The 57,671-nt window shown below is 45.0% G+C and carries 53 protein-coding genes and 1 tRNA gene (1 of these 54 running past the window's edge); 23 read left to right on the plus strand and 31 right to left on the minus strand.

Translation table 11 applies throughout. The features are described 5' to 3' along the window. Positions 1 to 477: 477 nt before the first annotated feature. The 15 genes from R7Z10_RS20030 to R7Z10_RS20100 form a co-directional block, all read right to left on the minus strand. Positions 478 to 2,049 (minus strand): anti-phage dCTP deaminase, encoded by a 1,572-nt coding sequence (locus R7Z10_RS20030; RefSeq protein WP_318105717.1) that lies wholly within the window; start codon positions 2,047 to 2,049, stop codon positions 478 to 480. Positions 2,050 to 2,283: 234 nt separating this feature from the next. Then, on the minus strand, positions 2,284 to 3,039 hold the full coding sequence (locus tag R7Z10_RS20035) for a hypothetical protein (protein WP_318105719.1): 756 nt from the start codon (positions 3,037 to 3,039) through the stop codon (positions 2,284 to 2,286). Next, positions 3,032 to 4,144: an ATP/GTP-binding protein gene (locus R7Z10_RS20040; protein WP_170905481.1), complete on the minus strand. Its 1,113-nt coding sequence runs from the start codon at positions 4,142 to 4,144 to the stop codon at positions 3,032 to 3,034. Before R7Z10_RS20040 ends, R7Z10_RS20035 begins: the two co-directional genes overlap by 8 nt. A 228-nt stretch (positions 4,145 to 4,372) precedes the next feature. Further along, complete coding sequence (locus tag R7Z10_RS20045) at positions 4,373 to 4,900, minus strand: hypothetical protein (protein WP_318105735.1); 528 nt, start codon at positions 4,898 to 4,900, stop codon at positions 4,373 to 4,375. A gap of 345 nt (positions 4,901 to 5,245) precedes the next feature. Continuing rightward, complete coding sequence (locus R7Z10_RS20050) at positions 5,246 to 5,521, minus strand: hypothetical protein (protein ID WP_318105738.1); 276 nt, start codon at positions 5,519 to 5,521, stop codon at positions 5,246 to 5,248. A gap of 496 nt (positions 5,522 to 6,017) precedes the next feature. Next, on the minus strand, positions 6,018 to 6,743 hold the full coding sequence (locus tag R7Z10_RS20055; protein WP_318105741.1) for a hypothetical protein: 726 nt from the start codon (positions 6,741 to 6,743) through the stop codon (positions 6,018 to 6,020). Between the two features lie 167 nt (positions 6,744 to 6,910). Next, positions 6,911 to 7,156 carry a hypothetical protein gene (locus R7Z10_RS20060; protein ID WP_318105744.1) on the minus strand — a complete coding sequence of 82 codons (246 nt, stop codon included), beginning with the start codon at positions 7,154 to 7,156 and terminating at the stop codon, positions 6,911 to 6,913. 101 nt (positions 7,157 to 7,257) lie between these two features. Then, complete coding sequence (gene trbL / locus R7Z10_RS20065; RefSeq protein WP_318105747.1) at positions 7,258 to 8,349, minus strand: P-type conjugative transfer protein TrbL; 1,092 nt, start codon at positions 8,347 to 8,349, stop codon at positions 7,258 to 7,260. A gap of 2 nt (positions 8,350 to 8,351) precedes the next feature. Continuing rightward, the gene (locus R7Z10_RS20070) at positions 8,352 to 8,540 is read right to left on the minus strand and encodes a hypothetical protein (protein WP_213963424.1); all 189 of its coding nucleotides are present in this window, start codon (positions 8,538 to 8,540) and stop codon (positions 8,352 to 8,354) included. 2 nt (positions 8,541 to 8,542) lie between these two features. After that, positions 8,543 to 9,319: a P-type conjugative transfer protein TrbJ gene (gene trbJ, locus R7Z10_RS20075; protein ID WP_193267246.1), complete on the minus strand. Its 777-nt coding sequence runs from the start codon at positions 9,317 to 9,319 to the stop codon at positions 8,543 to 8,545. A 29-nt stretch (positions 9,320 to 9,348) separates the two neighbouring features. Continuing rightward, positions 9,349 to 11,121, minus strand: a complete 1,773-nt coding sequence (gene traI, locus R7Z10_RS20080; protein ID WP_318105753.1) for a TraI/MobA(P) family conjugative relaxase — start codon at positions 11,119 to 11,121, stop codon at positions 9,349 to 9,351. 5 nt (positions 11,122 to 11,126) lie between these two features. Continuing rightward, the gene (gene traJ, locus R7Z10_RS20085; protein ID WP_140354587.1) at positions 11,127 to 11,489 is read right to left on the minus strand and encodes a conjugal transfer transcriptional regulator TraJ; all 363 of its coding nucleotides are present in this window, start codon (positions 11,487 to 11,489) and stop codon (positions 11,127 to 11,129) included. Between the two features lie 53 nt (positions 11,490 to 11,542). Beyond that, positions 11,543 to 11,836 carry a hypothetical protein gene (locus tag R7Z10_RS20090; protein ID WP_318105759.1) on the minus strand — a complete coding sequence of 98 codons (294 nt, stop codon included), beginning with the start codon at positions 11,834 to 11,836 and terminating at the stop codon, positions 11,543 to 11,545. Beyond that, the gene (locus R7Z10_RS20095; protein WP_238115990.1) at positions 11,833 to 12,177 is read right to left on the minus strand and encodes a TraK family protein; all 345 of its coding nucleotides are present in this window, start codon (positions 12,175 to 12,177) and stop codon (positions 11,833 to 11,835) included. The genes R7Z10_RS20090 and R7Z10_RS20095 overlap by 4 nt, the downstream gene beginning before the upstream one ends. A 1-nt stretch (position 12,178) precedes the next feature. Continuing rightward, complete coding sequence (locus R7Z10_RS20100) at positions 12,179 to 12,460, minus strand: DNA-binding protein (protein WP_318105766.1); 282 nt, start codon at positions 12,458 to 12,460, stop codon at positions 12,179 to 12,181. Between the two features lie 867 nt (positions 12,461 to 13,327). Between R7Z10_RS20100 and R7Z10_RS20105 the strand changes: the two genes are divergently transcribed. From R7Z10_RS20105 to R7Z10_RS20115, 3 genes are all read left to right on the plus strand, one after another. Next, positions 13,328 to 14,278 carry an FRG domain-containing protein gene (locus tag R7Z10_RS20105; RefSeq protein ID WP_318105768.1) on the plus strand — a complete coding sequence of 317 codons (951 nt, stop codon included), beginning with the start codon at positions 13,328 to 13,330 and terminating at the stop codon, positions 14,276 to 14,278. Positions 14,279 to 14,379: 101 nt separating this feature from the next. After that, positions 14,380 to 14,904 (plus strand): hypothetical protein, encoded by a 525-nt coding sequence (locus tag R7Z10_RS20110; protein WP_318105772.1) that lies wholly within the window; start codon positions 14,380 to 14,382, stop codon positions 14,902 to 14,904. A 25-nt stretch (positions 14,905 to 14,929) separates the two neighbouring features. After that, positions 14,930 to 15,589: a hypothetical protein gene (locus R7Z10_RS20115; RefSeq protein WP_318105774.1), complete on the plus strand. Its 660-nt coding sequence runs from the start codon at positions 14,930 to 14,932 to the stop codon at positions 15,587 to 15,589. Positions 15,590 to 15,830: 241 nt separating this feature from the next. On the opposite strand, the gene R7Z10_RS20120 is transcribed toward R7Z10_RS20115, so the two are convergent. The 6 genes from R7Z10_RS20120 to rpsU all read right to left on the minus strand — a co-directional run bounded on the left by R7Z10_RS20120 (position 15,831) and on the right by rpsU (position 21,816). Then, complete coding sequence (locus R7Z10_RS20120; protein ID WP_238116004.1) at positions 15,831 to 16,922, minus strand: site-specific integrase; 1,092 nt, start codon at positions 16,920 to 16,922, stop codon at positions 15,831 to 15,833. A gap of 98 nt (positions 16,923 to 17,020) precedes the next feature. Beyond that, positions 17,021 to 17,096 (minus strand) — tRNA-Ile (locus R7Z10_RS20125). A gap of 155 nt (positions 17,097 to 17,251) precedes the next feature. Next, positions 17,252 to 19,114, minus strand: coding sequence for an RNA polymerase sigma factor RpoD (gene rpoD / locus R7Z10_RS20130; RefSeq protein ID WP_005395986.1), 1,863 nt, complete (start codon positions 19,112 to 19,114; stop codon positions 17,252 to 17,254). A gap of 99 nt (positions 19,115 to 19,213) precedes the next feature. Then, positions 19,214 to 20,980 carry a DNA primase gene (gene dnaG, locus R7Z10_RS20135; protein WP_005379719.1) on the minus strand — a complete coding sequence of 589 codons (1,767 nt, stop codon included), beginning with the start codon at positions 20,978 to 20,980 and terminating at the stop codon, positions 19,214 to 19,216. A 149-nt stretch (positions 20,981 to 21,129) separates the two neighbouring features. Beyond that, positions 21,130 to 21,573, minus strand: a complete 444-nt coding sequence (locus tag R7Z10_RS20140) for a GatB/YqeY domain-containing protein (protein WP_005379720.1) — start codon at positions 21,571 to 21,573, stop codon at positions 21,130 to 21,132. 27 nt (positions 21,574 to 21,600) lie between these two features. Further along, on the minus strand, positions 21,601 to 21,816 hold the full coding sequence (rpsU, locus tag R7Z10_RS20145; protein WP_001145625.1) for a 30S ribosomal protein S21: 216 nt from the start codon (positions 21,814 to 21,816) through the stop codon (positions 21,601 to 21,603). Between the two features lie 230 nt (positions 21,817 to 22,046). Here rpsU and tsaD point away from each other — a divergent pair, with 230 nt between their 5' ends. Both tsaD and R7Z10_RS20155 read left to right on the plus strand, forming a co-directional pair. Next, positions 22,047 to 23,063 (plus strand): tRNA (adenosine(37)-N6)-threonylcarbamoyltransferase complex transferase subunit TsaD, encoded by a 1,017-nt coding sequence (gene tsaD, locus R7Z10_RS20150; RefSeq protein ID WP_206971394.1) that lies wholly within the window; start codon positions 22,047 to 22,049, stop codon positions 23,061 to 23,063. Between the two features lie 176 nt (positions 23,064 to 23,239). Continuing rightward, positions 23,240 to 24,055 carry an alpha/beta fold hydrolase gene (locus R7Z10_RS20155; RefSeq protein WP_005379855.1) on the plus strand — a complete coding sequence of 272 codons (816 nt, stop codon included), beginning with the start codon at positions 23,240 to 23,242 and terminating at the stop codon, positions 24,053 to 24,055. A gap of 34 nt (positions 24,056 to 24,089) precedes the next feature. On the opposite strand, the gene plsY is transcribed toward R7Z10_RS20155, so the two are convergent. Continuing rightward, entirely contained in the window at positions 24,090 to 24,701 is a 612-nt protein-coding gene (gene plsY / locus R7Z10_RS20160; protein ID WP_005379857.1) for a glycerol-3-phosphate 1-O-acyltransferase PlsY, read from the minus strand. 250 nt (positions 24,702 to 24,951) lie between these two features. Between plsY and folB the strand changes: the two genes are divergently transcribed. From folB to R7Z10_RS20175, 3 genes are read left to right on the plus strand one after another with little or no spacing between them, the layout of a single operon-like run. Further along, positions 24,952 to 25,311: a bifunctional dihydroneopterin aldolase/7,8-dihydroneopterin epimerase gene (gene folB / locus R7Z10_RS20165; protein ID WP_005379859.1), complete on the plus strand. Its 360-nt coding sequence runs from the start codon at positions 24,952 to 24,954 to the stop codon at positions 25,309 to 25,311. Continuing rightward, positions 25,308 to 25,790: a 2-amino-4-hydroxy-6-hydroxymethyldihydropteridine diphosphokinase gene (gene folK, locus R7Z10_RS20170; RefSeq protein WP_005387457.1), complete on the plus strand. Its 483-nt coding sequence runs from the start codon at positions 25,308 to 25,310 to the stop codon at positions 25,788 to 25,790. The genes folB and folK overlap by 4 nt, the downstream gene beginning before the upstream one ends. Before the next feature lie 14 nt (positions 25,791 to 25,804). Beyond that, positions 25,805 to 26,608 carry an undecaprenyl-diphosphate phosphatase gene (locus R7Z10_RS20175; protein WP_017820255.1) on the plus strand — a complete coding sequence of 268 codons (804 nt, stop codon included), beginning with the start codon at positions 25,805 to 25,807 and terminating at the stop codon, positions 26,606 to 26,608. Positions 26,609 to 26,660: 52 nt separating this feature from the next. On the opposite strand, the gene R7Z10_RS20180 is transcribed toward R7Z10_RS20175, so the two are convergent. Further along, entirely contained in the window at positions 26,661 to 27,881 is a 1,221-nt protein-coding gene (locus tag R7Z10_RS20180) for a multifunctional CCA addition/repair protein (RefSeq protein ID WP_318100786.1), read from the minus strand. Positions 27,882 to 28,018: 137 nt separating this feature from the next. On the opposite strand from R7Z10_RS20180, the gene R7Z10_RS20185 reads away from it, so the two are divergent. The 3 genes from R7Z10_RS20185 (at position 28,019) to ggt (ending at position 32,325) form a co-directional block, all read left to right on the plus strand. Then, the gene (locus tag R7Z10_RS20185) at positions 28,019 to 29,635 is read left to right on the plus strand and encodes an ExeA family protein (protein WP_193837544.1); all 1,617 of its coding nucleotides are present in this window, start codon (positions 28,019 to 28,021) and stop codon (positions 29,633 to 29,635) included. Then, complete coding sequence (locus R7Z10_RS20190; RefSeq protein ID WP_318100782.1) at positions 29,635 to 30,321, plus strand: general secretion pathway protein GspB; 687 nt, start codon at positions 29,635 to 29,637, stop codon at positions 30,319 to 30,321. Before R7Z10_RS20185 ends, R7Z10_RS20190 begins: the two co-directional genes overlap by 1 nt. Positions 30,322 to 30,594: 273 nt before the next feature. Then, a complete protein-coding gene (gene ggt / locus R7Z10_RS20195) occupies positions 30,595 to 32,325 on the plus strand; it encodes a gamma-glutamyltransferase (RefSeq protein WP_318100778.1) in 1,731 nt (576 codons plus the stop codon). Positions 32,326 to 32,413: 88 nt separating this feature from the next. On the opposite strand, the gene R7Z10_RS20200 is transcribed toward ggt, so the two are convergent. From R7Z10_RS20200 to R7Z10_RS20210, 3 genes are all read right to left on the minus strand, one after another. Next, positions 32,414 to 33,025 carry a TIGR04211 family SH3 domain-containing protein gene (locus R7Z10_RS20200; protein ID WP_005379900.1) on the minus strand — a complete coding sequence of 204 codons (612 nt, stop codon included), beginning with the start codon at positions 33,023 to 33,025 and terminating at the stop codon, positions 32,414 to 32,416. Between the two features lie 178 nt (positions 33,026 to 33,203). Continuing rightward, on the minus strand, positions 33,204 to 34,463 hold the full coding sequence (locus tag R7Z10_RS20205) for an inorganic phosphate transporter (RefSeq protein WP_017820251.1): 1,260 nt from the start codon (positions 34,461 to 34,463) through the stop codon (positions 33,204 to 33,206). A 131-nt stretch (positions 34,464 to 34,594) separates the two neighbouring features. After that, positions 34,595 to 35,275 (minus strand): TIGR00153 family protein, encoded by a 681-nt coding sequence (locus tag R7Z10_RS20210; protein ID WP_005379896.1) that lies wholly within the window; start codon positions 35,273 to 35,275, stop codon positions 34,595 to 34,597. A gap of 212 nt (positions 35,276 to 35,487) precedes the next feature. On the opposite strand from R7Z10_RS20210, the gene R7Z10_RS20215 reads away from it, so the two are divergent. Beyond that, the gene (locus R7Z10_RS20215; RefSeq protein ID WP_005379894.1) at positions 35,488 to 37,020 is read left to right on the plus strand and encodes an inorganic triphosphatase; all 1,533 of its coding nucleotides are present in this window, start codon (positions 35,488 to 35,490) and stop codon (positions 37,018 to 37,020) included. A 41-nt stretch (positions 37,021 to 37,061) separates the two neighbouring features. Here R7Z10_RS20215 and R7Z10_RS20220 read toward each other — a convergent pair whose 3' ends face one another. Beyond that, positions 37,062 to 37,835, minus strand: coding sequence for a potassium channel family protein (locus tag R7Z10_RS20220; RefSeq protein WP_025768395.1), 774 nt, complete (start codon positions 37,833 to 37,835; stop codon positions 37,062 to 37,064). 105 nt (positions 37,836 to 37,940) lie between these two features. Between R7Z10_RS20220 and R7Z10_RS20225 the strand changes: the two genes are divergently transcribed. The 3 genes from R7Z10_RS20225 (at position 37,941) to hldE (ending at position 43,652) form a co-directional block, all read left to right on the plus strand. Next, on the plus strand, positions 37,941 to 39,197 hold the full coding sequence (locus R7Z10_RS20225; protein ID WP_318100775.1) for a methyl-accepting chemotaxis protein: 1,257 nt from the start codon (positions 37,941 to 37,943) through the stop codon (positions 39,195 to 39,197). A 113-nt stretch (positions 39,198 to 39,310) separates the two neighbouring features. Then, entirely contained in the window at positions 39,311 to 42,154 is a 2,844-nt protein-coding gene (gene glnE / locus R7Z10_RS20230; RefSeq protein WP_213971583.1) for a bifunctional [glutamate--ammonia ligase]-adenylyl-L-tyrosine phosphorylase/[glutamate--ammonia-ligase] adenylyltransferase, read from the plus strand. Between the two features lie 67 nt (positions 42,155 to 42,221). Beyond that, positions 42,222 to 43,652 (plus strand): bifunctional D-glycero-beta-D-manno-heptose-7-phosphate kinase/D-glycero-beta-D-manno-heptose 1-phosphate adenylyltransferase HldE, encoded by a 1,431-nt coding sequence (gene hldE / locus R7Z10_RS20235; RefSeq protein WP_017633601.1) that lies wholly within the window; start codon positions 42,222 to 42,224, stop codon positions 43,650 to 43,652. Between the two features lie 178 nt (positions 43,653 to 43,830). On the opposite strand, the gene tolC is transcribed toward hldE, so the two are convergent. Next, positions 43,831 to 45,159 carry an outer membrane channel protein TolC gene (gene tolC / locus R7Z10_RS20240; protein ID WP_005379884.1) on the minus strand — a complete coding sequence of 443 codons (1,329 nt, stop codon included), beginning with the start codon at positions 45,157 to 45,159 and terminating at the stop codon, positions 43,831 to 43,833. Between the two features lie 229 nt (positions 45,160 to 45,388). On the opposite strand from tolC, the gene nudF reads away from it, so the two are divergent. The 6 genes from nudF (at position 45,389) to parC (ending at position 52,401) form a co-directional block, all read left to right on the plus strand. Continuing rightward, positions 45,389 to 46,039, plus strand: a complete 651-nt coding sequence (gene nudF / locus R7Z10_RS20245; RefSeq protein WP_213971584.1) for an ADP-ribose diphosphatase — start codon at positions 45,389 to 45,391, stop codon at positions 46,037 to 46,039. Continuing rightward, the gene (locus R7Z10_RS20250; RefSeq protein ID WP_017633603.1) at positions 46,039 to 46,482 is read left to right on the plus strand and encodes a DUF1249 family protein; all 444 of its coding nucleotides are present in this window, start codon (positions 46,039 to 46,041) and stop codon (positions 46,480 to 46,482) included. The genes nudF and R7Z10_RS20250 overlap by 1 nt, the downstream gene beginning before the upstream one ends. Positions 46,483 to 46,543: 61 nt before the next feature. Beyond that, positions 46,544 to 47,350, plus strand: coding sequence for a 3',5'-cyclic-AMP phosphodiesterase (gene cpdA / locus R7Z10_RS20255; protein ID WP_005387419.1), 807 nt, complete (start codon positions 46,544 to 46,546; stop codon positions 47,348 to 47,350). 47 nt (positions 47,351 to 47,397) lie between these two features. Then, positions 47,398 to 47,982, plus strand: coding sequence for an esterase YqiA (gene yqiA / locus R7Z10_RS20260; RefSeq protein ID WP_213917032.1), 585 nt, complete (start codon positions 47,398 to 47,400; stop codon positions 47,980 to 47,982). A gap of 249 nt (positions 47,983 to 48,231) precedes the next feature. After that, positions 48,232 to 50,112, plus strand: a complete 1,881-nt coding sequence (gene parE, locus R7Z10_RS20265; RefSeq protein WP_005387417.1) for a DNA topoisomerase IV subunit B — start codon at positions 48,232 to 48,234, stop codon at positions 50,110 to 50,112. 3 nt (positions 50,113 to 50,115) lie between these two features. Next, entirely contained in the window at positions 50,116 to 52,401 is a 2,286-nt protein-coding gene (gene parC / locus R7Z10_RS20270; RefSeq protein WP_017633605.1) for a DNA topoisomerase IV subunit A, read from the plus strand. Between the two features lie 37 nt (positions 52,402 to 52,438). Here the strand turns inward: parC and degS are convergent, their stop codons facing one another. The 3 genes from degS to zapG form a co-directional block, all read right to left on the minus strand. Next, complete coding sequence (degS, locus tag R7Z10_RS20275; RefSeq protein ID WP_017633606.1) at positions 52,439 to 53,503, minus strand: outer membrane-stress sensor serine endopeptidase DegS; 1,065 nt, start codon at positions 53,501 to 53,503, stop codon at positions 52,439 to 52,441. A 190-nt stretch (positions 53,504 to 53,693) separates the two neighbouring features. Next, entirely contained in the window at positions 53,694 to 55,061 is a 1,368-nt protein-coding gene (locus R7Z10_RS20280) for a Do family serine endopeptidase (protein ID WP_025768400.1), read from the minus strand. Positions 55,062 to 55,261: 200 nt separating this feature from the next. Next, the gene (zapG, locus tag R7Z10_RS20285; RefSeq protein WP_005379861.1) at positions 55,262 to 55,705 is read right to left on the minus strand and encodes a Z-ring associated protein ZapG; all 444 of its coding nucleotides are present in this window, start codon (positions 55,703 to 55,705) and stop codon (positions 55,262 to 55,264) included. A 195-nt stretch (positions 55,706 to 55,900) separates the two neighbouring features. Here zapG and zapE point away from each other — a divergent pair, with 195 nt between their 5' ends. Together zapE and rplM are read left to right on the plus strand one after the other, a co-directional pair. Then, a complete protein-coding gene (gene zapE / locus R7Z10_RS20290) occupies positions 55,901 to 57,004 on the plus strand; it encodes a cell division protein ZapE (protein ID WP_005387411.1) in 1,104 nt (367 codons plus the stop codon). 251 nt (positions 57,005 to 57,255) lie between these two features. After that, positions 57,256 to 57,671 carry the 5' portion of a 50S ribosomal protein L13 gene (rplM, locus tag R7Z10_RS20295; RefSeq protein WP_005372872.1) on the plus strand. It continues 13 nt past the right edge of the window, so 416 of the gene's 429 nt are visible here — the first part of the coding sequence; its start codon is at positions 57,256 to 57,258; its stop codon lies off the right edge, out of view.

Consider the following 57,671-nt stretch of genomic DNA (forward strand, 5'->3'; position numbering starts at 1 on the left):
CCCGTAGATTTCTCTACGAGCCTTTCGGAATATGGTGGCCCCTCGCAGACTTGAACTGCGGACCAATCGATTATGAGTTAGCCACTAACGCAGGAAGTCTAGGAAAACCGAGGTAAATTAAGCGTAATTAAAAATACCTTAAAGTATTTACTAAACAGTAGTTTAGCGTAGTTTTTATAAAGTTGTCAAAACTAGTGACTGTACCTCTAGTGTACCTTTCTTTTGTTTATTGGTCTTATGTTTCTGCGTGCGTATAAAACAAAAAAGCCACTATACATTAGTGGCTTTAGCAATAGATAGTAACTAGAACTTAAGATTGAACAGTTTTTGAATGTGGTTTCGTCTTTTGTGTGTTTGAAACTCGCATATTAAGTAGTTGCTGTTGCCATTGAGGCCAATGAGAAGCTTTCTCATTAACTTTTTCCAAGTGTTTCAGCAATGATTGGTTGTCAACTTTTTTCATAATAATGGTCCTACTTACGAGTTGTCTAGTGAGTGATTTTTGTACATGTCAAGCTGTTGTGACATGACATAGCAAGCATGATCTTCTTCTTTAAGATAGCTGAAATCGCTCTGAGCTAGTCTAAGTTTAGCGGATTCTTTAGACCAGTCTAACACTTTTCCCTGAGAATCTTTCCTTTTCATTTTCATCCCACTTCCTAGATTCATAGAAAATAAATCAAGAAAGCTTCTAGGTCCTACGCCCACAAAAGGTTCAAAAAGTACTTTCCCGTCTTCTTTTTCTTCGGATATAGAATCGTTATGAAATTCGAATGCTTTACTTTTTGCATACGGCTCAACATATACTACTCTCATCACACCAGCTGCTATAATATGTTTGGCGCAATTATGGCAAGGAAATGTTGTACAATATAAAGTTGTATCGATGGTGCTATTATTGGAACGACCACAAGATAATATGGCTTCCATTTCAGCGTGAACGATTCTCCCATACTCTGTAATATCTTTTAACTTAGATTTTATTATTTTATTAAATATGGAGTCTTTTAGGCTGTTTTTTTCTTCTTCTGTCAGTGAATATTTATCACTAATATTGTTCAGATCGAATTTTTCAAGTATGTCATTTGCAAGCTCATGAATAGCATTCTTATTTGCATCAAAACCTCTTGTATAATCTCGACCATTCTTTATGTCTATGATATGAGTTTTATTTTCATCTAGAATTGGCCAGTATAAACCTCCTTGAGCTTTAGGTACATCATTAGCTCCGGTAGAGATGATATTACTATCTTTAGTTAGAACTGCTCCAACTTGTCTTGATAAATCTCCAGATCTAACAGAAGCAGAGAAGGCCATATACATTGCATATTCATCAAATGTTGGTGTTGTATAAGGATGATTAAATATTAATTTAAATACTCTTTCAATATCTGCTTTATTTTTATCTGAGTTTTGGTCTTCATCTATAAAGAAATCTGATAAATGAAATGTATCTCGTGTGTGCTGGCCATGTCCGGATTTTTCTTCTGTATCTCGAGATATTAGTTTGTCTATTATATTTTCAGGATCTGCCTTTCTTTTTTTATTACTTAACGTTCTTCTTCTTTTTTCTTCACTAGAATGTATACCAATTAGAAAAAGTCTATCTCCATATGTATCTCTTAATACTTTCACTTCTTCTGGGTGCTTTAATGATCTAACTATCCAAGCTCTTTTTTCTAATGGCTTAGACTCGTAATTACCCAAAAATTCAGCCCTCTTCTCTGCTATTTTTGCTATGGCAGCATAAGCTAAAGCTCCATTATTCTCACAAATTGATCGATAATTGTTACCAACGGTCATTAGATGATCTATTAGTTGAAGTTTAGTAAGTGAACCGTTTGGTGTTTCTAATGTATGTAAGAAGTCCGTAGAAACTCGAATTTTTGTAGAAGAAAAATCGTATAAATCTAACTCTTCTTCTATTAATCTAGTGAAGTGTCCTAAATCACAGCCAACAGCAGAAACTAAAGCTATAACTATTTCTGAAGGTTCCTGAGTGCTTTGGTTCTTTTGAGATTCATTCGTTGTTTTATCTTGTTTTGACATAGCATAATATCATTAAAAATAATGTTGTTATGCATAATGGCGAATAATCATGATATGGTCAATTATTGTCCTTTGGATTTTTGCGCTAACTCAATTTCTCTTTGGCATACTTTGATGATTACTTCAGCTCTTCACCCTAATTCGTTGTTTCTGCTTCTTTTAAAGGGCTTAAAGTCCAGGAAATAGTCGAATGCTAGTTCACGAGGACATGTGCGTATGGTGAGCATTTTAAACTTAAGTGGTGATTCTCTCGATAAGATTTGAGCCATAGTATTCAAATAACATTAGAGGAAATGAGGATATAACAGCAACCTTTTTCTCTGGTATGTGTTTTTCAATCTGTGTATTGAAAATAATTAGCTGTTCTATTTGGTTTTTAGGAAGCTCTAATAAATCAGTGATTAAGTAGTTAGCTCTAATTAGATGCTGGTTTATAATTTCCTTCCAAGTTATTAAGTCATATAATCCCCAATTAAAGTAACGTTGACTCAATGTTTTGTTAGTATTTATCCATTTTTTGTATTGATCTAATTCTTCGATAGAATGCAATGTCTCTAGAGGTGATTCATTAAATTGGTGCCGTATAGCTTCAACCATCGGATAGCTAACACAGAGAAGCCCTCGGTCTTGTGAATCATTAAATGTTTTAAGCATTTCCGATAGTTTTTCATCATTTGCATTACTACAATGACAGTCATAATCAAAAAATAAGTAAATATCACTGATTTTACTTGGATCTTCAATAGCAATAACTTTCTCTTCTTCTTGTAAAAGAGGCGTTTTTCTTTTTTTTAATTGTTCAACGATAAGTTCGTATGTATCAAAGAATTCATCTTGAGATACAGATTCAAAAAGTTGATAAATATTGAAGCCATAAGATGCACGTAAAATTACTTTGTCACCGTCATTCAGGAAATATTTACATAGATTTTCTGCAATATTTTGCTCGGTTTTCTGACCTTCAAAAATGCATAGTACATAACTACTCATCAAAAGCTCCAGAACGATACATTTTTTCTAGATTGTGCGCTTTTCTAATTTCTCTACTGGTAAGCTGGTGTAGAGGCTTGAGTCCATTTTCTTCGAGAACAAAGTAACAGTCTGGCCGCAGGATATCGTTAGACATTAGCGAGCTGTTATGAGTAGTAATTATAGATTGGCAGTTTGTGCTGGAAATCTTATCTACGATTTTTCTAGACAATGAAAAATGGTAGTAAGCATCAAACTCATCTATATAAGCAAATGAAATTTCACCAGAGGAAAGCTTTAGATACCAGTAGTAAAAATTTCCCAGAGAAATAGTTCCTGTCGATGCTGCTTGAGAAAACTCTATACTTTTCTTCCCAAAATCAAATTCAATTATTTCTTCTCCTTTGACTCCGGACTGTTTAAGTTTACAACTAACTCCGGATTCATTGAGGAATTTTTCGAAATCTTCAAGTTTACTTTGCTCAATAATAGATTGAGATACTCGTTGCTGAGTTAATGGCTGTCCATAGAACTCTTGTGACTTTGTGAGTGTTCTGAAAAAAACCATACCATCAACAAAGTTTATAAATTTCTCAAATATATTATTTATTTTGTTGTCATCGAGCAAAGCATTTGATTTTAGGAACTTTATAGGTGATATATTTCTTCCACTAAAATCATTCTTTAAAGTTTCTGAACCATCTAGATTAAATGTAGCGAGATTTGAATTTCTACGATCAAATTCAATTACCAATTTATCATTTATCGATAGTTTCTCATAAATGGTCGTGTCACAATCTTCTTTACCGTATTTATAAATAACAGTATAACCATTAATGCAAAACTCATAGATAAATTCGGCCATGCCAGAATTTAATTTAGCATTTAAATAGTTTTGTTTTAGACCTGAACTTATGATGTTATCAGTTAGATGTGCAGTAATATCAAGAATCGCTAGGCCAAGGTTAGATTTACCACCACCATTTACGCCATAAATAACCCCATGCTTCACAGTGTCATTTTCCACAACATGGCTGTTGAACTCATAAGAGCGCTCGCTTTTTAGATCGATTTCAAACCAATCTTCAAAGTTTCTAAAGTTCTTAACTGAGAGTTTTACTAGCATTATGTAATCCAGTGCTGATGGTGATAGTTCTCGCTGACTATAGCATGCCATGTAACAGCCGTAAAAAAATTACGGCTGTTTGTATGCTGGAGAATGTGTAAACTTGGTCACTGGTCCCAGTAAGCCGTACTTTTCTAATAAATTGAACGTCCGTGGGTCCCCGTCAATAAGTTGATGAGTTTTGTTTCATATTGAGATTGTCCTTATCTCTTAGAACGTAGGTTGAGATTAAGAAAAATGACGTGATAACGAGTCGTTGAAAAACTGCGCTACATCTTCCAGATGCGTTACATACACGGCAATGTCATTTTTATATTGCATCCCGTACAAAAGCTCTTCTCTTGTTTGGGGCAGTGGCATTTTAGGAATTTCGCCTTTATTAGAGTAAGGGTAACGGCGCAAAGTAAAAACGTCTTTGTTCAATTCAATATCAGCTTTAAGTGAACGCCGGAATTGACCCGCGTACTTTTGTTCTAGCCAGGCCGCATCTTCTGGATAGTTGACTTTGATTTTATGGTATATCTTTGCTAGATCGTGAACATTTTTCGTGTGTTGGACCTTGTTCGCAACACTTCCACTCCACATGACCGTAGTTCTTATGCTCTTTAGAAAGCATTCGATAGCCAGCGCCAGCAAGATGTAGTAGGCGTTTGAAGTTGCGTGATTTTCTTTCAGTATTTGTGCAGATTCGTAGTATTCCCGACCGTATGTAAACAGCCCGAAATCGACAATATTTTCTGTTGTTGAATCACTCATGATTACCTCTGATTTTGACGCGATTTCTTTATGTCGTGTTCTCCATGATTAGCTACGATTATTCAGAAAAACGCCAAATGAGAAGTTGCTATTAGTGCAGAAGACATTTTATCGAACTGACAAAGTTCATTTATATGGTTTCGATCTCTTTCAGAACCTCTAAAAGAATATGAGTTGTCATGTAGTATGTTGTAGTATGTTGTAGTATGTTGTATGCTACAACATACTACATTTTTCTTTTAGATATCATAAGAATAGCTATCTTGATAATAGTGCTGGTTGATGGTGAGGTTTTATCCTCTTAAAACTGGACATCTAGTTTGGATTTATTTGTGATCAATCAAATTATGATCGTTTAGTCCTGCCTCTTTTTTCCAACACTTTTTGCATCTTTGCCGACGCATCTTTCATGTCCTGGCGTAGATCTTCAATCTCTTCAGGAGTGAGTGGTCTTGGACCATCATGATCTAGATACTCAGAACGAGGTGCTCTGGCTTCTTTTCTCTTTCTCAGCTCCTCTCTGGCCCATTTTGACGACTCCTGCATATCTTTCCTCAAGTTGTCCTTTTCGGCCTCTGTGAGGGGGCGTGGTGGCTCTGTATTGGGTGCTTTTCTTTTCATGTTACCTCTACTGAGCTAGCTACGTTGATCTCAGTGGTTTAATTCATTCTCTTCTTGGCGTTCAAACCATCATCTCACCATGTGCACTAATGCTCAATAAGTAACCTATGCCGATAGCAGGTGACCAAGCTTCCAATGGGAGTCCAGAGGGGCTTGCCCCTTTGGGCATAGCGCAGCGTAAACCTTCAATACCTACTTAAAAAGTTTATTCATGACGAGGGACGAGGCATGAATAAACCAGTGATAGAGCTTAACCGTTAGGTTAATGAAGTAACCACTTTTTATACCGGATTCTTTTATCAACTCTCATTTTTTCGGAACGCTTGTAGGTACATCAAAATGAAGTCTGTTTAACAGACTCAACTGAGTTATGTCAGAGGGATACGGTGCAAGATTTTAGATATATTCAGGTTAAAACTTGAGCGTTAGCGTTGATGGCTGATTTGAAGACGTGACAAGTCGACCAAAGCTAATTGGCATAAAAAATTAGGGCGTACTAATGAATGGGTGGGTATCTCAAATCGAGCGGTGTTAAGCCTGTATCAAATTGCCCCTGGAATGATTCTGTTTGTGTGGCTTCGTCCACTATCGCTTTAACTCGTTTCTTCTGGGCCATTTTACTGAAATAGGTAGGCCATACGTTACACCGACCTGACTTTTTTAACCGCTCCAGCGCATGATTTCTTTGTTCATCCAACCAGCCCGATTTGATACGAAGTTCTTTCATCAGTTTCATGGTTAACCATTTAAGTCCAGCCGTCCCACGAATTTGACCGTCTTGGTTACGAATATCCATGTTGGCACTATTGAAATAGCCCGCTTGCATTAATTTATCGATATAACGAAACCAAGAGGATTCAGGCATTGTTTCGTTATACATTTTTTCATATCGCTTGATCATGGCTCGGTGTTTGACTGGATCATTAAATGCAGTCTTTGGGACTCCAATGCGGAATGTTGCCCAATCCATATAACTGATTAGAACCGTTAAGACCCGAAACGCTCTGACTCTTACGCGGCGTTGCATATCTCTGTGAGGACTAATCAGTGAATTTAGTGACCTGAGAATAAAGGGTTTGTCCTGAAAGTGCTTCAGCTTGTCTATCAAACGGCGAGTAGCCTCTGGCACGCTACCTTGTTTTACTACTCGCAGAACTACACGTACTTCAGGGGAATAGCCTTTGATTGCTGTTGGTGTTGTCTTAGTGTTCTTGCGTGACATGCTATCAGTCCTCACAAGATACATAGGATAGAGTGATTTTTAAGCTCTTTAACTCTGTGTTAGGTGCTCTATAATGTTTTATTGTCATGTTATACCTCTCAGGAAGGTTAATGTGAAAATGCGGGCCGGTGTTGCGAGCACCGGCCTGTGTGTCTTTATGATTTGCGTTACTTGAACGGCCAACCTCTGGTTTTGTTGGTTTGCTTATTCAACGACATCATTCCTCGATACGCCTTGTTTACCACTTTGTTTTGAATCCCTTCCAGCACGTCAGCTAAGCGATAAAGCTGCTTACTGTATTTGGTTGAATGTGCCCACTGACCAGCAAAATAAAACGCCAGCATCACTAGAAACATGACCGCGAAAAATGCGCCAAAGTCGGTCCAGTTTTGTGGTGGGAAATGTAGTTCCATGCTTGTTCTCCTCTATGCCTAATGGTGAAATCCTGGGACCTGTTCTCTCAGAACTTCGGTGTGTGATTTCTTCCGCCAACCGTGCTTCGGCCAGCGAAAACTCAATGCGATTCACGCCCCATACCTGCGGCTCTGGCAAACGGTGTGTCACCTGTACCTGGTTCTTCGGACTTGGCAGAATCGCTGCCAATTGAGCCTGTCATCATCTCAGCCATCTCTGAGTTGGTCGCCGACTTAAACGCAGCTTGAAGGGCGGATGCGCCACCGGCAGTACTCATGACTGCACCAGCGGCCATTCCCCCAGTGGTCATTGCGGCCCCGGCCATTGCTCCAGCACTGATGTTGCCCGAACTGGCAGCGGCCCCTGCGCCAGGGATTAGACCGGCAACGATATTGGGAACGGAATGGATCAGTAGCACCAGGACCAGAGCAACAATGAAAATAACCAGCAGCTCTCGCATGGGTGCGTCGTAAGAAAGGTTGACCAGGAATGAATCCATGATGGACATCGCAATGCCGATCATGAGAGTCATCGTCATGAGTTTTAACGCCAGGCCAAGGACGTTACGGAAATAGTTAATGGCGATATCGGAAGTCCAGCGCGAGCCGCCAAAGCCGAGGACAAAGATTCCTGCATAACAAAGTACCCAGGCCGACACCAAGGCCACTAATACGTTGGCAGAAACGATTGTCATACAAACGACAATCAGCAGGGTGATGATAAAGATCGCCAAGCTATCGAAGGGGCTGGAAAAGCTGTAGGCATTGCTTGATTTAGCCACAATATCCAGAGCAATGCTGATCGGCTCAGATGGTGTCAGTTCACGGGGTAACCCCGCAGCTTCTGCACCAATGATTCTCAAAGAATCGATGATGGACGTGGCAAACTCAGGGCCATTACGTAGCAGCCACAGAAAGAAGCCGAACGTCATTATGAAGCGGATAAACTCGGCAAAGAATTCTCTGATATCCGCTTGACGGAGGAGGAGGGTTCCTCCGGTCCAAACCAGAGAGATAGTACCAAGCAGCCAGAACAGCCAACTGGCATAGTTGGTTATCACGTCAGTCCAGGTGCTGGCGACCGTCATGAACTGTAATGCGACATCATCCAGCACACCGTTGTTATCAATGGCAGCATGGGCGGCTGCCGAAGGGATAATCAAGCCCAAGGAAATTACCTGACGAACCTTCATGATCAGAACCCCTTATTCTGGCTGCGATCGGTAGGGTCACCCATGTTCCAAAAGCAGTTGGCTTGTTGTTTTTCGGCTTTTGTCAGGTTCGGGGAGTCGCAATCGATATTCTTGATATCTTGAGATTGGTCACAGCCAAGCAGAAGTAATGATGTGAACAGGCATAAAGCGATAGATGAAGTAATTTTCATGCTTAAAACCCTCTGTTTTGGGAACGGTCGGTTGGCGAACCAAAATCAAAAAGTGCTTCGTGGGCCGCTTGTTGCAGTGCCTCTTTATCGGCGTCTGCCTGCATCCGAGCGCCCACAGCGTTTTGCTGAGCAATCAATAAACTGCGGATTTGCAGCAGTTGGTTAGCCTGGTTACTGGCAAGTTGATTGGCATAACCGATGGCGGCCATCTGACCATCAGCTCCCTGAGCGGCTGACTGCAATCGCTGAAGCTGACGGGCATCGGTTTGTAAGTTGTCTTGCTGGAGTGCCAGGTTGTTGAATAACGCGTCGTTGGCTTTTTTCTGGGATTCAGACGCTAAGCGACGGTTTTGGATCATGGCTGTCCTTTCCGTTTCACTGCATCCTGACGAGGAAAAGCAAGGTGAACTGCGGTAGTAGGCCACATCCTGAAATTTGCCTAGATACTCGTCCAGACTGCCAAGCTGATTCTGGTAATAGGAGAGTGTATTAGTCGCCTGAGTCAGGTCATGAATTGTGGATTGAGCCTGGTCCCAGATGTAGGAAGCCGGAGCCATAGTGTTTTGCAGCATGTTTTCATATTGCTGCAATTGGGACTGATACTGCTGGATTTGTTTGGCGGTCTGCGTCACGGCTTCCATCGCCGAAATGATGTTTTGTTGTAGGTTAACGCCGTCGGCCACCGGTATACCGGACCAAACAGGGCTGGCGTGCGCCATGATCCCGCCGAGTGCTAAAAGACGAATTTTAGCCGCTAAAATTTTTGTGCTGATGTTCATCGTGTATTCCTTACTGACGTTTAAGTGGTTTATCGACTTCTGCTCTTCTTGGCTTGTTTCTGTTTTTTCTGAGCCATTTCAGCGCGCAGTTGCGCTTTGCGTTGTTCCAGCGCCGATGGCCTTTGCTCCTGTGGTTTGTCAAAACGCATGACATCAAGCTGAGAAAGAGTGCTGAGCGTGTTGCGCCTGATGCCAGGCGGCGCTTTGCCAATCGGCGGAACACCACGGCGTTGAGCCTTAGCCGGTGTGGCCTGATGGTTGGCAGACAGCAAAGCTAATCGACGTTGTTCCAGACCTTTATCGCTGAAAGTAAGAGGCAGGCCGGTGTCTGCCGCTGCGCGGATCACACGAGCTTTAAACTCCGGAGAACCATTGACGCTAATTTGATTGCCATAACGCTCTAGGGCTATTTTCAGCGCCTGAGTTATCGCTTCAGAATCGGATTGGGTCGAAACCTGGAGGCGCTGACCATCGTCACGTACTGCGCCATTTTTGGAGCGAAACAGAACGGTGCCGGTTTTGGTGATTGAATCGATCACACTGCTCTGGTCTTTGCGCGTCTGTCCGTTCCCCTGGAGCGTGTTGCCATTCAGTGTTTGAGCTGCTTCTCGCGCTCGCAACGCGGCTAATGCGGTTTGGTCACCTTGTTGCGCTTGGTGTTTCAGCCAGTCGGCCCAGGTGCGCTTGCTGTGAGTTTGATAAACCTGTTGGCGTTCTTGTTGGTATTGTTTATGGATAGAGGCCAAGTTGTTTTGCAGTGCCTGACTCGCCTGGGAATACAGCACACGTTTGGTAAATCGACCGCTGCCGGTCAGTTTGATGGCGGCTCGGCGAACCTTGTTGTTATTTTTGGCGTTGATGATTTGCTGGTTTTTCTTGTGGCGAAGCTGCTCTAAAGCGGTGGCCTTATGAGTTGCGAGAGCCTTTTGCTCACGCTGATAGCGTGCATACAGCTCGCTGGTATCGATGCGTGTTTTTAGCGGCTGCTTTTGGTAATTGCGCTGCGCGGATTGGCCGGAGTGATTGCTATCGGTCTGAGCCGATTGGAACACGCCGAATCGAGTTTCTAATTTGGGCTTTGAGAGATCGCGCGCAACCGTACTGGCTTTGACCGTGATGCCACTGTCAGCCGAGAAAACCAAGCCATTACCTTTGGCCGATAGCGTTAGGCTATGTGTGCGGCAGGTATCGTGCAGTTCAGCCCAGGTTTGGGCGGCTTTCATCTCTTGTAAGCACTCACGTTTAATCCAACCAGCCAGGCTTTCAATGCCAGAGTGTCGCTCCATGTCGGCGGCTCGCGCAGCGTTGTGAGTTTGCTGCGGTGTGTGATTGTCCTGCTGGAGTCCAAACGCTTTTTCTAACTGCTCACATTGTTCGGCCAAGGTTCTATAGGCGGCATACGGTTCATGCATGGTGTGGCGCGTGGGATGAATCTTATTGATGGCAACATGGATATGCAGGTTGTCGGTGTCGTTGTGAACGGCGCTGATACGTTGATGATCGCTAAATCCAAGGCTGTCACACACACGTTTTTCAATCTCTGAAAGCACGTCCTGCTCAAGCTGTTCACCGGCTCGGAAGCTGATGATCAGGTGATAGGTTTTATCGTTCTTTGCCCGGGTGTTCGACTGCTGAGTAGCAAGCACTTCGCTGATTGCGTCCCGGACGGAATCGGCGTGGCAGTTCGTCAGCTTTACGTGTCCCAAGCGGTGCTCTTTGCTCTGAGCATCGGTGAGGTAATTGATTAAGCCGGCAAAATCAGATTTGTGCGTGGAACGCATCGGAATGTGTTTAACAATCATGACTATCACCTTTGGCGCAGGACCGACTCCATGATGGTGCTCATCTGATCTTTGGTGGTATCAATTCGGTTCAGCACGGCCTTGATGGTCGGCACACCGATTTGGGCGGCTTTAACATCGTTGGTCAGCCAGAGTTTGAGTAAACCGCCAAGGCGGCCAAGATCGCCATTGACCTTAACCAGTTCTCGCACCTGCTGTGCATCAACGACGCTTTTCACTTGGCGTCCCTGACCAATTCTGCGCAGGTAAGTGGATACGCTCAGCCCGGCTTGTTTGGCGTTGGCTTCAATCTGTTCACGCTCTTCCGGCAGGCAATAGACTTTGATTGGCGTCGTATTCTTCCTGGTGACTTTCTCTGCATGATTCATGTGTTGTCTCCGTCTCGAACCGTCTGTTACTGAATCGGCCCCGCAGGGCAGGATTACCGTTGAGCGCCCTGGCGCGAATAAGGGAAGTGAAGTGGTAACCGCCGACTTGTCGGGGGGACCACTTCACCTATCCTGCCCGCAATATCGCCCGCAACAGTGTTTTGGATACCGCAGGTATGCTGCGCTGCTGTCGCGCAATTGCGCGTAAACCAGCCCCAAAGCAGGCAAAAACACGAACAAACCACATCAATACAGGCGAAAAACACACAAAGTTGTGTCGGTGTTGCGCGTTGGTAGCGTCGCGACTGCGAGCTGACAGCGGGTAAACAGCGTGGCTGCGTATTCATATCAAGTCCTGCGTATTTGGCTTGGCATCAAACGAAAATCCGCTGATCTTGCGAGAAACGTTCTGCTTCTCTTTCGCTGGCTTATTGGTTGTGCAGGGCTTGGGGGCCGTCGTGATGTACTGCTTTACGTAGCGCAGAAATGTTTCATAGCGGAACGAGATACGTTGCTGCTCCGTCAGGTACTCCCAAATGGTTTTGAGGTTATATCCGGCCTCAATGCTTTCCTCGACGAAGGGTTGAACGCCAAGGAAGGTCGCAAGGACTTCCTGTTTGGTAGGAGGGCGAGTTTTGAGCTGGCGCTGGATAATCCAGGCTTGCAGCTCTTTGACGTAATCCGACATATCAAGCCTCCATATTGTCCGGGATGGCCTGGTCAATTAAGTTGGCTATATCGGAGACTTTGAAATAAACCCGTCTGCCAATTTTTATCCGGTTTGGTTTTAGCTTATTGGCCAGTTCGCAATTTGTGCGAAGTGTAATCCTCAAGCCTTCAGGACTGCGATGCAGGATCTCTGCAACCTGAGTAAATGAAAGCAGCGGAGATCCTCCATAGTGGTTGTAGAGGCTTTCCTCAGTGGTCATTGTATTTTCCTTAGCCGTTATGTTGCGATGTTCTGTACCCATACCGTTCTCCTTTGTCAGTCTCTCTATTGACTTTGAGATAGTCTATGCATAAGGCTCTTGGGCTGTAAACTGCACTTTAACATCACGTTTGTGAATTTTAGCTTCAATTTTTCGATATATCGTAGATCTTTTGAGTTTATTTTGTTGGTTTTTTAGCGGCTAAAATCTAGTCTTTTCTGATTTTGAGCTTTCTAGATTTCGGTATATCGAACATCGATATCTATAGTGATAAAGTTAATTTTTTATCGTTTTGTTTTAATTGTAAAAATTGTTTTTGTTCTGGATTTATAAATAAAGAGAGAGGAGTGACATCAAGTGAGTGAGATAGTACGTAGAGTTAGATTAATTCGGGTGAAATACGCTTAACTTGCAAGAATCACCTACCATGATTTTCTTTTAGTTGCATGTGTATTTGTGATTTAAATCACTATTGTTGTTAAGTGATTACATTCTATGGCTACTCAGTTGCCGTGAATGTGCCCCTCAAGTGTCATATATGAGTTTATGAAGATAATAGAGAAGTGTATTACTGTGGCTCTGGTGGAGTTATTGACATATGAGGGGCACTTGAGAGTCGTAACGACAGCTTATGAAACGAAAGTGTTAACTCGCAAGTGCGCAGAAATCACCCAACATTGAATTCCTGACCACATTCTCTTGTCATATATTGACCAATTTTCCGTAATAGAAGATTATGAACTTAGGTGAGCACTTATGACTATGCAGACGTGTTCCGCAATTTGTGAGTGCAAGGAAAGATAAGACTTACAGAACAGTATGCTACTGCTATGGTATCTGTATTTTCTGAAAATATTATAAAGACAATGTCTGCTGAAAAGACACTGTTAAGCGTAAAAGGATTTTGAATTGAAGGTAGAGGATTTTTGGAAGCCCTTTGAGGTGGAAATCGCAGATTTCGATGGACTTTTAAAAGTCGTCAATCAAGTAATGGAAAAAGCAGTTTCAAAGAACATCAAGTTTGCTTGGCGTGGGCAAATCGATGCAAGCTGGGCTCTGCATAGCTCTTTATATAGAAGGGCTAATCTGACAAAAGGAAAGGTTCTTACTGAAGCCGAAATAGCTAAAGAAGAAAGCGAGATACTTGTAGAGCTTCATCGCTGGGGGTTGCACTCTTCGTCTCAAACAGGACGGTTATCAATATTAAATCAACTTGCTATGTTGCAGCACTACGGTGCTCCAACAAGATTAATTGATATTACTTTCAATGCTTGGGTTGGCGCTTGGTTCGCTGTTGAAGAGAAATGGAGCAACGGGACAAGAATCCATGAAGATAAAGACGCCAGGCTTTTTGCGTTCGATGTAACTGATCGTCTAATAAATGAAAATGACGAATATCGATCTTGGGAGGATGATTATAATCGTCCTTGGAAGCAGGATCGAAGTGAAGGAATCGATAGCAAAGAATGGAATACTTCAGTCTTTGCATGGAAGCCAGCAAACTTGGACGCAAGAATAGCGGCTCAAAATGGTGGGTTTCTTTTCGGTGGTGTTCCATCGACCAACAAACCCGATGGAAAAAAATTTCAGTTTCCTAAATCTCCCAATTTCAAAGAAGGTTGGTGGCCTATAGCAGAAGCGCGCGAAGCGTGCTGTGTTGCTGCAAGACCTCATGTATTTGATCCCGCTAAAGGAAAAGGTGCCGGGCCTGGAGCACTATACACCTTCAGAATTAAGGCGAGTGCCAAAGAAGATATTCGAAAGCGACTAGACAAGCTTTTTGGATACAGGCACTCAACCATTTATCCAGATTTTTCAGGTTTTTCAAACTTTGCGCTTCCTAAAATTAAAAGTTACTGAACTTCAAGCCACGCTTAACAAAGCGCTGCTGTCGGACAAATTTTCCGCTGCGCTTCAAATTTGCCGCAGAGCGCGGCGTTATGTATTAAGGTAAGTGACAGATGATTTCTCCTCCAACAGACAATTTATATAAATTTTTCGCTGTGCTTGGGCTTCTAATTGCCGGGTCATCGGGTGCATTTTGGTGGAATGCTTCCAACGATTTCGATGCCTTTTTCGAGTCCAATGAAGAATATATAAATATGATGTTTGAGGGAGCGGAGGCATACGGAAGGTTTGCAGCGAAAACAAATGAAGGAATAGCCATTTACAATAGCGTCCAAGGCGATATTAACTCTCTGTCTGAATCTCAGAAAAAGGAACTTGATGCAATACTTCAAGAGTCCGAGAAATTGAAGGTAGAGACTGGCGCACTGCTTGATGCAAACCCTGCCAAAAGATTCACAATCAATTCGAAATTGGAAAAATACCAATGGGCGAGAAACATAAGCGTTCTTGGAGGCGCTTTGGGTGTTCTCATTTCAGGATTTGGTTTTTATTTTTGGCATGTACGTTTGCAGCGGCATATCGATCATCTACATTCACAGGTCACGCATAACAAGTCAGTGCAGCCGTCCGCTGACTGAGGCGTTAAGCCTCAATGGAGAAATAATGAAATACGAAGAATTACAAGCTATAGCTAATGCAATTATAGATTCGAACGATAAGCTCATATATCTCAATCTTTTTATCTTTTTGATTGCAGTTGTCTGTGTATATTGCGTAGCTCTATTCAAAAAATCGGGTGAATTAACAGCTATTAAACTTGCTTTTGAAGACATAAAAGAACAGAACCGAGTGATTACATCAGAGACCGAAAGCATTAAACGTCAGTTGGAAAAGGGCACCATTGAGTATCAAATTAAGCTGTCTAAGTATCATGAGAAAAAGATCGACGCGATTGAGAAAATTTACTCTAAATTGGCAGACTTGTTGAGTTGCTCGAGAAAAATCCTCTTGGCGACTGATGAAAACAAATTTCATGAATTCAACGATGCTGTGGAGGAGTTTCGTAATAGTTTTGAGGCTGAAAAGCTTTGGCTGGATGCATCGGTCAGTAAAGAAATTGAAGAGTTTGCTATAGAAATCGATAAACAAGTTCGCCAATACCAAGGAGCTATGAATGTATCAAAGTTGCCTGGTTTACAGGGGAAACACGTTGATCAGGTATATGACAAGCAGCAAAACTTTTATGAGTTTACAGTAACCAAATCAAAGGTTTTAAAAGAGCAATTGGAAGAGTTGCTGAGAGGCTATTTGTCTCCTGAATAAGAGGCTTAACAAACGATCAAGGAATAGACATAGTTTCCTAATCCGACAGAAAGTTTTAAATCATGTTTAAACTAACATGCGTCTGTTTAAAAATGATTTAGGCAGTATTGAATTGTTATGGATATTGGTGGCTGAAACGTACCGGCCCCCCAAGTGTCAATAAACCAGACTTGTCCATTGCTCACATCCAGGACACATCGGCCTAATCCTCATTTCATTGACACTTGAGGGGCGGTGTTGTCTAAGCCTTTTTCCCTTTAGCAATCGCGTCCAGTTCTTCAACTAGGTCTTCGGCTCTTAGGTGGGTATAGCGGCGTAGCATCTGCATCGATTTATGGCCGCTGATGGCGGCAACTTGCTGATCACTCAATCCGCCTTCAACCAAACGGCTGACGCTCTCGTGGCGCAAGTCGTGGAATTTAAAATCCTTCAGGCCAATCTTGGCTTTAATCTTCATCCACACCTTGTTGAAGTTGTAGGGGCGTCGTTTGCCGTCTTTGCCTGGTTCACCAAAGAAAATCAAGTCGGTATCAATAGGGCGTACCGGATTATTAATTGCCTGCTTAAAGGATTCTAACGCCAGGAGAGAAAGCGGAACGGTTCTCGGCATGGTGTTTTTGGTTTCGACCAGGAAAACCACACGCTTTTTCAAATCAACCTGAGAGCGGCGCAGAGAAGTGATTTCAGAGGAACGCATGCCGGTTTCCAGCGCGATACGAACAATCCAGGCCAGCATCGGGTTAGTGTGTGCCTCAACGGCGTCCAGGAGCTGTCGCTCTTCTTCCTCAGTCAAGCGTCGTTCCCGGCCAGAAGGCGGGGAGGGCTTACGAATATTCTGGACCGGGTTAATTGCCAGGCCGATACCCCATTCTTTAATCGCAATGTTGTACAGGTGACTGAGCAGGGCCAGGTCTATTCGCACGGTATTAGGTGAGCGCGGTTTGGGTGCAGGGTTACCTCTGGCGTCGCAACGGTCCAGGCCAGCTAACCGGTCGTCTCGATACTTGGCAATGATTTCTGGAGTCAGGGCGGCCAGGGAGTATTTCCCCAGTGCTTTGATAATCGGTTTGGAATGTCTTGCATCACAGGCAGCGGTCGCCGGTCGTTTGGTCGGTGAGATTTCTGCCAGGTAGCGTTTTAATGCTTCTTCAATGGTGAGTCGTTCGGACGAGGAACGTTTGATGTAGACGCCACGCACAATTTCATCTTCAGTGCGTCTTGCCCAATCCTCGGCATCGCGTTTGAGACGAAAAGTTTTGGACGTCGTCGGCCAGCCGGTTTTTCGAATAACGGCTTTCCAGGTTCCTGAAGAAGTTTTAACTAAAGTTGCCATGTGAGTACTCCCGAATGCGTACTGTACTGATTTTGTACCTCGGGACGGAATAAAAGGCAACATTCAAAGAAGGGTAAGCGATAAGTGCTTGATTTGAATGGTGGCCCCTCCCCGACTTGAACGGGGGACCAATCGATTATGAGTCGACTGCTCTAACCACTGAGCTAAGGGGCCTTAATAGGACAACGATTATAGGGGAAGCGTTGCAAGGTGTCTAGATACCAACTAGGGCAATTGCGCTTAGTTTTTATCCACTTAGAACAGTAGATAATAAAAAAGGTGACCTAAAGTCACCTTTTTTGATTTCTAAAAGCTTGTATGCGCTGCGATTATTCGTCTAGGAAGCTGCGCAGAGTCTCTGAGCGGCTTGGGTGGCGAAGTTTACGTAGTGCTTTTGCTTCGATCTGACGGATACGCTCACGAGTAACGTCGAACTGCTTACCAACTTCTTCTAGAGTATGGTCAGTGTTCATGTCAATACCAAAACGCATACGAAGTACTTTCGCTTCACGTGGCGTTAGACCTGCAAGCACGTCTTTTGTTGCCACCTTAAGGCTAGTTGCAGTTGCAGAATCTAGCGGAAGTTCTAGCGTTGTATCTTCGATAAAATCACCTAGATGCGAATCTTCGTCGTCACCGATTGGTGTCTCCATTGAGATAGGCTCTTTAGCGATTTTTAGAACTTTACGAATCTTGTCTTCTGGCATTTGCATGCGCTCTGCCAGTTCTTCCGGTAGTGGCTCGCGACCCATCTCTTGCAACATTTGACGAGAAATACGGTTTAGCTTGTTGATCGTTTCGATCATGTGTACCGGGATACGAATCGTACGTGCTTGGTCCGCGATTGAACGAGTGATTGCCTGACGGATCCACCACGTTGCGTAAGTCGAGAACTTGTAACCACGACGATATTCGAACTTATCTACCGCTTTCATCAGACCGATGTTACCTTCTTGGATCAGATCCAAGAACTGTAGGCCACGGTTGGTGTATTTCTTCGCGATAGAAATTACAAGACGCAAGTTCGCTTCAACCATCTCTTTCTTCGCACGGCGAGCTTTTGCTTCACCGATAGACATACGACGGCTGATGTCTTTAATGTTCTGTACGTTTAGAGAAGTCTCTTCTTCAATCATTTTTAGTTTAGCGATTGAACGACGGATTTCTTCTTCGTTACGTTTGATCTTTTCAGCGTATGGCTTGTCTGAAGCAAGAACTTCATCCAGCCAAGCTTCACTTGATTCATTACCAGTGAACAGCGCGATGAATGATTTCTTCGGCATTTTGCCGTATTCAACCACAGACTTCATGATCAGACGCTCTTGAGTACGAACGCGATCCATAGCAGTACGCAGTTCATTCACTAGGTGATCAAACTGTTTAGGCGTTAGACGAAACTCGCGGAATACGTCTAGCATCATTTCATTAGCAACGGTTGCTTTCGGGCTGTTATAGCCGTACTCGTTGATTGCTAATTGAAGATTTTGATAGGTGCTGCGTAGTTGGTTGAATTTCTCTAGCGCTAATTCAGGATCGATACCTACATCTTCTTCAGAATCATCTGAATCGTCATCGCTATCTTCGTCGTCATCAACGTCTTCATCGTCTTCTTCTTCTAACTGAGATTCAGTCAGTTCAGAACCGATGTGTGTTGCCGTTGGTGCAGCGGTGTCGTCAGCATCTGGATCTACAAAACCTGAAATTAGGTCTGTAAGACGTAGTTCTTCAGCTTGAACTTTGTCAAATTGCTCAAGAATGTACGGAATTGTGCCTGGGTATTCAGCAACAGACGATTGAACTTGGTTAATACCTTCTTCAATACGTTTTGCGATGTCGATTTCGCCTTCGCGAGTTAGAAGTTCGACAGTACCCATCTCACGCATGTACATACGTACTGGGTCTGTTGTACGACCAATCTCACTCTCTACGCTAGAAAGTGCAGCGGCTGCAGCTTCGGCTGCATCTTCATCGGTAATATTTGTGTCATCGTTCAGTGCTAAATCATCAGCATCAGGAGCAGTTTCTACTACCTTAATGCCCATGTCGTTGATCATCTGAATGATGTCTTCTACCTGTTCTGAATCTACGATTTCAGCAGGTAGGTGGTCATTTACTTCGGCGTAGGTCAGATAGCCTTGTTCCTTGCCTTTAATAACAAGTGACTTTAGCTGTGACTGCGGATTGTGATCCATAGACGGTATCCAACTTCGTAATCTGGTGAAGGAATCAGTATGCGAAATGCAAACCACTTACTATAACAAATTAAATCGTTGCTGACTAATTAAACAGGGTTACGCTTTTAAATCTAGCATAAGTGCTAGCAGCTCCCTTTTCTCTTCGGCTGATAAACCGACACTTCTTGCTTTGGCCTGCAGGTTTTCAATTTGTTTTTCTACGCACTGGGCAATAATTTTATCCAGTGAGTCTAAAAAGATTTCTTCTTGGTTGTCCTCATCGAGTGGAATGTCCCAACTCGCGAGACGAGACAGAAGGGTCTCATTTTGGCTGTTTCGCCAATGCTCTAATAATTGGCCTGTGTTGATATGGGGATGCGCTTGGCATTTATCAAGTACATCAACAAATAAACTTAGACCAGGAATGGGCAAATCTCTAACGCTAGTTAGATCTGGCACCATACTTACGTATTGTGGGTTTTGAATCAGTAACGCGATCACTTCTCGCATCGGCGTTCGCTTGATTTCTTTATGAGGTTGAGGCCTTTTATCCTCTTTACCTTGTTTTGAAATTAGCTGCTGTAGTTGGCGTTCATCAACCAAACCCAAACGGCGGCCAAGCAATTCTCTCAAGTATAGTCTTAAAGTGCCGCCAGGGACTTTATCAATGAGAGGAACCGCAAGAGTACTCAGTTTTGCCATGCCTTCTTTCGTGCTCATATCGACCTGCTGAGTCAATGAGCTGAACATGAATTCAGACAAGGGCATCGCATTAGACACTTGCTGCTCAAATGCTTGTTTTCCGTTTTGTCGGATATAAGAGTCGGGATCTTCTCCATCCGGCAAAAACATGAATTTTAACTGGCGACCATCCGTTAGGTAAGGCAATGCATTTTCCATGGCACGCCACGCGGCTTCACGGCCTGCGCGGTCACCGTCATAACAACACACGACGGTGCTTGTTTGCCTGAATAACACTTGCAAGTGATCGCCCGTTGTCGAGGTTCCCAATGAGGCAACGGAATAATCTACGCCATATTGAGCAAGCGCGACAACATCCATATAGCCTTCAACCACTAAAATTTGTGGTGGCTCACGGTACGCTTGTAGTACTTCATAAAGGCCATACAACTCTTTACCTTTATGAAATATCGGGGTTTCGGGTGAGTTGAGATATTTTGGTGTCCCATCACCTAATACTCGACCACCAAAGCCTATTACTCGACCGCGTCTGTCTCGAATAGGAAACATCACTCGACCACGGAATCGGTCGTAGCGGTTGCCTTTATCGTTTTCAATCAACATGCCGCCAGTGACGAGCATGTCTTGGTTTTCTTTATTCTGGCCAAAGTTCTTACGAACTAAATCCCATTCATCAGCCACATAGCCGATGCCAAACTTCTGGACGATTTCACCAGACAGGCCGCGATCTTTTAGATACTCAATCGCCACCTTACTTGCTGGCTGTTTGAGTTGGTTACGATAAAATTGAGCAATGCTGCCCATTAAGTCGTATAGGTTACGTTTTTCACTGCTGCTTGCTTGTGGGCCTGACTGAAACGAACCATTACCGCCGCTACGTTGTTCGCGAGGAACATCTAAACCCAAGTATGAAGCGAGTTCTTCAATGGCTTCGACGAATTCTAGTCGGTCGAATTCCATCAAAAAATCGATGGCATTTCCATGCGCGCCACAACCAAAACAATGGTAGAACTGCTTTTCTTGACTGACACTGAATGAGGGTGTCTTTTCGTTGTGGAACGGGCAGCATGCGCCGTAGTTTTTGCCTTTTTTCTTAAGTTTCACACGTGCGTCGATGATATCGACAATATCAAGTCGAGCTAGAAGGTCATCGATAAAACTGCGAGGGATGTGTCCAGCCATAAAACCTAACAAAAAAAGAAGATGATGAGTGGAGTGAATGCCTTAAAAGAATGAGCGTATTGCCCATTGATTTCATTCCATCCATCCAGATACAAACAAGCCGTGCGCTCCAAAGGATAGCACGGCTTGCTGCAATTGGGTGGGGTACCTTAAGCCAATTTAGCGCGAACTAAACCGCTTACTTTACCCATATCTGCACGCCCTTGAATTTGCGGTTTCAGAACGCCCATTACTTTGCCCATGTCTTGCATGCCAGCTGCGCCAGATTCAGCAATCGCGTTCTCGATGAGAGCCGCTACTTCTTCGTCTGTCAGTGGTTGAGGCATAAAGTCCTCAAGAACGGTAATTTCTGCTTGTTCCGCATCAGCAAGATCTTGACGACCCGCTGCTTCAAACTGCGCTACAGAGTCGCGACGTTGTTTAACCATCTTGGTCAATACTGCAAGAATGTCGTCATCGTTCAGAGTAATCTGTTCGTCAACTTCACGTTGCTTGATTGCTGATAGGGCTAAACGAATAGTACCAAGGCGCAATTTGTCCTTGGCTTTCATCGCTAATTTTTGCTCTTCTTTGAGTTGATCAATCAGAGCCATAACTAAATTCCTTTTGGAGCTCAGTTATTAGTACAGGCGAACGCGACGAGCGTTTTCGCGAGCTAGCTTCTTAGCGTGACGCTTTTGAGCTGCTGCTTTAGCGCGTTTGCGAACTGTAGTTGGTTTTTCGTAGTGCTCACGACGACGCACTTCAGAAAGGATACCTGCTTTTTCGCAAGAGCGCTTAAAACGACGTAGAGCAACGTCGAACGGTTCGTTTTCACGTACTTTAACTACTGGCATATGCCTTTCACCTCAGGGGTTATTCGTTAACGCTGGTATTCAACAGACCAAATCACAATTGTTAGGTCTCTTACCAGCTTGATCAAAAATGGTGCGGAATTTTAATCCGATCACAACTACTTTGTAAAGCCTTTTGTCGATTATTGTCTGTACAAAATTTGTTTGCAGCACCAAGGCGAGGTAATATGACGCCCAAATTTCCTCTATACAGAAAGCATACTGAGAAAACCATGCGCATTATTGGTATTGAAACCTCTTGTGACGAGACTGGCATCGCAATTTATGACGATGAAAACGGTCTCTTGTCACACAAGCTATACAGCCAAGTAAAACTGCACGCAGATTACGGCGGTGTGGTGCCTGAGTTGGCTTCACGTGACCACGTAAAGAAAACCATTCCTCTTATTAAAGAGGCACTAAGAGAAGCGAACTTAACTTCAAAAGACATCGATGGTGTCGCGTATACCGCGGGGCCTGGTCTTGTTGGGGCGCTATTAGTGGGTGCGACTATCGGTCGCAGTATTGCTTATGCTTGGGGAGTGCCAGCGGTACCTGTTCATCATATGGAAGGTCACCTATTGGCCCCAATGTTGGAAGATAACCCTCCACCGTTCCCGTTTGTGGCGGTATTAGTATCGGGCGGTCACTCTATGATGGTGGAGGTGAGAGGCATCGGTGAGTACAAAATTCTAGGTGAGTCGATTGATGATGCGGCGGGCGAAGCGTTTGATAAAACAGCGAAGCTAATGGGTTTGGATTACCCAGGCGGTCCACTATTATCTAAACTGGCGGAAAAAGGTACACCGGGCCGCTTTAAGTTCCCGCGCCCAATGACGAATGTGCCAGGTTTGGACATGAGTTTCTCTGGTCTAAAAACCTTTACGGCTAACACGATTGCTGCAAACGGTGATGACGAGCAAACTCGCGCGGACATCGCATTGGCATTTGAAGAGGCTGTGTGTGCTACGTTGGCTATTAAATGTAAGCGCGCGCTTGAGCAAACAGGCATGAAACGCATTGTTATTGCTGGTGGTGTGAGTGCTAACCGTCGTTTGCGAGCTGAGTTAGAGAAGTTAGCGAAGAAAGTTGGCGGCGAAGTTTACTACCCACGTACTGAGTTCTGTACAGATAACGGTGCGATGATCGCTTACGCAGGCATGCAGCGCTTGAAGAATGGCGAAGTGGCTGATATGTCAGTAGAGGCTCGTCCACGTTGGCCAATTGATCAACTAACACCTGTCGCTTAGTCAAATTTATGCGGTAGGTTTGAAACCGGTTCTGTGTAATAAAGGTCTCTGCTCCTCAGAGGCCTTTATTTTTAATTATTCAATGAACCGCCTCGTTTTACATTCTGACTGATGCGAGCAGTTCGCTATTGTTTCAGTGCTAGGATGACGTGGAAGAATAAGAAATGGATATAACAATGAATAAGTTTGAAATTGAAGGTCAGCAACTTGCTTATCTAGATAAAGGTGAGGGCCCTGTGCTTCTATTTGGTCATAGTTACCTTTGGGATAGCCAAATGTGGGCGCCGCAAGTTGAGGTTTTAAGCCAGTCATTCCGTTGTATTGTGCCAGATCTTTGGGCACATGGTGAATCGGACGCTGCACCTGCATCGACACAGTCATTGGCCGACTATGCACAACATATGTTGGCATTGATGGATCATTTAGATATCGAAGAATTCTCGATAGTGGGCTTATCTGTTGGCGGCATGTGGGGAGCTGAGCTAACGGCTCAAGCGCCGCAACGTGTTAAGTCACTGGTATTGATGGATACCTTCATTGGCTGGGAGCCAGAAGTTACGTATAAAAAGTATTTTGCAATGCTTGATACCATCAGCCAAGTCCAAGCAGTGCCTGCGCCAATTATTGAAGCCGTTGTGCCGCTGTTCTTTGCCAACAACGTCAATCAGGATAACCCTAAACTTGTCGCTTCATTCAAACGCAGTTTAGAAGAGCTGAACGGTGAGCGTGCGGTGGAAGTAGCTCGCATGGGGCGCATGGTGTTTGGTCGCCGTGATGTGATTGAAGATTCGGAAAAATTCGCTCTGCCGACGTTAATTGCGGTGGGCTGTGAAGATAAGCCTCGCCCGGTTTTCGAATCGTATTTAATGAAAGACTGTATCACGGGCAGTGAGTTGGTAGAAATTCCGCAAGCGGGACACATCAGTTGTTTAGAACAGCCGGAGTTCGTCAACCAAATGTTGTTGAACTTCCTGAATCGAGTTCATGCGTAACCAATGCATCCCTCTTTAAACGAAAAACTCGGCATTAAGCCGAGTTTTTTTGTGTCAGTTTCTTCTCGCCGATTTTTGGCTCGTCGCCAGACAAAAGCCGACGAATATTTTGATGATGCTTAAATACGATTAAGCAACACAGCATAGCAACAGGTAACGTGTATTGCGGTTTAAACATCCAAGTATAAAACGGAGTGACCAAAACCGTGACGAGAGCCGCTAAGGATGAATAGCGGAATAGCGCGGCTACTGACAGCCAAGTTAACATCACCAATCCTGTTAAGTCCAAACCAATCGGAGCGATAGCGCCAAGCGCGGTTGCGACACCTTTTCCGCCTTTAAAGTGGAAAAAGATGGGGTACATGTGGCCAAGACAGGCAGCAATGGCGATGACGCCAAGAATGATAGGGTCGATACCAAGAAAGTATCCGCCCCACACGGGGATAGTGCCTTTGAGCATATCGCACAACAAGACTGAAACAGCGGCTCCTCGTCCGCCAATACGCAATACGTTCGTTGCTCCAGGATTGTTAGATCCCACACTGCGTGGGTCTGGCAGTTTTAAGAGTCGACAGATCAAAACCGCACTGGAAACCGAACCTAATAAATAGGCGGCCATTGTCATTATCAGTGCCAGTGCGTCCATAGAAGTCCTTGATGGATTGGAATTTAATGCTCGGTTCCCGCGTAGTTGCTATCATACCCCGAATTTACATAATGCAGAAATCCTCACTGTGATAGAGCTTGCATTATGTGATTTCTTGTATATAAAGATGCTTTCGCAGTTTATACCTAAGTAACATTGTGATGACCAAAGTAAATGTTACTTAGGTATAGAATACTACGATCAAATTACCCCTCACGGGTATCCGACCTCTGTAATAGAAGGACATAAGATGGCTCTGGATAAAGTTTTTATTGAACAGTTAGAAGTAATCACCACAATTGGCGTGTACGACTGGGAGCAACAAATCAAACAAAAGTTGGTTCTAGATATTGAAATGGCACACGATAATAAACCTGCGGGCAAAAGTGATGATGTGCAAGATGCACTGGATTATTCGCAGGTGAGTGAGGCGGTACTTAACCACATTGAAAATGGTCGTTTCTTACTGGTCGAGCGCGTGGCTGAAGAAGTAGCAGAGCTTATCATGCTGCGTTTCTCAGTGCCTTGGGTGAAAATCCGCCTAGCGAAGCCTGGCGCCGTGCCGCAAGCACGTGCTGTTGGTGTGGTGATTGAGCGAGGCCGAGCATGATCACCACCTATATCGGTGTTGGGACGAACGTAGAAAGAGAGCAACATGTGCTTGCTGCGTATCAGGAGCTGCAACGGCTTGGAGAAAATCTCCTCGTATCACCGATATATGAATGCGAACCTATTGGTTTTAGCAGCAAGAATTTCTACAACTTTGTCGTTGCAATGCGTACCGAGTTGTCATTAGAAGAGTTGAGCCATCAACTACGCGAGATTGAATTTAAGTGGGGACGCGAAGAAAACGCGCAAAAGTATCAGGATCGAACACTGGATCTCGATATAGTGTTGTTCGGTGAGCGCGTCTCCAAGAAAAAACCTGAGCTACCTCGCAGTGATATCTACAAATATCCTTTTGTCACAAAGCCGCTGTATGATCTCGAACCGCAATTAGTGATCCCAGGCGATGGACGCACAGTCGCAGACATTTGGCATGCTATGCAGCCAGTCGATTCGCTCAAACCCGTTTCCTTTCATTTTTAATTTGAGTTGTTTACATGAGTTATTTTGAAGCCTTTATTTTGGCTCTGATTCAGGGGCTGACAGAGTTTTTGCCTATTTCAAGCTCTGCCCATTTGATCCTGCCTTCCGCTATTTTAGGATGGGAAGACCAAGGTCTAGCCTTTGATGTTGCTGTTCACGTCGGTACATTAATGGCTGTCGTGATCTATTTTCGTCATGAAGTAATCACTTTGTTTCAAGCGTTATTTGCTTCGATCTTTAAAGGAGATCGCAGTAAAGAAGCTAAATTGGCTTGGATGATCGTGATTGCGACGATTCCAGCTTGTGTGTTCGGCTTATTGATGAAAGACATCATTGAAGTGTATCTACGTAGCGCTTACGTCATCGCGACTACTACGATCGTATTTGGCCTGTTGCTATGGTGGGTAGACAAAAACGCTAAACTCGTTGCCGATGAATACCAAACGGGTTGGAAGAAAGCTGTATTTATCGGTATTGCTCAAGCCTTAGCGATGATTCCTGGAACTTCACGTTCAGGGGCGACCATCACAGCAGCGCTTTACCTTGGCTTTACTCGAGAAGCGGCTGCCCGATTTTCGTTTTTAATGTCGATCCCAATCATTACATTAGCTGGTAGCTACTTAGGCATGAAGTTAGTGACCAGTGGTGAACCTGTCCATGTTGGTTTCTTAATGACTGGCATTATCACATCGTTTATCAGTGCGTACATCTGTATCCACTTCTTCTTGAAGATGATTTCACGAATGGGCATGACACCGTTTGTGATTTACCGTCTCATTTTGGGCGTCGGTTTGTTCGCTTTTCTATTAAGTGCATAATTGATGTTAACGAAAAACGCCCGCGAAATCCGCGGGCGTTTTTGTTTGTTCGTTACTTCTTAAGTGCTGCTTTCACTGCTTCAATACGTCGTTTTTCTTGCTCGTCACGAATCGCAGGGCCTTTAAAGCCCTCTTTGATAATGGCTTGAACGTCAACTGCCGCTGCTGCTTGGTAGGCTTGCCTAAAAATATCCGCCTGTGGATATGGTTGCGTTTCCAGTCCTTTACGACCAGCGTGATCCGCTTGGCAGCAAAGCAAGATATCTTGCAGACGTTCGGACTTACGCCACACATCAAGTTTATTGAGTATTTTAATTATGGTTTGTGGTTTAAGTTCAGCCGCGCGATGAATATTGGAGTGCTGTTCGCACACCATCAAGGCTAAATCACGAAACTCATTTGGTACCCGGACACGTTCGCACAGCTTTTTGATCAGTTTTAATCCTGTATGGCAATGCATTTTGTGGCTTGGCCATTCGCTCTCTGGCGTCACGCCCTTACCCAAGTCATGCACTTGGGCGGCAAACCTGACGGGGAGTGATTTACTCAATTTTGCGGCTTGCTCTGCCACCATCAAAGTATGGATGCCAGTATCGATTTCTGGATGCCACTTCTCAGGTTGAGGTACGCCAAATAGTGCATCAATTTCAGGTAACACCACGGTTAATGCACCACAGTCTCGTAGAACCGATAAGAAAATATCAGGGCGAGGAGTAGAGAGAGATTTATGCCATTCTTGCCAAACACGCTCGGGAGTCAGTGTGCTCAGCTCTCCGGACTCTGCCATGTGACGCATTAACCGCATGGTTTCGTCGGCAACCGTAAAGTTTAGATCAGCAAGCTTCGCTGCGAAGCGAGCGACACGTAAAACGCGTAGAGGGTCTTCAATAAAGGCGTCTGATACATGGCGTAGCAGTTTATCGTTGAGATCTTGCTGGCCACCATATGGGTCATGGATCGTGCCATCACTCTCCATTGCCATCGCGTTAATGGTTAAATCACGACGTATCAAATCTTCTTCTAAGGTGACGTTTTGATCGAAGAAACATTCAAAACCAGTGTAACCAGAACCTGACTTTCTCTCTGTTCGTGCAAGGGCATATTCTTCTTTACTTTTGGGATGCAGAAATACAGGAAAGTCTTTACCAACGGCGGTGTATCCTTGGGACAGCATCATCTCGGGCGTCGCGCCTACGACCACCCAGTCGTTGTCATAACTATCAATTCCGAGCAATTTATCTCGAACTGCGCCACCTACTAAATAAACTTGCACGAATTACCTCTTAATTTATGGATATGCCGTTGGACATTGTAGCAAGCAATGGTACTTTTCTTTACTCCTAAGAATAGAAGAAGAGCGTTTATACCATGTCTGACTATTCCCAGGTGGTTTTTTAGCTGGAGAGCCTAATGTATAAGGACTTTTTTGGGTTTGTCGAACAACCATTTTCGATTGTTCCAAACTCACGTTATTTGTATTTGAGCCAACGTCACAAAGAGGCAATCACACATCTCCAAGCTGGGCTAGGCGATGGCGGTGGCTTTGCTATGCTTACTGGCGAAGTAGGTACAGGCAAAACGACTGTCGCAAAAGCGATGCTGGCGAATTTGGGTGATAACACCAAAGCGGGTCTTATCCTCAATCCCACGTTTTCGAGTAGAGATTTGCTCGAAGCCATTTGTGATGAGTTCAAAATCACCTATCCGCCAGACGCAAACCTCAAACAGCTAAACCAGGTTATCCATCAATATTTGCTGCGTAATTATCGTTCAGGCTGGCAGACATTGCTGGTCATTGATGAGGCTCAACACCTTGCTGCCGACGTTCTAGAGCAGTTGCGCTTGTTGACCAACTTGGAAACCGATACCAGAAAACTGCTCAAAGTGTTGTTGGTCGGGCAGCCTGAATTGCAGCGGTTATTACAAACAACACAACTACGCCAACTTGCCCAGCGTATTACTGGGCGTTATCACCTGTTGCCGTTGGATGAAAAAGAGACAGAAGATTACATCGCATTTCGACTACATACAGCAGGTGGCAACCAGCAACTGTTTAATCGTGCTTCTTGTAAACTTATAGCCAAATACAGTCACGGTATACCGCGGCTCATCAACCTTATCTGTGACAAATCCCTCAACATTAGTTATCACCAGGGTAATGTGGTTGTGGATAAGCAAACCGTTCAGCAGGCCTGTGAAGAGGTGATGCAGTTTCAGGCAGATATTTATCAGCAAGATAAAAAAGAGCGCCGGACTTTCCGTTGGCCTGCTTGGGGCTCTGTCACGGTAGGCCTTATTGCTGCATTAAGTACGGGGTGGGCGGTCGTGAATTATATGCCAGCTCAAGCGACGTCAGTGTTGACACAAGTGACGGAGCCAAGAGTAGAGCCAACACCAACCGTCGTCAGCCAACAGTTAACGGATGAGCAGCGTGATTTATTGTTAACACAAAAACAGTCGAACCTCGCTGTAAATGATTTGTATCGTTTGTGGGGGTATCAAGCATCGGTTCGCGATAATCTTTGTTTGTCAGAACCGCAGTCGACTATGCGTTGTGAGCGTAAAATGGCGACTTGGCCGCTGTTGATGCAACAAAATCGCCCTGTGATCTTGGAGTTGAATTATCAAGGTGATGTTGGGTATGTCATTCTATATGCCGTCGGTAATGATCAAGCTGAAGTGCTCAATGGTAAGCAGCGTCTCCGTCTGCCAGTTTCGTGGCTAAAGCCGTTGTGGCAGGGCAATATTATCGAACTGTGGCATGCTCCGCTGAATGAAACATTACGTTTAGACATGGAAGGCCCTGCGATTGAAGTATTAGACCGATTATTAGCAGAAGCGGTGAGTGAGCCACTGCTTGAAACGTCTATTTTTGATGGTGCGATGAAAGAGCGAGTCGAGTTATTTCAACGTTGGCAAGGAATTGGTGTCGATGGTATTGCAGGTAAGCGAACGCTAGACCGACTTCAGCAAAATGTTCAGCCAGATGCGCCTCAACTGGCGAGAATCGAGAAGGAGGACGCATAATGTCAGCTGTGAAACATATAGGTCTGTTCTTGCTGCCAATCACTGCTTCTGCTATCGGAGTCGCTTGGTACTTAGATCTCTTTGCACCGAGTGCTGAAGTAGATACAACGTCCCCGATAGAAAAGGTCGAAGTGGTATCACCTTTCAAAGTATTAGACTATCCAGAGAACACCCAGTTGGCCCAATTGCCAAGAGAGTGGCCAAGTGCAGAGCTATCGCGTGATTTTGGTACATTTACCACCCCCGATGAATACACGAGCCATACACCAAGCAGAGATGAAACACGCAACTCAGCATCAACCCAAGCGACTTCTGCTGCTGAAGAGGACCTCGGGTTGTCTTTGGATGATCTGGATTTATCCTCATTATCTCCTGATTTAGCTAGGAAGGTCGAAAATGCCTTATCCCGAGATGATGACAACTCTTCATCACAAACGGCACGCGTGAACGATTTAGAGCGCAACGCTCACCAGTGGCAAGGGCGTCTACCTGCGCTTAATTTGCAAACCCATATGTACGCTAGTGATGAAAAACGCCGTTGGGTGAAAATTAACAATGTTGAGTATCATCAAGGGGATGTCGTTGATGATCAGGTCACTCTAAGAGAAATACAACCGCAAGCTGTGATTGTTGAGTTCCAAGGTGAGCAAATTCGTATACCAGCGTTGTATGAGTGGAAAGGGTAACTCTTGTAGAAACACATCAAGCCAGCGAAATCATATCGCTGGCTTTTTATTTTTCAGAGCATCTTTTGCATCTATTCTGGTGATGATTTTTAGATACTCAAACAAGCAAAATATAGCTTTTCTCAGTCGTTTAAATAGCACCAATATCATTCATCTATTGATAGCGCGATTCCAGTCAGCGTTGTGTAAAAAGACACCATCTTCACGAACTTCGGAGTAATGACTTGGTCCACGTTAGACCCCATCACATAATAGGAGTCTAAACAGAGACACATGCGTATTCTGATTTTTTCTTTAAGCATTGTTGCATCGACAAGCTATGCAGCAAAGCCAGACCCATTCCCAGTTACACCAGATAGTCGCGGGCAAGATTTCATGGTCAGTGCGACGAATCCTTACGTGAGCAGTACCGGTTACTCAATATTGAAAGAAGGCGGTAACGCTGTTGATGCTATGGTCGCGATGCAGATGGTGATGTCTGTCGTTGAGCCAGATATGACCGGAATTGGCGGCGGGACTTTCGCGCTGTTTTATCAACATGACGAGAAAAAATTTCTGGCCCTTGATGGTCGAGATGAAGCGCCCTCTAGCGCGAACCCTGAAATGTTTGTTGAGAATGGGGAAGTACTCAGTCGCAACGAAATATTAGGCCCTCGTTCTGTTGCGGTTCCGGGCACGTTGCGGTTGCTTTACACCACTCATGAACAATACGGCAAGTTGCCATGGGCAGAGCTGATTAAGCCGGCAATTACATTGGCGAGCAATGGGTACGCGATGAACAGCTACACCTACGACATCGTAGTAAGAGAGCAAAGCCGACTTGAGCAAGATCCGGAAGTGAAAGCCTTGTATTGGCAAGGGGACGATATTAAGCCGACGGGAACCTTGATGAAGAACCCTAAGATGGCTGAGACGCTGAGGAAGATCGCGCAACAAGGCGATCGTTACCTTTATGGTGGTGAGCTTGGTCAGCACATCGTAGAGACGGTTAATAGTCGTATTGACGACCAACACGAGAAGTTGTCTTTAGAAGATTTTAAACATTACCAAGTGAAGCAGCGTGACATCATTGAGAGCGACTACCGTGGGAATAAAATCGTCTCTTTTGGTTACCCAGCTTCGGGCGGTGTGATGGTCGCTCAGAGTCTTGAACTGCTTGCACCCTATGACATTGCCCATATGGCGAAAACGGATGTGGAACCTTGGCGTCTCATGACTGAAGCGATGCGAATTGCAAAAGCCGATCGTATTGCGTATGCCGGAGATCCGGATTATGTGGAAGCGCCAGTTGAACAGTTGTTGTCTAAAGCCTATCTAGATCAGAGACGTGATTTAATCCCTGACAATGGCACTTCAAAAGAGGATCCAAAAGCAGGACAGATGACGCAAACTCAGTATGCGCAATATCAAGGCTTCGAGAGCAAAGATACAGGGCATATTTCTATCGTCGATAGAGACGGAAATGCAATAGCGATGACTAGTACGGTAGGAACGGGTATGGGCTCGGGTGTCATGGTCGATGGCGTTATCTTGAACGCGCAGATGGCTAACTTCTCACCTCTGCCAACGGTTAACGGCAAACCTACGCAAAACTCAATTGAAGCGGGCAAGCGTCCACGTTCGGCTATTACGCCATTAATGGTGATGGACAGTGATGATAATTTGCGTTTGGTGGTTGGGTCACCAGGTAGTTCACAAATCCCGGGGTATGTACTCAAAACCGTGGTTGGGGTGCTGGATTGGAACTTATCAGCGCAAGAGGCTATTGACTTACCAAACATCCAGTATGGCACTAAGATAGACCGCACCAAGTCTTATGACCCGACTGGTTTGCTGGTGGAAAAGAAAACGTTCGCAGAAATGTTGGTGCCTGAGTTTATGGAGCTTGGCTACCCAGTGCACGTTATTCCAGTGGTAAGCGGTTTGAATGCAATTGAGCTAAAAGATGGCAAGCTTTATGGCGCAACGGATCGTCGTCGAGCCTCTAGTTCAATGGGGGAGTAGTACTCACTTCTATCAAACGAAGCAAACTAAAAAGCCAGTCAATATCGACTGGCTTTTGCGTTCTTTTTAAAGATAAAAGCGTAAGGGTTTATGCCCAACCCGCAGGAGAGCGCTTTCTACGAGGCATGACATGCGGAAGAATCAAACCAAATAGTAAACCTAAACCTGCGACACCGCCGCCATAAGTGAAGTACTTAAGCAGCATGTCATCTTTTTGTGTATCCAGTTTTGCGCGTAGCTCGCGGTTTTCTGTTTCAACAGAAGTAAGCTGATCACTGATCTCAGAGTATTTATTTTCTAGATCTGAAATTTGTTGGTTACGTGTTTCGAGAGAGGTAACAAGACCGGCTTTCTCTGCATCAGAAGTTTGACGAGCATTAGCAAGCTGCTCTTTTACTTCGGCTAGCTCTTTCTCAATGCGAGGAAGGCGAATTGCCATGCTCTCTTGGTTTGTCACAAACTTGCTTTGTACCCAACCAGTGCGACCACGGTCATCACGAACTTGCGTATAGCCAGTATCTCGGTTGGTTTTAATCAGTTGTACTTTAGAACCGGCGTTAACACTACCGATAATACGGTAGGTGTTATTTGGACCTGAGTGCATAAAAGTGAAGAGGTCATCAGAAATATAACGGTCTGCTGCTAGGGCCGCTGGCGCTGCTAGCAAAGTAAACAAAACCGTGATGATTAGTTTTTTCACAGTAAATCCCTTAACGATTTTTCTTGGAGACAGCGTTGGCACCGAATGATTGGAGCCGGAAATAGACGAATAGTATGCAGTTTCAAACCTCGGTGCAACAAAGAAGGGAGGCAAAGCCTCCCTTTCTGTGCGTTTGAGTCAATAATGACAAAGCGCTTACATTCTATTGACGAGTGTCTTAAGCGAACATCGCTTGAAGTCCGTAGAAGAATACTACGGCCAATAACGCACCCGCTGGTAGTGTAACGATCCATGATGCCACGATGTTACGAACTACGCCTAGGTTCAGTGCTGCGATACCACGAGCAAAGCCAACACCGAGAACCGCACCAACCAATGTTTGAGTGGTTGAAATTGGCAGGCCTGTACCAGACGCTAGAACTACCGTACATGCTGTTGCTAGCTGTGCTGCAAAACCGCGGCTAGGCGTTAGCTCAGTGATGCCTGTACCAACGGTTGCCATTACTTTGTGACCCAGTGTTGCAAGACCGACCACGATACCAATACCACCAAGAGGTAGAATCCACCAAGCGATGGCGCTTTTCGTGCTGATTTCGCCCATGTGTTCAACAGTCGATACGACAGCAGACAGTGGACCAATGGCGTTTGCAACGTCGTTTGAACCGTGTGCAAATGCCATCGCACAAGCGGTGATAACCATCAGAACGCTGAAGATACCTTCCACGCCAGAAAAGCTGCGGTCCTCTTCGCGATTAGCGAATTTTTTCTGGATGTATACGTAGCCGCCAATCATCACAAGTGCTGAAACTGCTGCTGCCCACATCCAGGCTTCACCATTGGTCAGGTGAAGACCAACGTGTTTTAGACCTTTTTTGATGGTTACAAGTGCAATCACCATTGTTGTGATGAACATGTAAACAGGTACAAAACGTTTCGCGTTAAACAGAGGGTTCTCAGTATCAAAAATCAGGCGCTGTGCGCTGACAAAGATAACGTAAGCAAAGAAACCTGAAATCACTGGCGTAATAATCCAGCTACCAACAATGCCTTGAACGCTGCCCCAGTCAACCGCTTCAGTACCTACTGATACGCATGCAAAACCAATGATTGCACCGATGATTGAGTGAGTCGTTGATACTGGCCAGCCCATGTAAGAAGCAAGAAGCAGCCATGTACCTGCTGCTAAAAGCGCAGACATCATGCCGTAGACAAGAACATCTGGTTGACTAGCAAATAAAGAAGTTTCGATTACACCTTTACGGATAGTGTCGGTTACTTCACCGCCTGCAAGGTAAGCACCTGCAAATTCGAAGATCATCGCAATGATGATAGCTTGTTTTACAGTTAGCGCTTTTGAACCTACAGATGTACCCATCGCATTAGCAACGTCGTTCGCGCCAATACCAATCGCCATCATGAAACCAAAAATCGCTGCAACAATAATCAGGACAGTGCCGTAGTTCGCAAGGATATCCATCGTAATACCTAGTTGTTTTATAACAAGCGGAACAAAATTTTACGCGCGCCAAACCATAAGACGATGAAAATAGTCATCGTCCCTATGACACGTGTTAATTATGCTCTTCGTTATGTCGTTAACTTTATGTTTTAAGATCGAGATAGCATGACTTCCAAACGAGCACCTACGCGCTGCGCTTGGTCGGCAATACCACCTACCCATTCAAGAATCTTGTACAGGAACATGACATCGATAGGGTTCATGTCAGCTTCAATCACCATCAACTGTTGGCGAAGTTCAATCTGCATGGCATCGGTATCATCTTCGATAACGTCTAATTGATGAATCATTTCAGCGACGAGCGTCACTTCACGGCCTTTGAAGCCGGTTTCTAGCAATTCATCAAGTTCATTGATTACCTTTTGCGCCTGATCGGCAGCATCAAGACAACGTTGAACGTAAGCGAGGAAGTTTGGTTGGAGAGCCTCAGGGATGACAAGTTGACGACCATATACACGGCCAGCAATGTCTTTTGCCAGGTTTGCAAGTTTGTCCTGTTGAGTCAAAAGCTCAAGCATGTCAGTACGGTCGACTGGCATGAACAAACCGCGAGGCAGTTTTAGACGGATTTCACGTTTCAGCACATCCGCTTCTTTCTCTAGGTGAGAAATTTGTGCACGGATTTCTGCTGCTTTTTCCCAATCACCCTTTGAAGATACTTCAAAGAATTTCACCAAGTGTGAACAACATTCGTTGACACACACAACGTGGCGTTGCAAAGGCTTAATTGGGGACTTTGCAAATAACCCCATAATTGTATTTACTGGCATGGTCATTCAACCTAATAACTATAACCTTAAAAAAACATACACCATTTCTGAGTGCTTGGCGAAATGTTGAACGATGGCTATAAAGGCGCGCATGGTAACGCATTAAATCGCTCATTAAAACTGTTTTAGATCATCAATCCGGCGATATTTCTCTCTTGCCGTGTGAGAAATTACGCAATATCCTGTTTCTATCTGCTTTGAAAGGTATAGCTATGGAAACCGAAATAGAACTGAAGTTTTTTGTTTCTCCTGAATTTTCAGAAACTTTAAAAGAAAAAATTTCTGAGACAAAAGTACTTCAGCATAGTTGTCGTGACTTGGGTAACACCTATTTTGATACTGCCGATAAATGGCTTCGAAAGCACGACATTGGTTTAAGAATTCGCCGTTTTGATGATGTATTCGTCCAAACCGTAAAGACAGCAGGACGCGTCGTCGCAGGCTTACATCAAAGACCAGAATACAATGCTGAGCACACTAGCGACGAGCCTAATCTGTCGCTTCATCCTCTAGATATTTGGCCTCCAGGTAAAGATGCAGAAACGCTGCAATCCGAGCTTATGCCATTATTCTCGACCAACTTCACACGTGAACAATGGCTGATTGGCATGCCCGATGGCAGTCAGATTGAAGTTGCCTTTGACCAAGGCTTAGTTGTAGCCAAAGGTGAAGACGAAGAAGAGAAGCAAGAGCCGATTTGCGAAGTTGAACTGGAACTTAAGTCAGGCCAAACCGAAGCTTTATTCACGCTGGCACGCAGCTTTTGCGAGCAAGGCGGTATGCGTTTGGGTAACTTGAGCAAAGCGGCGAAAGGTTATCGACTTGCAAGCGGTTATGCGGGTGATGAAGTAAAATCATTGGCACTTGTGGACAGTAGTCCGACGGATACCGTTGAATTTTGCTTGATCAACTCTTTAGAGCACGCTTTGTCTCATTGGCATTATCACGAGCAAATTTATGCTGAGCGTGACAGCGTGGAAGCACTGCGTGAAATCAGTAATGCCATTCGTTTCATTCGTCAAACATTGACTATTTTTGGCGGGATTGTCCCTCGTCGCGCGAGCGCGATTCTGCGCCAAGAGCTTAAATGGTTGGAAGAAGAACTGAGTTGGTTGGATGAGCATGCACACCTTGAAGAGCTTTTAGATGACAAAGGCAATGTGCTGCGCAAGTTGGATGCACGTAAGTTCTTAGTATCTGAGTTGACTCAGCAGTTACAAGAGTTGCCAAGCCGTGAAGAAGTGCTAGGGTTGCTCAATTCCGCGCGTTACACAGGGTTACTGCTGGATCTAAGCCGCTGGATCTTAGCGCGCGGTTGGCAGCCATTTCTTGATGAAAAAGCACGTGAAAAAATGGCAAGTAACATCATGCCGTTTTCAGTTACTCAGCTCGATCGCACTTGGGCTGAGCTAATGGAAGCTTTCCCAGCAGAGCGCGATTTGACGGCGCAAGAGTACGTTGATCAGCGTTATCGCTTATTGCGTAACCTCTATACTGGTATTGGTTTCGCGAGTTTGTATAACTCGGATGAGCGTAACAGCTTCCGTTTACCATGGGCGGATCTAGTGCATGGTATCGATGATCTGCTAATGCTGAACCACTTGCTCCCGTTGGTTGATATGCTGGAAGACGCAGAAAAAGAGCAGTTAGAACGCTGGTTGCACCGTCAAGAGCGCTCAATTTTGCATGCAATGGATCAAACCCGAGCGATCAGTGTGGAAGTTCAGCCTTATTGGCGTGAATGATCGTTCTGGTGATAAGAACAAAAAAATAGGACCGCATGGTCCTATTTTTTTGTCTCTGTTTTACGTTGTTGTAGCTCTTTTTCCATGAAATCGAGTCGTTCTAGTATTTGAGCTTGTTGGGTTAGGAGCTGCTCGAGCATACGTTCTTTATTGATTGAACTGTGCGTCTGTTGTTTCGTTGGGGCAGTAAGGATAGAGGTGATAAGACCCGAGATCATACCAAAGATACCCACCCCGCAAACAATGATGATGACAGCCAAAAACTTTCCTATGGAGGTCACTGGATAATGATCGCCGTAACCAACCGTTGAGATTGTTACAAATACCCACCACAAAGCATCGGCGCCAGTACGAATATTCGCTTCTGGGTTTTTCGCTTCGATAAACAGCATTGCACTAGAACCGAGTGTTATGAGGATAACCATCAATAGCAGTATAGAGGCGACCGTGGTTTCGCGGCGGTTTTCTTTGAGCTGATGCAAAATGAACTTTGACGAACGCAGTACTAATACCACTCGCATAATATGAAAAATACGAGCAAAGCGCAGGGGCTCTATCAATGGGATGCTCGCCACGAAATCTATCCAATGACGTTTAAGGAATAACCAGCGATCTGTGGACCGGATCAAATCAATGGTGAGCTGTAGTAGAAAAATACTACAGATTATGAAATCCAGACCGATAAGAACTTGACGGGTTTCGTGATCGATCGGGAAAAACAACAAGCCAGAGATCACAAATAGTGCCATAAAAGACAATATTAGTGACAACAGGCCCATCGGTCGTGTGCTGTCTTTGATATCATTGTTTTTCATACGAAGCTCAAAATAAATCGCGTAACCACGCAAAGCGCGAACATAACTATAAGTAATATAAAGATTATAGATAAAGACTATATAAGACTCGGTGGAGAACTGACAATGGAAAAGCTGGCATTTAAGCCATGGGAAAGGGTCATATCCGACATTCGACTGGTGCCTAAAATGGTCATGTTGATGGTCTTCAGTACTGTCCTGATCGTGGCAAAACAACTGTGGGACGCAAACACTTTTTACGACTCACTTTTAGCGGCGACACAAAACGCGCAAGTTGCCCAACAGCATTATGAAGCATACTTAACGCAAGTTGCTTGGCAAACCGCCTTATTGATAGTGGTTTTTGTCGTGCTCTTATTAGCGGCGGCTAGAGTGATGTTGCGTCAAACACAGTATTTGAGCGACGCGATCAAACTGATGGCGAGCAAGAACCTCTCTGTTCCATTTGGTATGGATTGTAAAGATGAATACGGAGACGTGGCACGTGAATTAGAAAAGACACGTCGACAATTGCACGATGTGATTCAAATGCAAATTAATGCGTCTGATGAATTATCAACGCTCACCGAAGTCATGACACTGAGCATGTCGGAAACGAAGGAATCGGCGCAAGAAGAGTTTAACGAAATTGATCAACTTGCTACGGCGATGAGTGAAATGTCGTCGACGGTCCAAACGGTTGCGGAACATGCCCAGACGGCATCTTCTCTAACAGAGCAAGCTTCCGCGCAAGCAATTTCTGGTCAGCAGTTCTTGCAAAGTACAATGGCGAAAATGAGTGAACTTTCGTCGGATATCGCTTTATCGGCACAAGCGGTTAACCAAGTTGAAGAACGTGTTGAAGCTATTGGTAGCGTTGTGGGGACGATTCAAGGCATTTCTGAACAAACCAACCTGCTTGCACTGAATGCGGCGATTGAAGCGGCGCGAGCTGGCGAGGCTGGGCGGGGTTTTGCTGTGGTTGCAGATGAAGTTCGTAACCTTGCCCAACGTACACAACAAGCGACGGTAGAAATTCAAGAGATGATCGCACAGCTGCAAACCAGTGCTGAATCTGCGGTAGAACTCATGGAAAAAAGCGTTGTAGAAGCGGCAGATGGAAACGAGCTGGTTTCTAATGCTGGATCTGAGCTCGATGGTATTGTTGGGCAAGTGACGCAAATCAATGACATGAACTTCCAGATCGCGACGGCGTCTGGTCAGCAAAGCAGTGTTGCAGAAGAGATGAGCCAAAACCTCACCAATGTACGTGAGTTGGTGGAAGCCTCAGTTGTTGTCGTTACCGAGCTGCTAGAAACCTCTGAAATGATGCAAAATAATGCAGGTGAGCTAGACAAGAAGATCAAATCTTTCCAAGTTTAATATTCGATCCCGAACTTTTGATAAAACGCCCACAAACCTTTTGTGGGCGTTTTTATTTGCTTTCAGTCTGGTATAAAGAATGAGTTACCGTGCTTTTCAAACAAGGAAGAAAAATGCAGCTGCCTTCGCCACTGATTTCTATCGCTGAATCTGCCGTACAAAACGCCCAAGACGCAGGTTATTTTCCCCTTTGGCCCGATGAGGTTGCGCAGCAATTTCGTTATGTGGCGGGCTTAAGCCAATTTATAACCGAAGCCATTCATCGCGATGAAGTCCTAGGCCGTGAGTTGCCAAGTATGTTAGCGCAGCCAAGTCGTCAGGAGTCTTACCGCTCACGTCTTGCTGAACTGTTGGAACAATGTCCTGATGAGATGTCTGGTCATCGCGTGTTGCGTCAGTTTCGCAACCGAGAAATGGTGTACATTGCGTGGAAGGATTTCACGCATGCATGGTCTCTAGAGACGTCTTTAAGCCACTTATCTGAGTTGGCAGAAGCGATGATTTTTGAAACCTATCAATGGCAATATCAAGTGTGTTGTCAGGAGTGGGGCACGCCAACAAGTGAGGACGGTGAAGTGCAGCCGATGTTAATTATCGGCATGGGGAAACTGGGTGGTGGCGAGCTAAACTTTTCTTCCGATATTGATCTAATTTTCACGTACCCAGAGAATGGTGAAACCCAAGGCGCACGCCGAAGCATTGCCAATGCCCAGTTCTTTACTCGTCTTGGTCAACGCATCATCAAAGCGCTCGACCAACAAACCTTCGATGGTTTTTGCTACCGCGTCGACATGCGGCTTCGCCCATTTGGAGAAAGTGGCCCCTTGGTTATGAGCTATGCCGCACTTGAAGATTATTACCAAGAACAGGGACGAGATTGGGAACGTTACGCGATGATCAAAGCTCGGGTGATGGGATGTGAGATGTACCCGCAGTATCAAGAGCTACGCCAAATGCTGCGCCCTTTTGTTTTTCGTCGTTATATTGATTTCAGTGCGATTCAATCTTTGCGTCGAATGAAGTCGATGATCAGTAGCGAGGTTCGCCGCCGAGGGTTGAATAACAACATTAAGCTAGGTGCGGGTGGCATCCGAGAAATTGAATTTATCGCTCAAGTTTTTCAATTGATTCGAGGTGGTCGAGAGCCTTCTTTGCGTAATCGAGGGCTGTTGGAAACGCTGCAAGGCATTGAAGAACTGGCATTGCTTACTCCAAAAGAAGTCAGCGATCTAGAAGCTGCATACAAGTACTTGCGTCAATTAGAAAACTTGTTGCAAGCAATGGCGGATAAGCAAACCCAGACAATGCCTGATTGCGAAACCGAACGCTTAAAGCTCGCCACTGCGATGAAAATGAGCTGTTGGGAGCAATTAATTGAGCAAACCCAGCAGCATATGGCAAATGTTCACCAAGTTTTTGAATCACTAATTGGTGATGATGAAGAAGACGAGGGGACTACCGTTGCTCGTCATTTTCATGAGCTATGGGATATGGCCGACAAACAAGACGTTCTTGAGCATATCTTGCAGCAGGATATTCAGATTGAAGACTTTGCTTCATGCGCGAAAACCATCATCAACTTTAAAACCGATCTGGCCAAAAAAACGTTAGGCCCACGTGGACGCGAAGTGCTCAATCGTTTGATGCCGAAAGTGTTTGATGCGGTCTTTGCCCATCCTGATGCACAGTTTGGTTTATCTCGTGTACTTCACTTGCTACACAACATCTGCACTCGCACAACTTACTTGGAATTATTGGATGAGCATCCAGCGGCTCTGGTGCAGCTCGTACGTTTGTGTACCGCAAGCCCAATGATTTCAGAGCAGCTGTCTCGTTATCCTATCTTGCTTGATGAGTTGATCGACCCTGCGCAGCTATACAATCCCATTCCATTAGACAGTTACCGTACAGAGCTGCGTGATTATTTGGCGCGTATTCCTGAAGATGATATGGAACAGCAAATGGAAGCGTTGCGTCAGTTTAAGCAAATTTGTATTTTGCGTATTGCAGCGGCAGATATTGCTGGCGCATTGCCAGTGATGAAAGTGAGTGACCATTTAACTTATTTAGCGGAAGCTATCGTTGATGCGGTGATCAGTCAGGCTTGGTTGCAAGTGTCTGAAAAGTACGGCGAGCCAACGCATGTGAAAGATCGTGAAGGTAAAGGCTTTGCTGTAATTGGTTATGGTAAAGTCGGAGGGTGGGAGCTCGGCTATAACTCCGATTTGGATATTGTCTTCATGCATGACTGCCCCGTCAATGTCTACACTGACGGCAAGAAAGAGATTGATGGTCGTCAGTTCTACCTTCGTTTAGCACAGCGTATCATTCATATTTTCTCCACTCGCACCGCTTCCGGTATTTTATACGAGGTCGATACCCGATTGCGTCCGTCCGGTGCATCGGGTTTGTTGGTTAGCCCAACAGACGCGTTCGACGACTACCAACATCAAGACGCGTGGACATGGGAACATCAAGCACTTGTCCGCGCGCGCATGATTTATGGTGATGAACCACTGGCAATTGCATTTCACAATACGCGGCATGATGTGTTGTGCAAAGCACGCGATCAAGCTGAACTGAAAAAAGACGTTGTCGAAATGAGAGAAAAAATGCGCGGTCATCTTGGGGGGAAAAAGCCAGGCCGCTTTATGCTCAAGCAAGATGTAGGTGGGATTACCGATATCGAATTTCTCGCTCAGTACCTAGTGCTCAACTATAGTCACGATAAGCCGAAATTGACGCGTTGGTGTGATAATGTGCGCATCTTTGAAACGCTCATTGCGCAAGATGTTATGGACGAAGACCAAGCAATGCAGTTGATACGTGCTTACACGACAATGCGAAACGAAATACACCGCCGAAATCTACTTAATTTAGACGCTGATGTGGTGGAAGATAAGTTTGTTGCCGAAAGGGAGTGGGTAAAACAGGCTTGGAATCAGTGGTTCAGTTAAGACCATATATTTAGCCTCGATAAGGGCTGTGATAAACTCACTTCGATTTAATTTTTGGAGACCAACAATGAAACCAATTCTACCTGATTACAACAGCGCTGGTGTGCTCATCATCGGTGATGTCATGCTAGATCGTTACTGGTATGGCCCAACCGGACGCATTTCTCCTGAAGCGCCGGTTCCTGTTGTAAAAGTAGAAAACAATGAAGAGCGTCCTGGTGGTGCTGCGAACGTTGCGATGAACATCGCATCACTAGGTGGCCATGCTCACATTGTTGGTCTAACTGGGGAAGATGAGCCTGCAAAAGTGCTGACGGAGACGCTGAGCTCACTCAATGTGAAGTGCGATTTCGTTGCACTGCCTGATTACCCAACGATTACGAAGCTTCGCGTAATGAGCCGTGGACAACAGCTTATTCGTCTCGACTTCGAAGACAAGTTTGAAAACACAGATTCTGCGCCAGTGTTATCTCGAATGGATGCCGCACTACCAAACGTTAAAGCCGTGATTATGTCTGACTACGCAAAAGGCTCGTTAGAGCATGTTCAGGCATACATCCAAAAAGCGCGCGCAGCAAATATTCCGGTTTTCATTGACCCGAAAGGTGCGGATTTTGAACGCTACCGTGGCGCAACACTTCTTACGCCAAACATGAAAGAGTTCGAAGACGTTGTAGGTAAAGTGAAATCTGACCAAGAGCTAGTAGAGAAAGCACTGGCTTTGGTTGAAGAGTTTGAATTTGAAGCGCTTTTGGTGACACGCAGCGAAAACGGAATGACCTTGATTCGTCGTGGCCAGGAACCGTTCCACCTTCCAACTCAAGCGAAAGAAGTGTACGACGTGACAGGTGCGGGCGACACGGTTATCTCTGTATTGGCAGCGTCTGTTGCCGCAGGCAAATCATTTGAAGAAGCGTGCGCTTTAGCGAACGCAGCGGCAGGTGTTGTGGTTGGTAAACTAGGCACGTCAACGCTTTCTGAGATTGAATTAGCAGAAGCGGTACATGGCAGCCAAGACACGGATTACGGTGTGATTTCAGAAAAAGCATTGATCGAAGCGGTGAAAAAAGCACGTGCTCGTGGCGAGAAAGTCGTTATGACAAATGGCTGCTTTGATATTCTGCACGCTGGGCATGTGTCTTACTTAAACCATGCTGCTGAACTGGGCGATCGCCTAATCGTTGCGGTAAATACCGATGAGTCAGTAAAACGCCTTAAAGGCCCTGGTCGTCCGGTAAACCCAACCGATCGCCGCATGGCGGTGTTGGCAGGTTTGGGCGCTGTGGATTGGGTTGTACCATTTAGTGAAGATACGCCGCAGCGTTTGATCTCAGAAGTTCTACCAAGCTTGCTAGTAAAAGGCGGTGACTACAAACCAGAAGAGATTGCTGGTGGTAAAGAAGTCATTGCGGCGGGTGGTGAAGTTCGTGTATTGAACTTTGAAGATGGCTGCTCGACCAGTGAAATCATTAATGCAATCAAAGGCGGTAAGGGCTAAGCCTGCTGTTTGTTAGAATTGAAATGCTATTTGCTCATAAAGGTCGCTAAGTGAGGCCTTTTTGATACTTTTAGTTCAGAGGCACTTTTAGGCTCTGAACTACAAGTAATAAAAAACGCCAGCTGATAACTCAACTGGCGTTTTTTATTTATTAAGACCTGAAGTATTCAATTCGCGGTTATTTTGCCGCTTTCAAACCTGCATCAACGTCTAAGATGTCTTGTTCGCTTAGCGTACCAACTGCTTGGCGTAGCTGAAGAACACTTAAAATGTAGTCGTAACGAGCGTTCGATAGGTTTTTGTTCGCATCGTATAGACGACGAGTCGCGTCCAGTACATCAACGATAGTACGAGTACCTACATCAAAGCCAGCTTCTGTTGCTTCTAGTGCAGAGCGTGCAGAAATAACCGCTTGCTCATACGCACGTAATGCGCCGATAGAGGCGTTAATGTTGTTGTTTTGTGCGCGAACATCTTTTACTACGCTACGGTACTGTGCTTCAAGATCTTCGCTTGCTGCCACGTACGCGTATTCAGCTTGTTTGGTTTGAGAGGTTACGTTACCACCTGTGTATAGCGGTACAGCAAGGTTCACACCAATATTGAAGTTGTCTGTCGTGTTGTCACGAGAGCTATGAGAAGTATCACCGTAGTTGTAACCACCGTCTAGAGAGAGCGTTGGTAGGTGGCCAGAGCTTGCTAGTGAAATATTGTCACGCGCAATGTCTTGAAGAATACGTGATGATAGCAAGGTCAGGTTTTTGGTTTTTGCTTCATCAATGAGCGATTCAGCTGGTACGGTCGATGGGCTAGCAGTGAAGCGGCCAGTGTCCAAAATGTTGAGATCTTTGTGCTCTTGGCCTGTAATTTCACGCAGTGACTCGTAGCTATTAGTTAGCGCGTTTTCTGCCAACACTTCGTCCGCTAGCACTTGGTCGTACTGAGCTTGTGCGTCATGCACGTCAGTGATTGCAGACAAACCTACTTCAAAACGCTGTTTAGTTTGCTCAAGTTGACGGCCAACCGCGGCTTTTTCTGCACGTACGAAAACAAGATTATCTTGTGCGCGTAGAACTTCAAAATACGCTTGTGACACGCGAAGAATCAGTGCCTGTTGCGTCGCTGCGTAAGTTGCGTCTGCTTGGCGAGCACTTTTCTCAGCAGTATCTAGAGAGATCCAAGATGCGCGGTTGTAAAGTGCTTGTGAAAAGCTAACGCCAGCGGTTAGCGCGTTGCCATCGTTTGATACGTCACTAATTAGATTTGAATCGTATTCAGTATCACCACGAGTTAAATTGTAACCCGCAGTAAGGTTGATCTGTGGTAATAGAGCACTACGGCTTGAGGTGATTGCTTCGAAAGCTTGGTCACGTTGTGCTGCTACACTGAGCAATTGTGGATCATTTTGTTTTGCCAAGTCGTAGATTTCAGCCAAAGAGTCTGCGAACGCAGACGTACTCATGCTACCTAGCGCTGCACTGATAAATAGTGGAAGCAATTTTTTCATTTTCTATTCCCGCGGTCCATAGATTGGTTAATTCTCAGTAGTTTAACTCAATTTGCACGATATTTACTCTAAAGTTTGCACTTTTTTACACGTAATTATCCACTTGTGCAATAAATTTTTAGCAAAGACTTAAATTAATTTGTAACTATTATACAAAAAGTTGAGCCAAGTCCTTTGAGCAAGCGAATAACAATGAGTAAACTACAGGATTAACTCAGAGAGGTGTTGAATGCAACAGCGTGACAAACAACAACAAGATTTTACTTCGCGAGATGTAAAAGTCATCTCGAAAGAAACCTTATTTGAAGGTTTTTTCAAAATGGTGAAATACCGCTTTCAGCATAGGCTATTTGCTGGTGGTTGGAGTGGAGTTGTCGAACGAGAAATGTTCGAGCGTGGTCACGCAGCAGCGATGCTTCCTTATGATCCAAAGGCGGACCAGGTCGTAATCATTGAACAGATTCGTATTGGCGCGTTGGAACATGAACACCCTTGGCAGCTAGAAATTGTCGCCGGTATGATTGACCGCGATGAATCTGCTGAAGCCGTAATTCGTCGAGAGGCTGTCGAAGAAGCGGGGATTCAGGTGGGGCGCGTTGTACCTGTTACGTCCTATTATCCTTCGGCTGGTGGTTGCTCGGAAAAGCTAGACGTCTTTGTTGGTGAAGTGGATGCGTCTAAAGCGCACGGCATTCATGGTTTAGACTATGAGAATGAAGATATCCGGGTTCATGTCATGAGTCGTGAAACGGCGTATCAATGGGTGAAGGACGGGAAATTTGAAAATGGTGCGTCGATTATTGCGTTGCAATGGCTGCAATTACACCATCAAGAGTTAAAGTCAGAATGGGGACAATCCCAAACGGTGGAGAGTGAGTAATGGCACAATTGGCTGAAAAACAACAATATCATGTTGATTTAGCTGGTCTTATGAGAACCTATGAGACCAACTACGCTAAATTGAATGCCTTATTGCCTGCTTCTGCTGAAGTTGGGGATGTACGTTGCTACCAAGCGGCGAACATGGTTTACCAATTGACCGTGAATGAAATCACAAAATACACCACAGTTGTTGAGATATGTCAGAGTGATGAAACGCCAGTGTTTCCTTTACCGACGATGTCTGTCAGGCTTTATCATGATGCGAGAGTAGCCGAAGTATGCTCAAGCGGAGAGTTCTCTCGCATAAAAGCTAAGTATGATTATCCCAATGACCAACTGATGCAGAAAGATGAAAAGCATCAATTAAACACATTCCTCGGTGAATGGCTGACGTTTTGTTTACGAAGTGGTATCAGTAGAACACCACTTGCCTTCAATTGATCGTCACGTCACTAAAGGAAAATAACAAATAACGATATAGTGGACGAATCAGGTTTTCATTTTGCAATCATCTAGTGACAGCATCAAACTTTTACAAATTACGGATACTCATCTGTTTGCTGCCGATGAGGGAAGTTTGCTAAGCGTAAAAACAGTCGATAGCTTCAATGCTGTTGTTGCTGATGTTTTACGCCGCAACGTGGCGTTTGATTACATCTTGGCGACGGGGGATATTTCCCAAGACCATAGTGCAGAATCTTATCAGCGCTTTGCCAACGGCATTGAACCGCTAGAGAAAGACTGTTTTTGGCTACCTGGTAATCATGATTACAAGCCTAATATGGGCAGTGTTTTGCCTTCGCCACAAATCAAAGCCGCAGAGCATGTATTGCTTGGCGAGCATTGGCAGTTAATTCTTTTAGACTCGCAAGTGGTTGGCGTTCCTCATGGGCGCTTGAGTGATCAGCAATTAACGCTACTCGAAGAAAAGCTAGCCGAACACCCAGAAAGACACACACTTGTTTTGTTGCATCATCACCCGTTACTGGTGGGAAGCGCGTGGCTTGATCAACATACTTTAAAAGATGCCGAAGCGTTTTGGCAGGTTGTCGAGCGTTTTGATAACGTGAAAGGCATTCTCTGTGGCCATGTTCATCAAGATATGAATGTGCTTCACAAGGGTATTCGAGTGATGGCAACACCCTCAACTTGTGTTCAGTTTAAGCCTAACTCGGATGATTTTGCCCTTGATACCACTTCGCCTGGTTGGCGGGAGCTGCAACTACACGCTTGTGGCGATATTACGACCCAAGTAGGTCGGCTTCCTGATGGCCAGTTCCAACCAGACTTCTCTTCTAACGGCTACTAACGCGCCCGAGCTCTCTGTTCGGGCTCGCTTTTTTGTGCGAGATATATATGAGTAAACCTTCACTTCTTCTCTATATCCATGGCTTTAATAGCTCTCCACTCTCCATGAAAGCGAATGTGATGAGAGCCTACTGCGAGCAACATAGGCCTGATATTAAGGTGATTGTTCCCCAGTTACCTTGTTATCCTCAGCAAGCGGCGAAAATGTTGTTGTATATTATCGAGCAATATAAAGACGACTATAAAATTGGTCTAGTGGGCAGTTCATTAGGCGGTTTTATGTCAACGTGGCTAAATGACAAGTTTGGGTTTAAAGCGGTAGTGGTCAACCCCGCAGTCAAGCCTTATGAGTTGCTAGTAGATTATTTGGGTAAGCAAACTAACCCATATACGCATGAAACCTATACACTTGAAGCTTGTCATATTGACGAGTTAAAAGCTCTTGATGTACAAAGCATCGCGTCGCCACATTCTTTTTGGTTATTGCAACAAACAGAAGATGAGGTTTTAGACTATCGACAAGCGGTAGATAAGTTTGCAGACGCTAAGCAAACAGTAGAACAAGGCGGTGATCACAGTTTTGTAGGCTTTGAGCGTTATCCTGCACAGATTATCGAATTTCTAGAACTGTAATTCGAAAGCGATTGGAAAAGGCTCATAGTTTTTATTGATATATCCAACCGTTTCTTGACATGGGCGGTATGCTTTCCGACTATGTTTTGCCAAAAGATCTTAAGGGTCGAGGACCCTGGCTACTTTGTTATGCATCATGTTTACAAACTCTTAGTGATGTGAACAGGGTGGCTTTTTCGTTTCCTGAGTATGGGTACGCCCATTGGTGATACTCAGGCAACAAGTAAACTTTGAGAATAATTCCGTATTATGACTGAACAATATAATGCTGGTGCCATTGAAGTACTGAATGGCTTAGAGCCAGTACGTCGCCGACCAGGGATGTATACGGATACAGCGCGCCCAAACCATTTGGGCCAAGAAGTTATCGACAACAGTGTCGATGAAGCGCTAGCCGGACATGCCTCAAAAGTACAAGTCATCCTACATGCTGACCAATCACTCGAAGTGATCGATGATGGTCGAGGCATGCCTGTTGATATCCACCCAGAAGAGAAAGTATCAGGCGTAGAGCTAATTCTATGTAAGCTACATGCGGGTGGTAAGTTCTCTAACAAAAACTACCAATTCTCTGGTGGTTTGCACGGGGTAGGTATATCTGTAGTAAACGCGTTGTCAAAACGCGTTGAAGTAACAGTTCGTCGTGATGGTCAAGTGTATGAAATTGCATTTGAACACGGCGAGAAAGTGTCTGATCTGACCGTAACTGGCACATGTGGTCGTCGCAATCGCGGTACCAGCGTACATTTCTGGCCTGATGCGAAGTACTTCGATTCGGCTAACTTCTCTGTGACGCGCCTAGTCAACAACCTGCGCGCAAAAGCGGTTTTGTGTCCGGGTTTAGAAATCACATTAACCGACAAAGTTAATGGCAAAGACTATAAGTGGTACTACGAAGATGGTTTGAAAGACTATCTTGCGGAAGGTGTAAAAGGCTATCCAGTTATTCCTGAAGAACCATTTACTGGTGAGTTCTTGGCGGATACTGAAGCGGCAAACTGGGCGGTAATTTGGCAGCCAGAAGGCGGTGAGATGATCACCGAAAGCTACGTTAACCTAATCCCAACCGCTCAAGGTGGTACGCACGTTAATGGTTTACGCCAAGGCTTGTTGGAAGCGATGCGCGAATTCTGTGAGTTCCGTAATCTATTACCTCGTGGTGTGAAGCTAACGGGTGATGACGTTTTCGACCGCTGTTCTTACGTGCTGTCGGTTAAGATTCAAGACCCGCAATTTGCAGGCCAGACCAAAGAACGTCTGTCTTCTCGTCAAACCGCGGCATTTGTCTCTGGCGTTGTAAAAGATGCGTTCAGTCTTTGGTTGAACGAAAAGCCTCAGCTTGCAGAGCAATTGGCAGAAGTCTGTATCGCTAACGCACACCGTCGTATGCGTGCAGCGAAAAAAGTCGTACGTAAGAAAGTGGCGTCCGGCCCAGCACTGCCAGGTAAGTTGACCGACTGTTCAGCACAGGACTTAAGTCGCACTGAAATCTTCTTTGTGGAGGGTGACTCTGCGGGTGGCTCGGCAAAACAGGCACGTGACCGTGAATTCCAAGCCGTGATGCCACTACGTGGTAAGATCTTGAACACGTGGGAAGTCTCTGCCGATCAAGTTCTTGCGTCTCAAGAAGTACACGATATCTCCGTTGCTTTGGGTATTGACCCAGATAGCGACAACCTCGAGAGTCTTCGTTACGGTAAGATCTGTATCCTTGCCGATGCGGACTCGGATGGTCTTCACATCGCAACGCTGCTTTGTGCTCTATTTACTCGTCACTTCCGCGCACTAGTGGAAGCGGGTCATATCTATGTGGCGATGCCGCCTCTGTATCGAATCGACTGCGGGAAAGAAGTGTTCTACGCCCTCGATGATGATGAAAAAGATGGCATTTTAGAGCGCTTGTCGAAGAAGAAAGCCAAAATCAATGTGCAACGATTCAAAGGTCTGGGTGAGATGAACCCACTTCAGTTGCGTGAAACCACCATGGATCCGAACACGCGTCGCTTAGTGCAGTTAACCATTGACGACTCTACGGCGACCATGGAAATGATGGACATGCTGCTAGGTAAAAAGCGTGCAGATGACCGTCGTTCTTGGCTACAAAACAACGGCGACTTGGCAGAGGTGTAACGGATGTCTACAGAAATTACCTACGATGGCGTCGAACAATTGCCAATGCGCAAGTTCACTGAAGACGCTTATCTGAACTACTCGATGTACGTAATCATGGACCGCGCCTTGCCATACATTGGTGATGGCTTAAAGCCGGTTCAACGACGCATCATTTATGCGATGTCAGAGCTTGGTCTCTCTGCATCAGCAAAATACAAAAAATCTGCACGTACCGTTGGTGACGTGCTAGGTAAATACCATCCGCACGGTGATTCAGCGTGCTACGAAGCGATGGTATTGATGGCTCAGCCATTCTCTTACCGCTATCCATTAGTGGATGGTCAAGGTAACTGGGGTGCGCCAGATGATCCGAAATCATTTGCGGCAATGCGTTATACCGAAGCAAAACTGTCTAAGTTTGCTGAAGTATTGCTTGGCGAACTTGGCCAGGGCACGGTTGAATGGCAACCTAACTTTGATGGCACAATGAAAGAGCCACAAATGTTGCCAGCACGTCTGCCTCACATCCTGCTTAACGGTGTAACCGGCATTGCCGTTGGTATGGCAACAGACATCCCACCGCACAACGTTCGTGAAATCGCAGATGCGACTATTCATTTGATCGACAACCCGAAAGCAGAACTGCCGGACGTGATGCAGTATGTCAAAGGTCCGGATTACCCAACAGAAGCAGAAATCATCTCGCCGCAAGCGGATATCGAGAAGATTTACCGCAACGGTCGTGGCAGCATCAAAATGCGTGCGGTTTGGCACAAAGAAGGTTCTGACATTGTTATCACTTCTTTGCCACACCAAGTATCGGGTGCCAAACTGCTTGAGCAAATCGCTAACCAGATGCGTGCGAAGAAGCTGCCAATGGTTGACGATCTTCGTGACGAATCGGATCACGAGAACCCAACGCGTATCGTTGTGGTGCCTAAGTCAAACCGCGTCGATTGTGATTTGTTGATGAACCACTTGTTCGCATCAACGGATCTTGAGCGCAGTTACCGTGTTAACTTGAACATGATTGGTTTGGATAACCGTCCTCAAGTTAAAGGTCTGGTGCAAATTCTGTCTGAGTGGATCGAGTTTCGTCGTACGACTGTGCGTCGTCGTCTACAACACCGCCTAGACAAAGTAATGGCTCGTCTACACATCTTGGAAGGTTTGTTGGTTGCTTACCTCAACCTAGATGAAGTGATTGAGATCATCCGTACTGAAGACGATCCAAAAGCGGTGCTGATGGAACGCTTTGGTATTACCGATATCCAAGCGGATGCAATTTTAGATACCAAACTTCGTCATCTAGCAAAACTAGAAGAGATGAAGATCCGTGGTGAGCAAGACGAGCTAGAGAAAGAGCGTGAGAAGCTAGAACAGCTACTCGGTTCTGAGCGTCGTCTGAACACGCTACTGAAAAAAGAAATCAAAGCAGACGCAGAGAAATACGGTGATGACCGTCGCTCTCCAATGGTTGAGCGTGCAGAAGCAAAAGCGCTGACTGAACGTGACCTCGTACCAAGTGAGCCAATCACGGTTGTGCTTTCTGAGAAAGGTTGGATTCGTCACGCGAAAGGCCATGACGTGGATGCCGAAGGCTTAAACTATAAGTCGGGTGATAAGTATTTAGCGCATGCTCGAGGTAAGAGTAATCAGCCTGCGGTATTCCTAGGTAGTGACGGTCGAAGTTACTCTCTGGAATCGCACTCACTGCCTTCTGCTCGTAGTCAAGGTGAGCCGATTACCGGTCGCTTGAATATTACGGCTGGTAGCAGTATTCGCCAAGTCATCATGAGTGAAGAAGATCAGCTGTGGCTGGTGGGCTCAGATGCAGGTTACGGCTTTGTATGTAAAGGCGCGGACTTGCTGTCTAAAAACCGCAGTGGTAAAGCGCTCGTCACTTTACCTGCCAACTCTGAGATCATGACGCCAAAAGAGATTGAAGATTTAGACTCTGATGAAATCTTAGCAATCACTAACCAAGGTCGCATGCTGCTGTTCCCAATCAAAGACTTGCCACAACTGGCGAAAGGTAAAGGGAATAAGATCATCAACATTCCTGCTGCTAAAGCAAAAGAGCGAGAAGAAGTACTATCTCACTTAATGTCTTTACCAAAAGGTGCATCGTTAACGCTGTACGCGGGTAAGCGAAAGTTGGGTCTTAAACCGTCTGACCTTGATAACTTCCGTGGCGAACGTGGTCGCCGAGGCGGGCTACTACCGAGAGGTTTGCAGCGAGTCACTCGCATTGAAGTTGAGCTAGATGATTCCGATACGACGGAAACACCGAGCGATAGCGAGTAACGCACAAATAAAAATCCCAGCCAATGGCTGGGATTTTTTATGCTTCTTGCTTGTCTTCGGCAATGGTGACTTTCAAGGTCATCTCTTTTCCTTTGCGAATGATACCGACGTCCACGGTGGTGCCAGGACGTAAATCGGTGACGATATCCATAACACTCTGACGCCCTTGCACTTTATTGCCATCAATACTGATAATGATGTCCTGCTTTTGGAAGCCTGCCGCATTGGCTGGACCATTTGGATCAATACCAAGTACGACAATACCACCTATGTGTTCATTTCCAAGTAGGCGAGCAGTGACCGCATTAATGTCTTGGCCGTCGATTCCAATATAACCACGAATCACGCGGCCATCAGCGATGATTTTCTGCATGATCTTACTCGCTAGCGGCGCAGGGATCGCAAAAGAAATACCGTAAGTTTCTAAGTCTGTCGCTTGCTGAAAAGAGGCGGTGTTAATGCCGACGAGCTCGCCTTGTGTGTTCACTAGGGCTCCACCAGAGTTACCTTCATTGATGGCGGCATCGGTTTGAATGAATGCTTGACGACCGTCGCTAATAGATGAACGACCTGTGGCAGAAATAATGCCGAACGTTGTGGTTTGTCCAAGGTTGTATGGGTTACCGATGGCTAGTACTACATCGCCCACTTGTGGTTTGTAATTAGAGTTCAGAGGGATTACGGGCAAATTCGAACCTTCGACACGCAGCACGGCTATATCAGTACGTTTATCTGTCCCTACGAGCTGAGCCGCTGCGGCTCTGCCGTCTTGTAATGCCACAACAATTTGATCAGCTTGAGCAACCACATGATAGTTAGTAATGATGTAGCCTTTCTCACTAACAATGACACCTGACCCCAGACCTTGAGTCGAGAGTTTACTGCGATCATTCTCAACATACTTACGGCTGTAGATGTTTACCACTGCAGGCGCTGCTCTTCGGACCGCTTGATTAAACGTCAATTCGACTGATGCGATATTAACAGGTTGAGGATCAAGCGCGGCAGGAATTACGTTGTTGCGCAAAGATGGAACCGCCAGTAATACCACTGCGGCAGTAGCCAAGCCTAAAAAGACAGAACGTAATAAAAAGCTGAGCATATCCTCTCCATGCGTGAGCGCCAAAATGGCATCGAAGATGAAGAATAGCATTACATTGAAAAATAACAAAAGGGCAGCACGTCATCGCGCTGCCCTTTTCATTAGTTATTGAGCGATAAGGAAAAGTGATCGAGCCTTATCACTCAGTACTATGCATCGAAAACCTTATTTCCTATCACTTTGAAAGTGGTTAACGAATGACAAGATAAATAGTACGTTCACCACGTTGAATATTAAGAGCCAGTACACCTTTGTGTTTCTCTACGATTGTACGAAGCTCGGCAAGGTTTTTCACTCGTTGACGGTTCACACCGATAATAATGTCACCTTGTTGTAATTGATATTGAGCCGCTGGAGAGTTATCTGCAACGCTCGATACTTTAACACCTTGGATTACATCACTTGGTGTTGTATTGCTTAACTCCGCACCTTTGAGTCCCTCATGTAATGTCTCCGCTTTAGCTTTCATATTCGTAGATTCGCCAAGCGTTACATCAAAGGTTTTATTCTTACCATCTCGAACCACACCTAATGTGATTTCTTTACCTGCGCCCAGTGTTGCCACTTTTGCGCGGAGCTCTGAGAAAGTATTAATCGCTTTGCCGTTCACCGATACAATTACGTCACCGGCTTTTAACCCTGCTTTATCGGCTGCGCTGTCCGGTACGACTTGACCAATAAAGGCCCCTTTACTTGACTCGTAACCCAATGCATCAGCTAGCTCAGAGGTTACTTCGCCACCTTGCACACCCAACATGCCGCGTTTGACTTCACCAAACTCTAGAATTTGATCAGTGAGGTTTTTCATCATGTTTGATGGAATCGCAAAGCCAATACCCACATTACCGCCGTTAGGGCCTAAAATCGCAGTATTAATACCGATCAGCTCACCATTAAGGTTGACCAATGCACCACCAGAGTTACCGCTGTTAATTGCGGCATCGGTTTGGATGAAGTTTTCGAAGTTTTCAACGTTTAAGCCACTACGACCAAGGGCTGAAACAATACCCGAAGTCACAGTTTGACCGAGTCCAAATGGGTTACCAATCGCAACCGTAAAGTCACCGACACGCAGTTTGTCGGAATCCGCGACTTTAATCTGCGTTAAGTTTTTCGCTTTCTCTAATTTAAGTAACGCAACATCGGCCATTTCATCACCGCCAACGAGCGTAGCGTCATACTCGCGCCCGTCAAAGAGGCGAACTCGAATCTCATCTGCCCCCTTGATCACGTGGTAGTTAGTGACAATATGGCCTTTCTTCGCATCAATAATGACACCAGACCCTAAACCTCTGAACGGGCGCTCTCGCCTTTGTTCCATAGGAAAGTCTGGGCCAAAGAAAAATTGAAATTGCTCGGGAATGCGGCTGGTTTGTACTTGTTTACCTTCTACAGCAATACTCACAACAGCTGGGGTCACCTTCTCAAGCATTGGTGCCAAGCTAGGTAACTGTTGGCCATCCACATTCAAAGGTAATGCGGCAGTGGCTTGAACTGGGGCAATAATCGAACCCAAACTCAGAGATAGAACGGTGAGCGCAAGCAGTGGTTTTTTCATCCAATAACTCCTCTTGAAACATGTCTGCCAAAAAGAAATATCCGAACGGTTAGTTCACTTTGTTAATAACTAATATAGGGTCTAGTTCGGACAATCAAAAGGGGAGGCAGTGCACACCCAAGTTAGAGCGAAGGTGAGGGGAAAAAGTTCAAAAAAGGGCCGATACAAATGTATCGGCCCTAGATAGAAGTAAGAGAGGATTATGATGCTTTTGCGGTTACCGCTTCGGGAGCATTAATGATTTCTTTCTCTTGATCCTTCAAAAGACCGGTGGCGCCATTAGCGTAGTCTTTTGGTTGTTCGTTAAACTCTGGTTGATCTTCTGCAATGGTTTCAGACGACATTGCCGTTTTCTTATCAAACGGGTTGTCTTGTTCTGGTAAGTTTGGCAAAAGCTCAGAAGAGGTCTTGGCCATATGTTGGTATAGCTTGGTGTAATCTTTACCTAGGGTGTCCAACATTTCTGCGGTTTGTGCAAAGTGATCGACGAGCTCTTGACGTTGTTGCTCTAATTCAAACTTGGCCGCTTCAAGTTCTTTCTGCACAGACTTTTGTTTCTTGTATTCAGGGGTGGTTAGTCTACTAATGACTACGCCTACGATTGTACCGACCAGCAAACCCACAATGGCATAAATCCAAGGCATAACTGCTCCTTATAGTTGTTTTAACAAGTCTTTTACTACTTAGTTACACGCGGTGCTCGTCCATGTTACTATGGCTTGAACAGCCGATAAAGAAAAATAGCAGTATGTCTTCGGGGACTGATAACTACTTCTCTCTATTCTCAAAGTTGACCCCGAGGTAACCCTTTTCTCTATACCTCTATACGACTTAATACGATGACACCACTACAACAATATCAAAAAGACATAGCAGAACACGGGTTTCAGCGTGATGAAGCTCAGTATCAAGCGGTCGTTGCATTAGACAAGCTTTACCATGCTATCGTTGAATTTCAGTCAGCGCCTGTTCCTCAGCTTTCCAAATGGCAAAAGCTAATGGGGAAAAAAATCGACAAGCCTGAACCACCAAAAGGTCTTTACTTTTGGGGTGGGGTAGGTCGCGGTAAAACCTACCTTATGGATGCATTTTTTGATGCTTTACCGACCCAAAGAAAAATGCGCGTCCACTTCCATCGATTTATGTATCGAGTACATGATGAGTTGAAGCTGTTAGGTGATGTCGAAAATCCGCTATCAAAAGTGGCGGATAAATTTAAAGAAGAAGCCGATGTGGTTTGCTTTGATGAATTTTTTGTTTCCGACATTACTGATGCGATGATCCTTGCAACGCTACTTCAAGAAATGTTCAAGCGGCAGATGATCCTAGTCGCGACTTCAAACATTGAGCCGCAGAACTTATATCGTAACGGTTTGCAAAGAGCGCGCTTTTTGCCCGCGATCGATATGATTTTGGCACGTTGTGAAGTGTTGAATGTCGATAGTGGCGTTGATTATCGCTTAAGAACGTTAGAACAGGCTGAAATATACCATTACCCGCTTGATGAGCAGGCTAGCATAAACCTTAACAAATATTATCAGCAGCTGACTGGAGAGCGTCAGTTTGTTGCTCATCAAATCGAAGTTAACCACCGTCAACTAGCGGTGATTGAAGCAAGCGACGGGGTGCTGCATGCGTCGTTTGCTCAGTTGTGTCAAACTGCTCGCAGTCAAAATGACTACATTGAATTGTCTCGTATTTACCACACGGTATTACTGGCAGATGTTCAACAAATGAACCGAAAAATAGATGATGCGGCGAGACGCTTTATCGCGCTGGTCGATGAGTTTTACGAGCGCAATGTTAAGTTGATTATTTCTGCTGAAGTGCCAATGGCCGACTTATATACTGACGGGCAGTTAGAGTTCGAATTTAAGCGCTGTTTGTCTCGGCTTACTGAGATGCAAAGTCATGAGTATCTCGCGCGTGAACATTTGGCCTAGATCCAATGGGTTCTTAAAAAAGTGAAGAAAAAATTAGTGATTTGGCGCAAAAAAAGGTGATTTTTTCTTCGCTCTTCTCTATAATCCTGCGACCCACCGTTACTGCAGACCTGATTATCGAAGTTATTTCGAAATTGAAGGTCGAGAGTACCAACGACTCGAAGGGGTGATGACTGGGCTCTTAGACAGTGTGGGAGCACTATTGGGTGTTCCTTTAAAGTTTAAAATTTAATTAACGGGTTATTGTTAGCATGAAAACTTTCGTTGCTAAACCAGAAACTGTAAAACGCGACTGGTACGTTGTAGACGCTGAAGGTAAAACTCTTGGCCGTCTAGCAAGTGAAATTGCATCTCGCCTACGTGGCAAACATAAAGCTGAATACACTCCTCACGTTGACACTGGTGATTACATCATCGTTATCAACGCTGAGAAAGTTGCTGTAACTGGTAACAAAGCTAAGAACAAAGTGTACTACCGTCACTCTGAATTCCCAGGTGGTCTAAAATCTATCACTTTTGAAAAGTTGATCGATCGTAAACCTGAGATGGCTCTTGAGCTTGCAGTTAAAGGCATGCTTCCACGTGGTCCTCTAGGCCGTGCTATGTACCGTAAGCTAAAAGTTTACGCGGGCGCTGAGCACAACCATGTTGCTCAACAACCACAAGT

The organism is Vibrio sp. Vb1018 (assembly GCF_033338775.1).
Classification (GTDB): Bacteria; Pseudomonadota; Gammaproteobacteria; order Enterobacterales; family Vibrionaceae; genus Vibrio; species Vibrio alginolyticus.

Excerpts from the sequence above, each read along its gene's own strand:
- R7Z10_RS20030 (WP_318105717.1), bottom strand. The coding sequence starts at position 2,049 with ATGTCAAAACAAGATAAAACAACGAATGAATCTCAAAAGAACCAAAGC.
- R7Z10_RS20035 (WP_318105719.1), bottom strand. The coding sequence starts at position 3,039 with ATGAGTAGTTATGTACTATGCATTTTTGAAGGTCAGAAAACCGAGCAA.
- R7Z10_RS20040 (WP_170905481.1), bottom strand. The coding sequence starts at position 4,144 with ATGCTAGTAAAACTCTCAGTTAAGAACTTTAGAAACTTTGAAGATTGG.
- R7Z10_RS20045 (WP_318105735.1), bottom strand. The coding sequence starts at position 4,900 with ATGAGTGATTCAACAACAGAAAATATTGTCGATTTCGGGCTGTTTACA.
- R7Z10_RS20050 (WP_318105738.1), bottom strand. The coding sequence starts at position 5,521 with ATGAAAAGAAAAGCACCCAATACAGAGCCACCACGCCCCCTCACAGAG.
- R7Z10_RS20055 (WP_318105741.1), bottom strand. The coding sequence starts at position 6,743 with ATGTCACGCAAGAACACTAAGACAACACCAACAGCAATCAAAGGCTAT.
- R7Z10_RS20060 (WP_318105744.1), bottom strand. The coding sequence starts at position 7,156 with ATGGAACTACATTTCCCACCACAAAACTGGACCGACTTTGGCGCATTT.
- trbL (WP_318105747.1), bottom strand. The coding sequence starts at position 8,349 with ATGAAGGTTCGTCAGGTAATTTCCTTGGGCTTGATTATCCCTTCGGCA.
- R7Z10_RS20070 (WP_213963424.1), bottom strand. The coding sequence starts at position 8,540 with ATGAAAATTACTTCATCTATCGCTTTATGCCTGTTCACATCATTACTT.
- trbJ (WP_193267246.1), bottom strand. The coding sequence starts at position 9,319 with ATGAACATCAGCACAAAAATTTTAGCGGCTAAAATTCGTCTTTTAGCA.
- traI (WP_318105753.1), bottom strand. The coding sequence starts at position 11,121 with ATGATTGTTAAACACATTCCGATGCGTTCCACGCACAAATCTGATTTT.
- traJ (WP_140354587.1), bottom strand. The coding sequence starts at position 11,489 with ATGAATCATGCAGAGAAAGTCACCAGGAAGAATACGACGCCAATCAAA.
- R7Z10_RS20090 (WP_318105759.1), bottom strand. The coding sequence starts at position 11,836 with ATGAATACGCAGCCACGCTGTTTACCCGCTGTCAGCTCGCAGTCGCGA.
- R7Z10_RS20095 (WP_238115990.1), bottom strand. The coding sequence starts at position 12,177 with ATGTCGGATTACGTCAAAGAGCTGCAAGCCTGGATTATCCAGCGCCAG.
- R7Z10_RS20100 (WP_318105766.1), bottom strand. The coding sequence starts at position 12,460 with ATGGGTACAGAACATCGCAACATAACGGCTAAGGAAAATACAATGACC.
- R7Z10_RS20110 (WP_318105772.1), top strand. The coding sequence starts at position 14,380 with ATGATTTCTCCTCCAACAGACAATTTATATAAATTTTTCGCTGTGCTT.
- R7Z10_RS20115 (WP_318105774.1), top strand. The coding sequence starts at position 14,930 with ATGAAATACGAAGAATTACAAGCTATAGCTAATGCAATTATAGATTCG.
- R7Z10_RS20120 (WP_238116004.1), bottom strand. The coding sequence starts at position 16,922 with ATGGCAACTTTAGTTAAAACTTCTTCAGGAACCTGGAAAGCCGTTATT.
- rpoD (WP_005395986.1), bottom strand. The coding sequence starts at position 19,114 with ATGGATCACAATCCGCAGTCACAGCTAAAGTCACTTGTTATTAAAGGC.
- dnaG (WP_005379719.1), bottom strand. The coding sequence starts at position 20,980 with ATGGCTGGACACATCCCTCGCAGTTTTATCGATGACCTTCTAGCTCGA.
- R7Z10_RS20140 (WP_005379720.1), bottom strand. The coding sequence starts at position 21,573 with ATGGCTCTGATTGATCAACTCAAAGAAGAGCAAAAATTAGCGATGAAA.
- rpsU (WP_001145625.1), bottom strand. The coding sequence starts at position 21,816 with ATGCCAGTAGTTAAAGTACGTGAAAACGAACCGTTCGACGTTGCTCTA.
- tsaD (WP_206971394.1), top strand. The coding sequence starts at position 22,047 with ATGCGCATTATTGGTATTGAAACCTCTTGTGACGAGACTGGCATCGCA.
- R7Z10_RS20155 (WP_005379855.1), top strand. The coding sequence starts at position 23,240 with ATGAATAAGTTTGAAATTGAAGGTCAGCAACTTGCTTATCTAGATAAA.
- plsY (WP_005379857.1), bottom strand. The coding sequence starts at position 24,701 with ATGGACGCACTGGCACTGATAATGACAATGGCCGCCTATTTATTAGGT.
- folB (WP_005379859.1), top strand. The coding sequence starts at position 24,952 with ATGGCTCTGGATAAAGTTTTTATTGAACAGTTAGAAGTAATCACCACA.
- folK (WP_005387457.1), top strand. The coding sequence starts at position 25,308 with ATGATCACCACCTATATCGGTGTTGGGACGAACGTAGAAAGAGAGCAA.
- R7Z10_RS20175 (WP_017820255.1), top strand. The coding sequence starts at position 25,805 with ATGAGTTATTTTGAAGCCTTTATTTTGGCTCTGATTCAGGGGCTGACA.
- R7Z10_RS20185 (WP_193837544.1), top strand. The coding sequence starts at position 28,019 with ATGTATAAGGACTTTTTTGGGTTTGTCGAACAACCATTTTCGATTGTT.
- R7Z10_RS20190 (WP_318100782.1), top strand. The coding sequence starts at position 29,635 with ATGTCAGCTGTGAAACATATAGGTCTGTTCTTGCTGCCAATCACTGCT.
- ggt (WP_318100778.1), top strand. The coding sequence starts at position 30,595 with ATGCGTATTCTGATTTTTTCTTTAAGCATTGTTGCATCGACAAGCTAT.
- R7Z10_RS20205 (WP_017820251.1), bottom strand. The coding sequence starts at position 34,463 with ATGGATATCCTTGCGAACTACGGCACTGTCCTGATTATTGTTGCAGCG.
- R7Z10_RS20210 (WP_005379896.1), bottom strand. The coding sequence starts at position 35,275 with ATGCCAGTAAATACAATTATGGGGTTATTTGCAAAGTCCCCAATTAAG.
- R7Z10_RS20215 (WP_005379894.1), top strand. The coding sequence starts at position 35,488 with ATGGAAACCGAAATAGAACTGAAGTTTTTTGTTTCTCCTGAATTTTCA.
- R7Z10_RS20220 (WP_025768395.1), bottom strand. The coding sequence starts at position 37,835 with ATGAAAAACAATGATATCAAAGACAGCACACGACCGATGGGCCTGTTG.
- R7Z10_RS20225 (WP_318100775.1), top strand. The coding sequence starts at position 37,941 with ATGGAAAAGCTGGCATTTAAGCCATGGGAAAGGGTCATATCCGACATT.
- glnE (WP_213971583.1), top strand. The coding sequence starts at position 39,311 with ATGCAGCTGCCTTCGCCACTGATTTCTATCGCTGAATCTGCCGTACAA.
- hldE (WP_017633601.1), top strand. The coding sequence starts at position 42,222 with ATGAAACCAATTCTACCTGATTACAACAGCGCTGGTGTGCTCATCATC.
- tolC (WP_005379884.1), bottom strand. The coding sequence starts at position 45,159 with ATGAAAAAATTGCTTCCACTATTTATCAGTGCAGCGCTAGGTAGCATG.
- nudF (WP_213971584.1), top strand. The coding sequence starts at position 45,389 with ATGCAACAGCGTGACAAACAACAACAAGATTTTACTTCGCGAGATGTA.
- R7Z10_RS20250 (WP_017633603.1), top strand. The coding sequence starts at position 46,039 with ATGGCACAATTGGCTGAAAAACAACAATATCATGTTGATTTAGCTGGT.
- yqiA (WP_213917032.1), top strand. The coding sequence starts at position 47,398 with ATGAGTAAACCTTCACTTCTTCTCTATATCCATGGCTTTAATAGCTCT.
- parE (WP_005387417.1), top strand. The coding sequence starts at position 48,232 with ATGACTGAACAATATAATGCTGGTGCCATTGAAGTACTGAATGGCTTA.
- parC (WP_017633605.1), top strand. The coding sequence starts at position 50,116 with ATGTCTACAGAAATTACCTACGATGGCGTCGAACAATTGCCAATGCGC.
- degS (WP_017633606.1), bottom strand. The coding sequence starts at position 53,503 with ATGCTCAGCTTTTTATTACGTTCTGTCTTTTTAGGCTTGGCTACTGCC.
- R7Z10_RS20280 (WP_025768400.1), bottom strand. The coding sequence starts at position 55,061 with ATGAAAAAACCACTGCTTGCGCTCACCGTTCTATCTCTGAGTTTGGGT.
- zapG (WP_005379861.1), bottom strand. The coding sequence starts at position 55,705 with ATGCCTTGGATTTATGCCATTGTGGGTTTGCTGGTCGGTACAATCGTA.
- zapE (WP_005387411.1), top strand. The coding sequence starts at position 55,901 with ATGACACCACTACAACAATATCAAAAAGACATAGCAGAACACGGGTTT.